General features: G+C 50.8%; 48 protein-coding genes and 1 pseudogene (2 of these 49 cut by a window edge). 39 read left to right on the forward strand and 10 right to left on the reverse strand.

Going from position 1 to position 57,671, the window contains the following annotated elements; translation table 11 throughout:
• From GON22_RS08775 to GON22_RS08835, 13 genes are all read left to right on the forward strand, one after another.
• Nucleotides 1-1,305, forward strand: partial view of a DEAD/DEAH box helicase gene (locus GON22_RS08775; protein WP_160395736.1) — the 3' portion only. It extends 981 nt beyond the left edge of the window; 1,305 of the gene's 2,286 nt are visible here — the last part of the coding sequence; its start codon lies off the left edge, out of view; its stop codon occupies nucleotides 1,303-1,305.
• The gene (locus GON22_RS08780; RefSeq protein ID WP_160395737.1) at nucleotides 1,302-2,690 is read left to right on the forward strand and encodes a ribonuclease H-like domain-containing protein; all 1,389 of its coding nucleotides are present in this window, start codon (nucleotides 1,302-1,304) and stop codon (nucleotides 2,688-2,690) included. Before GON22_RS08775 ends, GON22_RS08780 begins: the two co-directional genes overlap by 4 nt.
• Before the next feature lie 159 nt (nucleotides 2,691-2,849).
• The gene (locus tag GON22_RS08785; protein WP_160395738.1) at nucleotides 2,850-3,944 is read left to right on the forward strand and encodes a Gfo/Idh/MocA family protein; all 1,095 of its coding nucleotides are present in this window, start codon (nucleotides 2,850-2,852) and stop codon (nucleotides 3,942-3,944) included.
• Nucleotides 3,941-4,750, forward strand: coding sequence for an HAD-IIA family hydrolase (locus tag GON22_RS08790; RefSeq protein ID WP_160395739.1), 810 nt, complete (start codon nucleotides 3,941-3,943; stop codon nucleotides 4,748-4,750). The genes GON22_RS08785 and GON22_RS08790 overlap by 4 nt, the downstream gene beginning before the upstream one ends.
• A gap of 36 nt (nucleotides 4,751-4,786) precedes the next feature.
• Nucleotides 4,787-5,602: an Fpg/Nei family DNA glycosylase gene (locus GON22_RS08795; protein WP_160395740.1), complete on the forward strand. Its 816-nt coding sequence runs from the start codon at nucleotides 4,787-4,789 to the stop codon at nucleotides 5,600-5,602.
• A gap of 4 nt (nucleotides 5,603-5,606) precedes the next feature.
• Nucleotides 5,607-6,443, forward strand: a complete 837-nt coding sequence (locus tag GON22_RS08800) for a deoxyribonuclease IV (protein WP_160395741.1) — start codon at nucleotides 5,607-5,609, stop codon at nucleotides 6,441-6,443.
• Nucleotides 6,440-6,784 carry a cyclic-phosphate processing receiver domain-containing protein gene (locus GON22_RS08805; RefSeq protein WP_160395742.1) on the forward strand — a complete coding sequence of 115 codons (345 nt, stop codon included), beginning with the start codon at nucleotides 6,440-6,442 and terminating at the stop codon, nucleotides 6,782-6,784. Before GON22_RS08800 ends, GON22_RS08805 begins: the two co-directional genes overlap by 4 nt.
• A gap of 56 nt (nucleotides 6,785-6,840) precedes the next feature.
• Complete coding sequence (locus tag GON22_RS08810) at nucleotides 6,841-7,629, forward strand: ABC transporter ATP-binding protein (protein ID WP_160395743.1); 789 nt, start codon at nucleotides 6,841-6,843, stop codon at nucleotides 7,627-7,629.
• On the forward strand, nucleotides 7,626-8,675 hold the full coding sequence (locus GON22_RS08815) for an SAM-dependent methyltransferase (RefSeq protein WP_160395744.1): 1,050 nt from the start codon (nucleotides 7,626-7,628) through the stop codon (nucleotides 8,673-8,675). The genes GON22_RS08810 and GON22_RS08815 overlap by 4 nt, the downstream gene beginning before the upstream one ends.
• A gap of 145 nt (nucleotides 8,676-8,820) precedes the next feature.
• Nucleotides 8,821-10,353 carry a serine/threonine protein kinase gene (locus GON22_RS08820; protein ID WP_160395745.1) on the forward strand — a complete coding sequence of 511 codons (1,533 nt, stop codon included), beginning with the start codon at nucleotides 8,821-8,823 and terminating at the stop codon, nucleotides 10,351-10,353.
• 128 nt (nucleotides 10,354-10,481) lie between these two features.
• The gene (locus GON22_RS08825; protein ID WP_160395746.1) at nucleotides 10,482-12,035 is read left to right on the forward strand and encodes an ABC-F family ATP-binding cassette domain-containing protein; all 1,554 of its coding nucleotides are present in this window, start codon (nucleotides 10,482-10,484) and stop codon (nucleotides 12,033-12,035) included.
• Between the two features lie 137 nt (nucleotides 12,036-12,172).
• Nucleotides 12,173-12,871 (forward strand): response regulator transcription factor, encoded by a 699-nt coding sequence (locus tag GON22_RS08830; RefSeq protein WP_006036793.1) that lies wholly within the window; start codon nucleotides 12,173-12,175, stop codon nucleotides 12,869-12,871.
• Complete coding sequence (locus GON22_RS08835) at nucleotides 12,868-14,226, forward strand: HAMP domain-containing sensor histidine kinase (protein WP_160395747.1); 1,359 nt, start codon at nucleotides 12,868-12,870, stop codon at nucleotides 14,224-14,226. Before GON22_RS08830 ends, GON22_RS08835 begins: the two co-directional genes overlap by 4 nt.
• A 129-nt stretch (nucleotides 14,227-14,355) precedes the next feature.
• Here the strand turns inward: GON22_RS08835 and GON22_RS08840 are convergent, their stop codons facing one another.
• Nucleotides 14,356-14,847, reverse strand: coding sequence for a C40 family peptidase (locus GON22_RS08840; protein ID WP_160395748.1), 492 nt, complete (start codon nucleotides 14,845-14,847; stop codon nucleotides 14,356-14,358).
• 186 nt (nucleotides 14,848-15,033) lie between these two features.
• Here GON22_RS08840 and GON22_RS08845 point away from each other — a divergent pair, with 186 nt between their 5' ends.
• Nucleotides 15,034-15,810: an MBL fold metallo-hydrolase gene (locus tag GON22_RS08845; protein ID WP_160395749.1), complete on the forward strand. Its 777-nt coding sequence runs from the start codon at nucleotides 15,034-15,036 to the stop codon at nucleotides 15,808-15,810.
• Between the two features lie 87 nt (nucleotides 15,811-15,897).
• Here the strand turns inward: GON22_RS08845 and GON22_RS08850 are convergent, their stop codons facing one another.
• Entirely contained in the window at nucleotides 15,898-16,545 is a 648-nt protein-coding gene (locus GON22_RS08850; RefSeq protein ID WP_160395750.1) for a thiamine diphosphokinase, read from the reverse strand.
• A gap of 191 nt (nucleotides 16,546-16,736) precedes the next feature.
• Between GON22_RS08850 and GON22_RS08855 the strand changes: the two are divergent.
• Together GON22_RS08855 and GON22_RS08860 are read left to right on the forward strand one after the other, a co-directional pair.
• Nucleotides 16,737-17,348 (forward strand): annotated as a pseudogene (locus GON22_RS08855) (trimeric intracellular cation channel family protein); the annotation flags it as partial.
• Between the two features lie 209 nt (nucleotides 17,349-17,557).
• On the forward strand, nucleotides 17,558-18,034 hold the full coding sequence (locus GON22_RS08860) for a low molecular weight protein-tyrosine-phosphatase (RefSeq protein WP_160395751.1): 477 nt from the start codon (nucleotides 17,558-17,560) through the stop codon (nucleotides 18,032-18,034).
• Between the two features lie 79 nt (nucleotides 18,035-18,113).
• Here GON22_RS08860 and GON22_RS08865 read toward each other — a convergent pair whose 3' ends face one another.
• A complete protein-coding gene (locus GON22_RS08865; protein WP_160395752.1) occupies nucleotides 18,114-18,848 on the reverse strand; it encodes an alpha/beta hydrolase in 735 nt (244 codons plus the stop codon).
• Nucleotides 18,849-19,139: 291 nt separating this feature from the next.
• On the opposite strand from GON22_RS08865, the gene pdhA reads away from it, so the two are divergent.
• The 11 genes from pdhA (at nucleotide 19,140) to GON22_RS08920 (ending at nucleotide 32,145) form a co-directional block, all read left to right on the forward strand.
• Complete coding sequence (gene pdhA, locus GON22_RS08870) at nucleotides 19,140-20,210, forward strand: pyruvate dehydrogenase (acetyl-transferring) E1 component subunit alpha (RefSeq protein WP_442954367.1); 1,071 nt, start codon at nucleotides 19,140-19,142, stop codon at nucleotides 20,208-20,210.
• Between the two features lie 34 nt (nucleotides 20,211-20,244).
• Nucleotides 20,245-21,222: an alpha-ketoacid dehydrogenase subunit beta gene (locus GON22_RS08875; RefSeq protein ID WP_160395754.1), complete on the forward strand. Its 978-nt coding sequence runs from the start codon at nucleotides 20,245-20,247 to the stop codon at nucleotides 21,220-21,222.
• A 77-nt stretch (nucleotides 21,223-21,299) separates the two neighbouring features.
• Complete coding sequence (locus GON22_RS08880) at nucleotides 21,300-22,604, forward strand: 2-oxo acid dehydrogenase subunit E2 (RefSeq protein ID WP_160395755.1); 1,305 nt, start codon at nucleotides 21,300-21,302, stop codon at nucleotides 22,602-22,604.
• A gap of 5 nt (nucleotides 22,605-22,609) precedes the next feature.
• On the forward strand, nucleotides 22,610-24,025 hold the full coding sequence (gene lpdA / locus GON22_RS08885; protein ID WP_160395756.1) for a dihydrolipoyl dehydrogenase: 1,416 nt from the start codon (nucleotides 22,610-22,612) through the stop codon (nucleotides 24,023-24,025).
• A gap of 127 nt (nucleotides 24,026-24,152) precedes the next feature.
• Complete coding sequence (locus GON22_RS08890) at nucleotides 24,153-24,683, forward strand: acyl-CoA thioesterase (RefSeq protein ID WP_237179081.1); 531 nt, start codon at nucleotides 24,153-24,155, stop codon at nucleotides 24,681-24,683.
• A 105-nt stretch (nucleotides 24,684-24,788) separates the two neighbouring features.
• Nucleotides 24,789-25,745 (forward strand): thymidylate synthase, encoded by a 957-nt coding sequence (locus tag GON22_RS08895; RefSeq protein WP_160395757.1) that lies wholly within the window; start codon nucleotides 24,789-24,791, stop codon nucleotides 25,743-25,745.
• 42 nt (nucleotides 25,746-25,787) lie between these two features.
• Nucleotides 25,788-26,273, forward strand: a complete 486-nt coding sequence (locus GON22_RS08900; RefSeq protein WP_160395758.1) for a dihydrofolate reductase — start codon at nucleotides 25,788-25,790, stop codon at nucleotides 26,271-26,273.
• A gap of 237 nt (nucleotides 26,274-26,510) precedes the next feature.
• Complete coding sequence (locus GON22_RS08905; RefSeq protein ID WP_160395759.1) at nucleotides 26,511-27,998, forward strand: glutamate synthase subunit beta; 1,488 nt, start codon at nucleotides 26,511-26,513, stop codon at nucleotides 27,996-27,998.
• Nucleotides 27,999-28,101: 103 nt separating this feature from the next.
• Entirely contained in the window at nucleotides 28,102-28,422 is a 321-nt protein-coding gene (locus GON22_RS08910; protein WP_160395760.1) for a hypothetical protein, read from the forward strand.
• A 77-nt stretch (nucleotides 28,423-28,499) separates the two neighbouring features.
• Nucleotides 28,500-29,678 carry a glucosaminidase domain-containing protein gene (locus GON22_RS08915; protein WP_160395761.1) on the forward strand — a complete coding sequence of 393 codons (1,179 nt, stop codon included), beginning with the start codon at nucleotides 28,500-28,502 and terminating at the stop codon, nucleotides 29,676-29,678.
• A 127-nt stretch (nucleotides 29,679-29,805) separates the two neighbouring features.
• The gene (locus tag GON22_RS08920; RefSeq protein ID WP_160395762.1) at nucleotides 29,806-32,145 is read left to right on the forward strand and encodes a type IA DNA topoisomerase; all 2,340 of its coding nucleotides are present in this window, start codon (nucleotides 29,806-29,808) and stop codon (nucleotides 32,143-32,145) included.
• A gap of 111 nt (nucleotides 32,146-32,256) precedes the next feature.
• Here GON22_RS08920 and GON22_RS08925 read toward each other — a convergent pair whose 3' ends face one another.
• On the reverse strand, nucleotides 32,257-32,997 hold the full coding sequence (locus GON22_RS08925) for an HAD family hydrolase (protein WP_160395763.1): 741 nt from the start codon (nucleotides 32,995-32,997) through the stop codon (nucleotides 32,257-32,259).
• Nucleotides 32,998-33,202: 205 nt separating this feature from the next.
• Between GON22_RS08925 and GON22_RS26425 the strand changes: the two genes are divergently transcribed.
• Nucleotides 33,203-33,334 (forward strand): hypothetical protein, encoded by a 132-nt coding sequence (locus tag GON22_RS26425; protein ID WP_272898778.1) that lies wholly within the window; start codon nucleotides 33,203-33,205, stop codon nucleotides 33,332-33,334.
• 65 nt (nucleotides 33,335-33,399) lie between these two features.
• Here GON22_RS26425 and GON22_RS08930 read toward each other — a convergent pair whose 3' ends face one another.
• The gene (locus GON22_RS08930) at nucleotides 33,400-33,621 is read right to left on the reverse strand and encodes a hypothetical protein (protein WP_160395764.1); all 222 of its coding nucleotides are present in this window, start codon (nucleotides 33,619-33,621) and stop codon (nucleotides 33,400-33,402) included.
• Nucleotides 33,622-33,803: 182 nt separating this feature from the next.
• On the opposite strand from GON22_RS08930, the gene GON22_RS08935 reads away from it, so the two are divergent.
• The 7 genes from GON22_RS08935 to GON22_RS08965 all read left to right on the forward strand — a co-directional run bounded on the left by GON22_RS08935 (nucleotide 33,804) and on the right by GON22_RS08965 (nucleotide 40,130).
• The gene (locus GON22_RS08935; protein WP_160395765.1) at nucleotides 33,804-34,529 is read left to right on the forward strand and encodes a phosphonate ABC transporter ATP-binding protein; all 726 of its coding nucleotides are present in this window, start codon (nucleotides 33,804-33,806) and stop codon (nucleotides 34,527-34,529) included.
• Nucleotides 34,530-34,622: 93 nt separating this feature from the next.
• A complete protein-coding gene (locus tag GON22_RS08940) occupies nucleotides 34,623-35,240 on the forward strand; it encodes a DUF3298 and DUF4163 domain-containing protein (protein WP_160395766.1) in 618 nt (205 codons plus the stop codon).
• A 53-nt stretch (nucleotides 35,241-35,293) separates the two neighbouring features.
• Nucleotides 35,294-35,893 (forward strand): response regulator, encoded by a 600-nt coding sequence (locus GON22_RS08945; RefSeq protein ID WP_160395767.1) that lies wholly within the window; start codon nucleotides 35,294-35,296, stop codon nucleotides 35,891-35,893.
• A gap of 133 nt (nucleotides 35,894-36,026) precedes the next feature.
• On the forward strand, nucleotides 36,027-37,679 hold the full coding sequence (locus GON22_RS08950) for an amino acid permease (protein ID WP_160395768.1): 1,653 nt from the start codon (nucleotides 36,027-36,029) through the stop codon (nucleotides 37,677-37,679).
• Nucleotides 37,680-37,871: 192 nt separating this feature from the next.
• Nucleotides 37,872-38,537, forward strand: coding sequence for an MOSC domain-containing protein (locus GON22_RS08955; protein ID WP_160395769.1), 666 nt, complete (start codon nucleotides 37,872-37,874; stop codon nucleotides 38,535-38,537).
• 430 nt (nucleotides 38,538-38,967) lie between these two features.
• The gene (locus GON22_RS25995; protein ID WP_237179082.1) at nucleotides 38,968-39,153 is read left to right on the forward strand and encodes a hypothetical protein; all 186 of its coding nucleotides are present in this window, start codon (nucleotides 38,968-38,970) and stop codon (nucleotides 39,151-39,153) included.
• Nucleotides 39,154-39,221: 68 nt separating this feature from the next.
• Entirely contained in the window at nucleotides 39,222-40,130 is a 909-nt protein-coding gene (locus GON22_RS08965) for a polysaccharide deacetylase family protein (RefSeq protein WP_160395771.1), read from the forward strand.
• 83 nt (nucleotides 40,131-40,213) lie between these two features.
• Here the strand turns inward: GON22_RS08965 and GON22_RS08970 are convergent, their stop codons facing one another.
• Nucleotides 40,214-41,209, reverse strand: coding sequence for a YpdA family putative bacillithiol disulfide reductase (locus GON22_RS08970; RefSeq protein WP_160395772.1), 996 nt, complete (start codon nucleotides 41,207-41,209; stop codon nucleotides 40,214-40,216).
• Between the two features lie 172 nt (nucleotides 41,210-41,381).
• Here GON22_RS08970 and GON22_RS08975 point away from each other — a divergent pair, with 172 nt between their 5' ends.
• The 4 genes from GON22_RS08975 to GON22_RS08990 all read left to right on the forward strand — a co-directional run bounded on the left by GON22_RS08975 (nucleotide 41,382) and on the right by GON22_RS08990 (nucleotide 47,264).
• Nucleotides 41,382-41,915, forward strand: coding sequence for an ADP-heptose synthase (locus tag GON22_RS08975; protein WP_160395773.1), 534 nt, complete (start codon nucleotides 41,382-41,384; stop codon nucleotides 41,913-41,915).
• Nucleotides 41,916-42,014: 99 nt separating this feature from the next.
• Nucleotides 42,015-43,775 (forward strand): ABC transporter ATP-binding protein, encoded by a 1,761-nt coding sequence (locus GON22_RS08980; RefSeq protein ID WP_160395774.1) that lies wholly within the window; start codon nucleotides 42,015-42,017, stop codon nucleotides 43,773-43,775.
• 48 nt (nucleotides 43,776-43,823) lie between these two features.
• Nucleotides 43,824-45,641, forward strand: a complete 1,818-nt coding sequence (locus tag GON22_RS08985) for an ABC transporter transmembrane domain-containing protein (protein WP_160395775.1) — start codon at nucleotides 43,824-43,826, stop codon at nucleotides 45,639-45,641.
• Between the two features lie 204 nt (nucleotides 45,642-45,845).
• Entirely contained in the window at nucleotides 45,846-47,264 is a 1,419-nt protein-coding gene (locus GON22_RS08990) for an outer membrane protein assembly factor BamB family protein (protein WP_160395776.1), read from the forward strand.
• 83 nt (nucleotides 47,265-47,347) lie between these two features.
• Here the strand turns inward: GON22_RS08990 and GON22_RS08995 are convergent, their stop codons facing one another.
• The 4 genes from GON22_RS08995 to GON22_RS09010 form a co-directional block, all read right to left on the reverse strand.
• Nucleotides 47,348-48,352 (reverse strand): LLM class flavin-dependent oxidoreductase, encoded by a 1,005-nt coding sequence (locus GON22_RS08995; RefSeq protein ID WP_160395777.1) that lies wholly within the window; start codon nucleotides 48,350-48,352, stop codon nucleotides 47,348-47,350.
• 161 nt (nucleotides 48,353-48,513) lie between these two features.
• Nucleotides 48,514-49,593 (reverse strand): tyrosine recombinase XerS, encoded by a 1,080-nt coding sequence (gene xerS, locus GON22_RS09000; RefSeq protein ID WP_160395778.1) that lies wholly within the window; start codon nucleotides 49,591-49,593, stop codon nucleotides 48,514-48,516.
• 220 nt (nucleotides 49,594-49,813) lie between these two features.
• The gene (locus tag GON22_RS09005) at nucleotides 49,814-51,499 is read right to left on the reverse strand and encodes a DUF11 domain-containing protein (RefSeq protein ID WP_160395779.1); all 1,686 of its coding nucleotides are present in this window, start codon (nucleotides 51,497-51,499) and stop codon (nucleotides 49,814-49,816) included.
• Nucleotides 51,496-57,671 carry the 3' portion of a DUF7507 domain-containing protein gene (locus tag GON22_RS09010; protein ID WP_160395780.1) on the reverse strand. The gene runs 538 nt beyond the window's last position, so the window shows 6,176 of its 6,714 coding nt (coding positions 539-6,714); the start codon falls outside the window, past its right edge; the stop codon is at nucleotides 51,496-51,498. Before GON22_RS09010 ends, GON22_RS09005 begins: the two co-directional genes overlap by 4 nt.

The raw sequence follows: 57,671 nt of genomic DNA on the forward strand, positions 1-57,671 counted from the left end.
CGAACGATTCGCGGCTATCGCGGCGGATATTTGCCTAAGCTTCGGCGTGAGATCGAGAAGGGGCTCCGTAATGGGGAAATTCGCGGCGTTGTCAGCACGAATGCGCTGGAGCTCGGCATTGACATTGGGCAATTGCAGGCATGCGTGCTTAACGGCTACCCCGGAACGGTCGCAAGCACATGGCAGCAGTCGGGCCGTGCAGGCAGGCGGCAGACTAGCTCAGTGACATTTATGGTTGCTAGCAGCAATCCGTTAGACCAATATATTATTCAAAATCCAAGCTTCTTCTTCAACCGTCCGCCAGAACGGGCACTTATTCATCCTGATAACCTGTTAATTCTGATCGACCATGTCAAATGTGCGGCGTACGAGCTTCCTTTCCAAACAGGCGAGCAATTTGGTTCGGAAACGCTAGAAGATATGCTGGAGTTTCTGGTGGAAGAGAAGGTGCTGCATCGCTCGGGGAGCCGATGGTATTGGATGGAGCAGTCATTCCCGGCCCATGGGATTTCGCTCCGGTCTGCTGCGCAAGAAAACTTCATTATTATCGACCTGTCCGAAGGCAGCCGTGTATTAGGTGAGGTTGACCGCTTCAGCGCGCCTACGCTTATACATGAGGAAGCGATCTATATTCACGAAGGCGTGCAGTATCAAGTAGAGAAGCTGGATTATGCGGAGAAGAAGGCATATGTGCGGGAAGTGGACGTTGATTATTACACCGATGCCAATCTAGCGGTCGAGCTTAAGGTGCTTCATGCTGATAAGGAACGTGTGAGCGGAGATATCGTTCGGACGTATGGGGAAGTCACGGTTAATGCGAAGGCGACGATTTTCAAAAAAATTCGGTTGCGTACACACGAAAACATAGGCTCAGGGCCTATCCATTTGCCAGAGGAAGAGCTTCACACTAGCGGCTATTGGTTCGCTTTCAGCGAGGAAGCGGCAGCGGGCAAAGGGACAAATGAGATGCAATGTGCGCTGCTGGGCATCGCCAATGTGCTCGTGCATATTGCGCCAATCTATCTCATGTGCGACCCGCTTGACATTCGTGTCGTGCCGCAGGTGAAGGCGGTGCATACGCAGCGCCCGACCATTTATTTTTATGACCGGTATCCGGGCGGCATTGGCTTAAGTGAACGGTTGTATGAGGTGCATGACGAATTGCTGGCAAAGGCGAAGCGGCTCATCCAGCAGTGTACATGCTTAAGTGGGTGCCCGGCATGCGTAGGGCCAATCGAGGAAGTAGGGCTGCTTGGCAAAACGCAGGCGCTAAAGCTGCTGGAAGAAGCGGGGGCGAATCAATGAGTGCGTTTCGCGATCGCTTTAATCGGCTACGGGGCAATACAGAGGCGGAGGCGGGAGCGGGAGCTGCCGAGGCGGTAACGGCTCCGTCTCAGCCAGAACAAACGAACACGTTGGCGGAAGCTTATGAGGAAGCAACGTCAATGTTAGAAGAAGCCCATTCTACGGCAGATGTTTTGGAGCTTCCAGAATGGGCGCCTTACGGCGTGCGGCTCGTTCGCCATGAGGCTGGCGAGTTTCTGCTGAAGGAAACGCGATTTCCGATGGCGTATCAGCACGGGATTCATGCATTTGCGGAATGGCCGGCTGCTGCACCGTCTTTAGCTGCATTTCATGGGGATGAGCTTGTCATTGGGCCAGACCCGAGGAGCGGAAACGAGATGCAGGATCATCCGCCTGTGCCGCAAGACGTGCTGTTTCTCGATTTGGAGACGACAGGCCTTGGTGTTGGTGCGGGCAATGTCCCGTTTATGTTAGGCATTGCCTACTACGAGGGGAATGAATATGTCGTTCGCCAATCGCTTATTCGGCATCCGGCGGAGGAGCGGGCGATGCTGGCGGATTTGAAAGACCGTTTGGCGCAATTTCGTTATTTAGTAACCTATAACGGGCGTACCTTCGACTGGCCGCTCGTGCAAAGCCGCTTCATCATGAACGGGTTCGGCAGCCGGGTATGGGAGCCGCTGCATTTGGATTTTCTTCATCCATCACGGACGATCTGGCGAAATACATTAACGTCCTGCAAACTTAGCCGCGTTGAAGAGGAGCGGCTCGGGGTTTTTCGGCAGGATGATCTTCCGGGCTCGGAGGCGCCTGGCCGGTATTTTGCTTATTTGGCAGATGGGAATCCTGCACCGTTAGAGGACGTATTTCGCCATAATGAGATTGATATGTTATCCCTCGCTGCGCTTGCGATCCGATTCGGGCACTTGCTGGCGGGGCGCATCGGGCAAGAGGTTCCAGTTCCAACTGAGCCGGAAGAGTTGGTTCGAACAGGCTTATGGCTAGAGCGAATGGGATGCTCGGATTCGGCTGCGCCACTGCTGGCCGCTGTCCGGCGGCTCGAACACGCATCGCCTTCTGTATGGAATCGGTTAGCCGAGCGGGATAAACGGCAGGGCAACTGGGATGAAGCAATTGAGCTATGGCGAAAATCGGCCGCGGCGGCAGAGCAATCGGGTTTGCCGAACTGGGAAGCGCATATCGAGCTTTCGATGTATTATGAGCATCGTGCAAAAGATACGGATGCTGCATTACAATTCGCGCAGGCAGCATTAGCGCTTGCCCTGGAGCATCCATTGTCTGGCCGTGCGAATAGCAAGCGCCGTAAAGAGATTGATGCCTTGCGGCACCGGCTAGGCAGGCTCGTTCGCAAGACATCGCAATAGCCGGTTTTCTTTGTCGAACGATGGACAATCAGGGTGGTAACTTGGTTAAACCTGTGGTATTGTGGCAGAAGGCTTAGCTGATCGGCAATAGCAGTGAACGCCTGCTCCAGCTTGCGTTTGAAGCTTGAAGCAGGCTGTTATAGTGGAGGGGTATATCGAATGAAAACGATCCGATTTGCTTTTAGCGGCTTCGGAAATATAGCAAAAACACATATGACCGCCTTACGGGCGCTCCCAATCGTAAAGCGGGTTCCCGTGTTGCCAGTGCTGGACACGCTCATCACGCGTGATCCAGAACGTAAACGGGCGCAAGCAGAGGCAATTGGCTTCCGCAATGTTGTGTCGACCGTAGCGGAAGCTGCGTCCGATACACAGGTGGATGTCATTGATATTTGTACGCCGAACCATCTGCATGATAGCGATGTACGAGCGGCTATCGCGGGCGGCAAAGCAGTCTATTGCGAGAAACCGGTCACAGACCGTTATGAAGCTTCGGAGCAGCTTCAGCAGGCGGTGCAAGCTTCGGGATTGCCTGAGCAGCTCGCTTTCACGTTCCGTTACCATCCGGCAGCAATGCGCATCCGTGAGCTGGTGCGCCAAGAGGTGATCGGCGAAATTTTGCAATGCAAGATTTCATACCGCCGCTCCGGTTACTTAAATGCGGAACGCCCGATTAGCTGGAGGCTGTCAGGCAGCATGTCCGGAGGCGGAGCGATTAGCGACTTAGGCGTGCATGCGCTTGATCTATTCCGCTATTGGTTTGGAGAGATTGAAGAAGCTAATGGCCGCGTACATACGCATGTGAAACGACGTCCAGCATCTGCGGGGAGTACAGAGCTTGCAGATGTTGACGTCGATGACTGGGCGATGATCCAGCTGTCTACTGTTTCGGGCATTAACGGCGTAGCCGAAGTATCTAGAGTTGCGCTCGGGGCGGAAGCGTTCGATATCCAGATCGTGGGCGCTCGCGGAGCGATCACATGCGACTTGGAACGGGATGCGTTCCCAGCCGTACATTTTGTCCAAGGCCGTGCAGGATCACTGCCGGAGCCTTCATCACTCGCATTAATACCGGACGAGAAGACGACGATGGGATTTGCGGTTGATAACCATTTTGGCGCGCTGCATCATTTCCTCCTGCGGCTAGCAGGAGAAGACCGTTGGCCGGATATCGTCCCAACGCTGCGCGATGGCGTCATTGTGGAGCAATGGATTGAACGCGTCATTGCCCAATCGCGTGAGGAACGGGCATGACGTACACGGGGCCGATTAAAGGGTTATTGTTAGATTTAGACGGGACGCTCTACCACGGCACACGGATGATTCCGGGTGCTGATCGGTTGATTGGGCAGCTCATTGAGCAGAACATTCCATTCCGTTATGTGACGAATAATTCGTCCTTAACGCCAGGCGCATTCGCTGATCGATTACAAGGTATGGGCATACCAGCAACAGCGAAGGAAGTATGCACATCTGCAGAAGCTGCCGCCGCGTATATTGCAAAGGTTAAGCCGCGTGCGAACGTATTCGTCATTGGCGAGAGCGGGCTGCGGCAAGCGGCAGAAGAAGCGGGCTTAACGATCGTTGAAGAGGGTGCAGACTTCGTCGTACAAGGGATTGATCGTGAGCTTTCTTATGATAAAATCGCAAAAGCAGTGGAACAATTGCTCGGTGGAGCGGAATCGATTTTGACCAATCCGGATTTGTTGCTGCCGTCTGAACACGGGCTTCGGCCCGGTGCAGGATCGATTGGCGCGATGATACAGGCGGCTAGCGGGAAGGTGCCTACCGTTATTGGCAAGCCTTCTACTATTCTTATGAATTTTGCTTTAAACAGTTTAGGTGTCAGCGCATCCCAGTCGTGGGTGGTCGGCGATAATCTAGCTACGGATATTGCAGCGGGCAAGGCGGCTGGCTGCGGCACTGTGCTTGTATTAACGGGGCTAACAACAGCAGATAACCTCGAGTCATATGCGGCAAAAGCAGGCTGCAGGCCTGATGTCATCTGCGCGGATTTGGAAGCATTGAGCTCGTATATAACCGAGCGAAACGGGCAATAAGAGAAGGAAACGTATGGACAGGAAGGAAGAGGACGGATGCCGGAATTGCCGGAAATGGAAACCTATCGTAATATGCTGTCGGAACGAATTGCCGGTAGAACGATTACCGGAGCTTCCGTAACACGCGAGAAAACGGTCAATTTAGAACCCGATGCTTTTGTACAAGCATTAGTGGGCCGTGTTGTCTGGTTCGTTGAACGCCGAGGCAAACATTTGCTGCTGCACTTAGATGATGGCCGTCGGCTTATTATCCATCTTATGCTTGGCGGTTCTCTCTATTATGGGGATGATGCGGATCGGCCGGATCGAACGGTGCAAGTGGAGCTATCATTTGGAACGCATAAGCTGTTCGGCATCGGGCTGAGGCTTGGATATGTGCATCTGCTGACGGCGAAGGAAGCGATCGAGCGGTTCGAAGAACTGGGTCCTGAGCCGCTAGACCCTCGGCTAACTGTTGAGAAGTTTAAGCAGCTGTTCAAAGGAAAACGCGGTGCGCTGAAATCATCGCTGGTTGACCAACATACCATTGCAGGGATCGGGAACTGCTATGCGGATGAGATCTGTTTCGTTGCTTCGGTACGTCCGGGCATTAAGATTCCTGCGCTTAAAGACGAAGATTGGGAACGGCTGTATCGCGCCATGCAATCGGTGCTTCGCGAAGCGACTGCAAGTGGCGGTTACATGGAAGGCCCCTTTTACCAAGGCGATACATTAACGGGCGGTTTTAATGCACTGTGCCGTGTTTATGACCGTGGCGGCGAGCCATGCACGCAATGCGGGACTGCCATCATACAAGCCGAAGTATCTTCGAAAAAAGTGTTCTATTGCCCGGCTTGCCAACCGGAGGCGTAACGCGATGCGCCAAGGCTGTCATGTAAGTACGAGGGGCGGGTATCGGGCTGCGGCTGTAAAGGCGCAAGCGGTCGGGGCAAGGTCTTATCAATATTTTCCGAAAAATCCCCGGTCATTATCAGTTAAACCGTTCGATCGTGCAGATGCAGAGCGATGTTCCGCGTATTGCGCGCAGCATGATCTGTTATCCATCGCCCATACGCCGTACCCTACGAACTTAGCAACGGCAGATTTGGCGCAGCGCAGCCGTACGGTTGATTCGTTATTAAATGATCTTGAGATCGCGGAGACATGCGGGTCGCTTGGCGTCGTCGTTCATTTTGGCATTTACAAAGGGCCTGACCCGCTCGTCGGTTACCGTAACATCATTGCATGCTTGGATGAAGTGACAGCGCGCTGGAGCGGGAAAGCCAAGCTGCTAATTGAAAATCAAGCTGGCGACCATGCGCCGATGGGGACGACGTTTGAGGAGCTAGCAACGATACGCTCCCTATGCCAAAAGCCCGAAAGTATTGCTTATTGCCTTGATTCCTGCCACTTGTTCGCAAGCGGGGTTTGGAATGGCGACGCTGGCGCGCAATGGTTAGAGACAGCAAGAAGCACGGGTGTGCTCGACCATATTGCAGCCGTTCATTTTAATGATTGCATGTATCCTTCTGGCTCGCGCAAAGACCGCCATGCCGCAATTGGCCAAGGGGAAATCAGTTCAGAAGGATTGCAATGGCTGCTTCGTGTGCCTGAATTAAACGGCATCCCTTTCGTGTTAGAGACGCCTACGAACGGCGTGGGTACACATCAACTGCAGTTACAGCTCATGTTGGAGTGGGGGGCGCTAAATTGAGGCATATTTATGTTGACGATTATCGCGCATGCCCGGCAGGCTTTCTGCTTGCGCGTAATGCGGAAGAAGCGATCTTGCTAATTGCCAATATGGAAGTTGATATCCTGTCCCTGGATTTTGATTTGGGTTATGATCAGCCAACCGGATTGGCGATCGTTCACTTCATGACAGAGCACAGCGTTTATCCGCAAGAGGTATATTTGCACACGTCCAGCGAAGCGGGTCGTATGCAAATGTATCGCTTGCTGTCTCAGCATGCGCCGTCTCACGTAGAGCTGCATTATGGGCCGATGCCAGATGAAGTGCGTGAGCGGGTAGCTAGACAAGCCTCGGGCAGTTAGGCTAATAGAATTTCGAGCAGCCCAAATCGCCTATGGCAAGGGAAGGAGGAGAACGATTGATCCATTTGCGCGACGTAACGTTTAAGCGCGATGAGCGCATCATTCTTAACGGCGTTAATTTTGATGTGAACAAAGGCGAGCAATGGGTCGTGCTGGGTCGCAATGGCTCAGGCAAGACGACGCTGTTAGAATTTATTACGGCCTATCAATTTCCAACTTCAGGCACTGTAGATGTTCTGGGAAATCGATATGGTACGGTTGATGTCCGCGAAGTGCGGAAGCAAATCGGGTATATTTCGCAATCGCTCATTGAGAAATTGACGCTGCGTGATCCGGTCTGGGAGGTTGTTGCTACGGGGGAGTATGCGTTCCTTCGTTTCTACCAGGACATTCCGGATGAGGTGAAGACGAAAGCGAGGGCTTTGCTAGACGAAGTAGGCCTGCTCCATACGGCGGACCAAGCGCTCTCAACACTTTCGCAAGGGGAACGCAAAAAAGTGATGCTTGCAAGAGCATTAATGCAAGATCCGAAGCTATTAATTATGGACGAGCCGTGCGCTGGACTTGACCTCTATGAGCGGGAAAAACTGCTCGTTGATCTAGACCAGTTGCGCAAACGCGATATTACAGTCATTTATGTTACGCATCATATTGAAGAGATTGTTCCTCTGTTTACGCATGTAGCACTCGTTCATAATGGATCCATTATTGCAGCGGGAACAAAAGAAGAGGTGTTGAAGCCCGAGGTGTTGAGTGCTGCTTATCATTTGCCAATCGAGGTCGACTGGCATCACGGCAGGCCTTGGATTCGGGTTCAACCAGTAGAGAAGGGAGCATCCGAGTGAGCGCAGAAGCACAAGGCGCTGCGTTTACGCAGTGGATCGGAACATCAAATCAAGGGTACGCCCCGTTGGCGATGGAGGAAGTTCGCCGAACGGTCGAAGGGGCGGCCGTAAGGGTGCTTGCGCCGGGCGAAACATTTCTTATTGAAAGCCCGCTCGATCGAGAAGAGACGCTGCAGCAAATCCAAACGAATCCGCCTATTTTTTTGAGGCATATTCAGGCTGTTGATGGGTTGTTGGAGCTAACAGAGGATGGACCTATCGATGCGCTGGCCTGGCTTTCCGAACAGGTAAGGCTAGCTGAGCCACAGCTACGCGAACAACGAATTGCCGTGCATGTTCGCCGAACGGATGGATGTGTGTTTGCTTCTTCGATTAGTGAGGTGAAGCATGCTATAGATGCAGCGTTGCGGGATGTTGGCGCAATGCCGGAACAGCAGGAGCCGCAACGTATCGTGTCGGTCTATGCAGTGAAAGACCGCCTTTACATAGGAATGGGTACGCCTGATGAGCTTATGTCCGATTGGCCAGGCGGAGCCATCCGTTTTCATCGGGAAGATGGGCAGATTTCGCGCGCGAAGTTCAAATTAGTTGAAGCGGAACGCGCTTTTGGTTTGGATTATACGCAGTACCGCGAGGCTTTGGACATTGGGGCTGCGCCCGGCGGATGGACGTCGTTGCTGCTTGAACGTGGCGTGTCAGTAACCGCAATTGATCCAGCAGCGTTACATCCCTCCATCGTGCGCCACCCGAAGCTCACTTATTTGAAGCGCAACGCTTCTGAAGTGAAATTCAAGCCGAATTCGTTTGACCTGCTCGTCTGCGACATGAGCTGGAGCCCGATGCAGATGGTGAAGCTTGTGATGGAATTAACGGATGCGTTAACCCATGGCGCAACGGGAATCGTAACGATCAAGCTAATGCATAAGAAGCCATTGCAGACGATTCGCGATGTTATCGCTAAATTAGAATCAGACTTTATCGTACACCGGGCAAAACAGCTTTTTCATAACCGAGAAGAAATTACGCTGTTCATGACCAAACGATAAGTATCTTTTCAATTATGAATTTAACAGATATAATAGCAAGTAACGAATAATCACTGACAGGGAAAGCATCCCGGTTGGAGGCGCGAATGTGCCTTCGGCCGGGATTTTTTATTTTCATGCAAAGGGGATGAACGAGGTGGATTCGATGTTATCGACAGGTCAGCTCATTGGAGGGCGTTACCGGATTGCTGGCGAGATTGGGAAAGGCGGCATGGGAACGGTATATGCGGCAGAGGACTTGCGGCTGCAAGGAAAGCTGCGTGCTGTGAAAGCAGCAAGCAGGCATAATGAGGACTACGAACAATGTGCGGAGGAAGCCCGGTTGCTTATGCGGCTTAACCATCCGAATTTGCCGCAAATCGTTGATTATTTTCCGCCGGATAGCAATGGCGTAGAAATACTAGTGATGGATTATGTACATGGCATTACGGCAGCCGAAAGAATGAAGCGGATCGGCGGGCGTTTGCCATTTGGCCAAGCCGTTTCGATCGGTCTCCAGCTTTGCGATGCGCTAAGCTACCTTCATGAACAATCGCCTCAGATCATACATCGGGATTTAAAGCCGTCCAATGTTATGATCGATGAGAACGGGCATGTTCGCCTGATTGATTTTGGCATTGCTAGGCTGTATAAGGCAGGGCGCCAGCGGGATACGCTGCAATTAGGCACGCCTGGATTTGCTGCACCGGAGCAGGAAGGCGGGATGCAAAGCGATGAGCGGACGGATATTTATGGGCTTGGAGCGCTTATGTTCTTCCTGATTAGCGGAGGAAGGCCATATGTTTCGTCAGACCCGCATGCATTGGATTCGACCCGGCTGAACATCGATGTGCCATTATCATTTTTGGGCATTATCGGGCGGATGCTGCAGGAGAATCCTTCCCTCCGTTATGCAAACATGCGCCAAGTGGAAGAAGCAATTTCCGGTATTGTGCCAGCGGGCCGTTCGTTCAGTCGAATGCTTGGCGATTCGATGGCTAATGGCCGCATAACCGGGCTTTCTGTAGTATTGTCGGTTGCTCCTGGCGCAGGATCTACGTTTATTACGATGACATTAGCAAGATTGCTCGGGCATGCCGGAGCTGCCGTATCCGCTATTGAACATGCTGGACAAGCGCCTGAATGGCATGCATGGCTGCAAGGGAGAGCGGCAAGTGGGGCTCGTGTGAGCGAAACGGTGGATGGGCGATATTTTCGGTTGGAACAGCAGTACATCGATTGGTATAGCCTGAATGCTGAACAATCGCCGTCAAGAGCGGATGGAGATGAAGGGTTCCGGCTGCTCGTTGAACAAGCGGCGGGACGGACCGTGCTATTAGATTTATCATGCGGATGGATGGAACAGCATGGCTGCACTTGGGTGGCAAGAGCTTCTGCCATTATTGTTGTGGCGGATCCGATTCCGGCCAAATGGTCGGCTATTCGCTTACGCAAGCTATACAAATCATTGAATGAAGCAAAAGCGGATGGAGCAAGCGTGCTCTGGATTGCGAATAAAGATGCTGCTTTCGCTCAACGCAACGAGTGGCTTTCCCTTTTTCCAGAGCCGCCTGCATCATGCCTGTTATTGGCCAATGCGAATGGCTGCAAATGTTATGGGATGGGCGATGGCCGACCGACGTTCCTGCGTACGCTAGAGGGCTCGAAAAAGCGCTCCGTCCGGTCCTTTCTGTCGTAAAACAGCGGTAAATGTCGGGCGCCACGGCATTTGGTTATCCACAACGTTGTTCCGATATGGTACAATAATTCCGGCGCGAACATCGGATTCGACGCCTTACACTTAAATAGCAGAACGGAGTATTTTTCATGAGTTTATTGACTGTTGAAGAGTTATCGCATACATTTGGTGATCGCACGCTGTTCAAAAACGTATCGTTCCGCCTGTTGGCGGGTGAGCATGTTGGCCTTGTTGGCGCGAACGGCACGGGCAAATCGACATTAATGAATATTTTGACTGGCTCGCTTCTCAAAGACAGCGGCCGGGTAGAGTGGACGCCGCGCGTTCGTTATGGCTATTTGGACCAGCATACCAAGCTGACGCCTGGCAAAACGATTCGCGACGTGCTCAAGGATGCCTACCTGCCTTTGCTGGAAGCAGAGAAAGAGCTTAACGATATTGCTAACCAGATGGCTGATGCTGATCCCGACACGCTCGAGAAACTGCTTGAGCGTATGGGCGAGATTCAAGAAGAGCTGGAAATCGGCGATTTCTACATGCTTGACGTGAAAGTCGAAGAGATGGCGAACGGCCTTGGCTTAAACGCTATCGGCTTGGAACGTGACGTTGCAGCACTTAGTGGCGGACAACGTACGAAAGTATTGCTTGCTAAGCTGCTTCTTGAGAAGCCGACGGTATTGCTCCTTGATGAGCCTACCAACTACTTGGATGAAGAGCATATTACGTGGTTGACGGAATATTTGAAATCTTACCCGTACGCTTTCATCTTGATTTCCCATGAAACTAGCTTCATGAATCAGGTCGTAGATGTTGTTTACCATCTGGAATTTGCACGTATGACGCGCTATACAGGCAACTACGAGAAGTTCATGCAGATGGCTGACATTAATAAAAATCAGCATATTGATGCGTACGAAAAGCAGCAAGAGTTTATAAAGAAACAAGAGGACTTTATTCAGCGCAATAAAGCGCGTTATTCGACGTCAGGCCGTGCGAAGAGCCGTGAGAAGCAGCTTGACCGCATCGAAAGAATTGATCGCCCTGAAGAAGCGCAGAAACCTACGTTCCAATTCAAAGAAGCACGCACGAGCGGCAAGACGGTATTCGAGGCAAAAGGCCTCAGCATCGGCTATGACCGTCCGCTTCTTCCGAAGATGGACGTGCTCATCGAACGTGGTGATAAAGTTGCAATTGTTGGCTGCAACGGCGTCGGCAAGTCGACGCTGCTGAAGACGATTCTCGGTGTAATCGAGCCGCTGGACGGCAAGACGTATCGTGGAGATTTCCTTCACCCAGCGTATTTTGCCCAAGAGATGAAAGCTCCTACGATGACACCGCTGGATGATGTTTGGAACGAGTTCTCTAGCCTCAATCAGCATGAGGTTCGCGCGGCGCTTGCCCGCTGCGGGTTGAAAAACGAACATATTACACGTGCGTTGAACCAGCTTAGCGGTGGTGAGCAGGCTAAAGTTCGCTTATGCAAACTTATGATGCGCGAGAGCAACTGGATTCTGTTCGACGAACCGACGAACCACTTGGACGTTGTGGCGAAGGCAGAATTGAAGCGGGCGCTTAAGGAATTCAAAGGAACCGTTATTCTCGTATCCCATGAACCTGATTTCTATGAGGATTGGGTAACGAAAACGTGGGATGTTGAGTCCTGGTCCATGCAGATGAACTAATAAGTGCAATAAAAACCCATACTAATTGGACAGTGCCCAGCTGCACGCGAATTGATTGGTACAAAAGCAATGTTATCCGGTGAACGCAGCGGCCGCAGGTTGCTGCGTTCTTCTAGCAGAAAGCAGGTGAAACTTCATTGAACGAACGAATTCTAGTCATCGAAGACGAAGAAGGAATCTCTCGCGTATTGCAGCTTGAACTGGAGCACGAAAGCTACACAGTGGGCGTGGCTGAGGACGGTCGAAAAGGGCTAGAAATGGCTCAATCGGGTGAATGGGATTTGGTGTTGCTCGATGTAATGCTCCCGGGCTTGAACGGCATTGAGGTGCTAAGGCGATTGCGGCAAGGAGGCAATACCGTTCCCGTTATTTTATTGACAGCGCGTGATACAGTTCCAGATAAAGTGAGCGGCTTCGAGCATGGAGCAAGCGATTACGTGACCAAGCCCTTTGCGATGGAAGAGCTGCTGGCCCGCGTACGGAACATCTTGCGTATTTTTGCGCAGCATACGAAGGAAGTTGAGGGTGCTGACCTAATCAAGGTCGGCGATCTAACCGTTGAGCTGCGCACGCGCAAAGTATTCCGTAAAGAGCTGGCAGTTGATTTGACGCCGCGCGAGTTTGAGCTGCTTGTTTATTTGGCTGAGCATAAAAACGAAGAGAAATCGCGTGAAGATATATTGTCGGAAGTATGGGGATACGATTTTATTGGCGAAACGAATTTGGTTGACGTGTATATCCGGTATTTGCGCCAAAAGCTCGATAAAGGGTTCCGCTATAAGCTGATTCATACCGTTCGGGGCGTGGGCTATATGTTGAAGGAGCCTAACGGATGACGCTTCGCAAGCGGTATACGCTATTTACGATTTTTTGGATTATTTTCATCTTGTTGTTGTTTAATATTTTCGTTTACCTATTCGTGATTAACATTACGACGCGCAGCGAGGAGCAGTCGCTCACCGATAAAGTGAAGCTGCTGCTTGAGAATACCCATCCACAGAAGGTTGAGTCGTATGATAACCCGAGCTTGTTGGATGACTTTTATAATGTGAATGAGCTTATCCGCATCGTTGCGCCTTCAGGCGCTATTCTGAATGAGGAAGGCTCGGACCAAGAATTGAAAGCCCAGCAGCCTATGTTCTATCGCACGCATGATTCGGGACTAATGACAATCGCCGGCAAACGCGTATTATATATGCGAGTTCCGTTATACGATGGCCATGACCTGGTCGGAAGCCTTGAAATTATGCGAAGGCTTAATTCGCTTGATACGTACCTGCAAATACTCGTCGTCGCACTTGCGGTTACGAGTGCTGGCGCGATTTTGTTCGCGATATTCGGCACCTATTGGTTTACCTCAAGGCTTACCTCTCCGATTCAGCAGATGGTTTCGACGATGCGGGAGATTGACCGCAGCGGCAAGCTGCGAAAGATTGAATCCAAACCGGAGGACGATTCGGCAGAAATGCAGCAGCTTGTGCGTGCGTTCAACCAGATGATTGAGCGCCTGGATCGCACATTTGCCCGCCAAAAGCAGTTCGTAGCGGATGCTTCCCATGAATTGAAGACGCCTTTAACTGTCATAGGAAGCTATGCAGGCATGCTGAAGCGCTGGGGGCGTGACGACGCAGCAGTACGAGACGAAGCGATTGAATCGATTGCCCGAGAAGTAGAGCGGCTGCAAAACTTGACCAAATCGATGCTGACGCTTGCGGATGCGGAGCAAGAGGATTGGCTGAATGTCGAGTCATTTGACCTTGTTCCAATCGTAGACGAGCTAGCGGAAATGATGCATGTGACGTTCGGCCGGACGATTCGTGTGAATGCCGTTACCGGAAGCGTGAGAATGAATGGTGACCGGGACAAAATCCGCCAGTTGCTCGTCATACTTATTGATAATGCAATTAAGTACAGTAAAGAATCAATCGACGTTACGGTTAGTTCCGTTAAGCAAACCGTACGGCTGTACGTGACGGATAAAGGGATAGGTATCCCGGAAAATGAAATTCCATATCTGTTTGAACGGTTCTATCGGGTAGATGGCGCTAGAAGCCGTTCAACTGGCGGTGTCGGCCTTGGATTGTCAATTGCGAAGCGAATTGTTGATCTTCATGATGGCCAGATTGAAGTAATTAGCAAGCCAGAACGCGGTACGACCATTATGCTGCAGTTTCCTTTCCGGCGTTTATAGGCTAAGGCTCATTTTGCTAACTCGGATCCAATTGCGGTCTTCGGTAGCAGGATGGGCTTTTTTTGGCGCAAAAAAAAGAACACCTAGCATGAGGTGATCCCTTAATGTGAATATGCATTTCCGATCGGATTACTTAATGACACGGCGTGCAGTAATGTAGCTTTTTTTCCAATAGGTGGAGTCAATGTTCGATAGCGTGACGCCTGCACTGCTGGATGCGTGCAAGATTTTACGGTCCCCTGCATAGATCGCGACATGCGAGATTTTCGAGCCGCCAGATGTAGCAAAGAAGATGAGATCGCCTTTGCTCAAATAAGCTTTACCGACCTTTGTTCCTTCTTCAGCTTGTTCTGTCGTTGTACGTGGGATGGAAATGCCATTTTCCTTGAATATGTACTGCGTAAAAGAAGAGCAATCGAAAGCGTAAGTGACGCCGCTTGGAGCTCCGAATCGATAAGGAACGCCTAGGTATGTTTGGCCAGTGGACAAAACCTCTTCTGCTTCTGGTGTTGCTGCTGATGCTTGCCCGGTAGATCCGAAGGTAAGCGCCGAAAGGCTGATCACTGCGCACAGCGTCGTGCCGACTATTTTTTTCATCCATCGTTTCGTCTGTATGTTCATGATGTCCCTCCAATGTTATCTTCAGCATCTGATGGGATAACTATAACACAGCAATAATTGCATAAAGATTCCCACGGAAAGCGTAACCTTCGGCGGTGTAACGGATTAAGCGCCTTTATTAGAGTTGCGTGAGAAAATTCTCATGGTAACATGACAATAATGAGAGCAGCGAGAGGGGAATCCTAGATGACTTTATTAACGTTTGCTGGAACAGGAGATTCTATGGGGGTTCCGCGCGTTTATTGTGATTGTGAAGTGTGCCAGGAAGCACGGGAAAGCGGTGAAAATCGGCGTTATCGTTCTTCCCTTCGAATAGAGGATAAGGCGTTTGGCCATACATGGATTGACTGCGGCCCCGATTGGGGCAAACAAGTGGAAGCAGCGGGACAGCGCTTCCCTGATCGCATTCTGATCACGCATGCCCACTTCGATCATATCGGTGGGCTTGTGGAGTGGGCGGATGCTTGCCGCTGGCTTGGGCGAAAAGGAGAGGCGCATGCGCCAAGCGAGGTGATCGAGGAGATTTTGAACCGATTCCCTTGGCTCGGGGGGCAGATCACATTCCATCCATTAGATGAGGGCCTAACCATTGGCGATTGGACCGTTCACGCTTGGAAAGTATGCCATGGCAAAAACGGCTACTCCTACGCGTTTCGATTCGACCATCGTGTAACGGGGAAAGCCTGGGCCTATTGTTCCGACGCTATCGCATTGACCGAAGAACAACTCAAGCCGCTTTACGGGCTGGATTTGCTCATTCTAGGCACGAGCTTTTATGAAGAGCCCTACGAGTTCTCAACACGTTCGCTGTATGATGTGAAGGAAGCGTTGGAGCTTATAAAAGATTTACGGCCGATTAGGACCTGTTTTACCCATATGTCGCATGATATTGACCTTCGGCGCAACTATGGGCTGCCAGAACAAGTGTGGTTTGCTAGGACAGGCATGCAGATCGAGGTGTGAGCCAAAAAGCGCCAATCGGAAATGAGCTACATGCTCAAACCTGATTGGCGCTTTTGTATGCTGCAATAATTGCTACATCTTGATCCGCTAGTCGTGGCTTTCAATGACAAGGAGTAACCCATGCGTAATTTGAATGGTTCCTTCGCTTGCCTCAAGCACGTTGCTAATGCCAAGCGACTGGCCGATTGTAAGCGTGGCGTTCGTTAATGGATATTGGAAGCCCAGCAACGTAATTCCTTGCACCTCTTGCGATAACGGCAGAAGAGACACTTGGTTATGCCTGCCTCTGTTGACTGTCATTGACACGCCGGGCTGAAGCAATCGAATCGTATTGTAGCGGTCTTCTATTATGGCTTCGACGCCCGCATCCGTCATGAGCTTCAGCAGATGGACATTGGCAAGCATATGGTCAAATCGTGTGCCAAGTGCACCAACTAGAACGATTCGGTTGGGGTGGCGCTGGAGAGCGTGCCTCACCGCCAATTCCGTATCCGTATAATCCTTATCAATGGCATCGAACTGTTGAACCAATGCACCGCTCGCTAGAATGCTATTCATTGCTTCTGGATTGATGGAGTCAAAATCGCCAAGCGCCTGATCCAGCTTATAGCCATGCTCGACAATGTACTGTGCTCCGCGGTCTGCTCCAATGCGGTAGTCTGCTTCCGCTAGAAAAGGGTGCGCCCAATCGCCGATCGAACCGCCAGTTACGATAGTAATATAAGATGCTGCCATATCGATGATCCTCCGATTTAACCGTTTACATGTAATAGCCTTTCGACAGTATACCCTGAGCCATTTTAAATCTCCATACTTGTCCAGTTATTTTGCGATAAATTGTCGTCTTGCGCTTATGCGTTGCCGGGATTACAATGAATTTTGGACGACACCGGTCAGGTGGAACCGGTCGAACAGAATCGGAGGCAATGAATAGGCGAGTGGACATTTTTGGCGTGTTCAGCATTATCGGAACGATTGCATTCGCAGTCAGCGGCGCGATTGTAGCGATGGAAGAGGAATATGATATTTTAGGCGTGTTCGTTCTCGGGCTCGTAACGGCATTCGGGGGAGGCGTCATTCGTAACTTGTTGATCGGCATGCCGGTTACATCGTTATGGAATCAGGGCACCTTGCTCAAAATCGCACTTATAGCGATGACGGTCGCATTCCTTTTACCTGTTTCCTGGCTGCAAAGATGGCGGAGGAGCGAAGCGTTTTTTGATGCGATTGGATTATCCGCATTCGCCATCCAAGGCGCGCTGTACGCGACACATATGGGACACCCGCTTAGTGCAGTATTAGTTGCAGCTATGCTGACTGGCATTGGCGGGGGCATTATTCGTGATGTATTAGCTGGCCGGAAGCCGCTTGTCTTGCAGGATGAGATCTATGCAGTATGGGCAATGGCTGCGGGGCTATGCATCGCATGGAAATGGTCGGAGTCGACGTTCGAACTGCTGTTGCTCTTCGTCATTATCATTGTGCTGCGCATGCTATCGGTCCATTACCGATGGCGGTTGCCGCGCCGATCTTTAAAACATGCATTCTCGCAGTCTGTGTATGAGCTGCCGGAAGCGCATGCGATGGCACAAGCACAACAGCATGCCCAAGCAGAATCAGGGACAACTGATTCACTGCCAGAACAACCATCAACGAGAACCCGTACATCGGAAGCACGGGTATCGGCAGTGGTAGCTGCAGCGGGTGAGCCAGGCGGCGGTTCAAGAAAGAGAGGTTGGTGGAATCGATGAAACGCGTATTATTCGTTTGTTTGGGAAACATTTGCCGTTCCCCAATGGCAGAAGCTGTTTTTCGGCGCAAAGTTGAAGAAGCAGGGCTTGCGGCTAGCATCATAATCGATTCGGCTGGAACAGGTGACTGGCATATCGGCAAGCCTCCGCATGAGGGAACGAGAAATCTGCTAACCGAGCGTGGCATCTCATTCGAAGGAATGCGGGCCCGGCAAGTGCGCAACGATGATTTCTCGGAGTTTGATTACATCGTATGCATGGATTCCAGCAATGAGCGCAATATGGACGAGATTCGCCGGGCAGTGGGCGATTCGGCTGGAGAAGCGAAGATGTTTAAGCTGCTTGATTTGGTGCCTGAGGCTGGACTGTCTGATGTGCCGGATCCGTATTACACCGGAAATTTCGAAGAGGTGTACGAGCTTGTATCAACGGGTTGCGATAGGCTGCTAGAGCAGATTCGCCAAGCGTTGTAGGCATAAGTAAGCAAATATTAAAAGAAGAGCCTGCTTAAGACGAATGTCTCAAGCGGGCTCTTTTTTGCTGTTACAGGTTTTATCGATCTAGGAAATAGGCGAGAGAAGCCGGCAAATCCTTTTGCCAGAAGCCCCATGTATGTTTGCCGTCACGTTCATGATAAACGACCTTAGCCCCGCGTTCTTCGAACAGCTTGCGGGCGTTGCGGTTAAGTGCAACGAAATCATAGATGCCACGGTCGGTCTCGAATGCATTTTCCTGCAACCCAATCGTCATATACAGGTCAAGCCAGGATAAATCAGCTTGCGATGCAATAATGTTGCGGGAAGCGGGATAGAACGCACCGGATAACGACAATACACGATTGAACAGTTGGGGATAGGTTAATGCAATATGGACAGAAACAGTTCCCCCAAGGGAATCGCCTGCTAATAAACGGTCGTCTGGATTGCGGCGAACGGGATATTTGGACTCCACGAATGGAATAAGCTCTTCGGCAAAAAAACGCACGTAATTGGCATGCAGCTCGCCATCGGGTGAATATTCTGCAGATCGAACGGTTTTGTCAACATCGACGCCAACGACGATAAAGGGCTCGATGCCCTCATCGATCATTAATTGATTGGAAATCGTAGCGACGCGGCCAAAATTGAAAAAGTCTTCGCCATCCTGGCAATAAACGACGGGGTAGCTCAGCACTTCATTGTAACCAGGCGGCAAAAATACGCGAAGCTTGCGTTCCCCCTCGGGCAAATACTGGCTTGAAACCACTTCTTTATTAATTGTACGTTTTAAATATTGGTTATCCATCATTTCTTTCTCCTTTCGGATTGCATGAGAACCTTTGAACGTGGGAAAACAATAGGGAGGAAGAACAGGCTGTGTATGCCTAAATACGGAATGTTGTACTATTCTGTATCACTAGGTTTAATGACCTGTTACATATACAATATCTTTAAAAATTCGCCCAAAACATGAAAAAACCGCGGGTTTTATGTTTTTTGCTTTGACCATTTTCTTTAAACAGGTTTATAATAATTCTATAACAGAGGCAAACGATATTCAAATATTATTACGAGGTGAGCGTTCACGATGAGCAAAGTGGTGACTAAACAACCGTCTTATGAAGTTCAGTCCGAACCTGTTCAACCGTTGGCCATTTTGTCGCCGGAAGGCGAGATCGTCAACCCGGAGCTGGTGCCAAACCTGTCCGATGACCAATTGAAAGAGATCATGTATCGCATGGTATTTACCCGTACGTGGGATGAGCGTGCTGTTAACCTCGGTCGCCAAGGCCGCCTGGGCTTCTATGCACCGGTATCCGGCCAAGAAGCATCGATGGTATGCAGCGAATATGCGCTGAATAAAGAAGATTTCATCTGCCCTGGCTACCGCGACATGCCGCAGCTCGTATGGCACGGCCTTCCGCTGTACCAAGCGTTCCTGTACTCCCGCGGCCATCAGCATGGCGGACAAATTCCACAGGACGTTAACGTTCTGATGCCACAAATCATCATCGGCGCACAAGTGCTTCATGCAATGGGCGTCGCAATGGCGTTCAAGAAGAAAGGCCAGAAGAACGTTGCAATCACTTATACAGGTGACGGCGGTTCCTCCGAGGGCGATTTCTACGAAGCGCTTAACTTTGCTGGTGCATTCAAGCTGCCAGCGATCTTCGTCGTTCAAAATAACGGTTATGCAATCACGACGCCTTACGCGAAACAAACGGCTGCATTGTCAGTTGCCCACAAGGCAGTCGCTGCAGGCATCAAAGGCGTTCAAGTTGATGGCATGGATCCACTTGCCGTTTACAAAGCAGTGTCTGAAGCAGCTGAACGCGGCCGCAATGGTGAAGGCGCAACGTTGATCGAACTGATCACTTACCGCTACCGTCCGCACTCGTTGGCTGATGACACGACGAAATACCGTACAAAGGACGAAGAGAACGATTGGGCGCCACGCGATCCGCTCGTACGCTTCGGCAAATACTTGGAAGCGAAAGGCCTCTGGACGGAAGAAGACACGAATCGTGTCAAAGAAGAGGCTAAAGCAACGGTAAACGAGCATATCAAAAAAGCAGAACAAACCGAAAAAATGACCGTTCCTGGTCTGATCGATACGATGTTCGAGAAAACACCACAGCATCTGGAAGAACAGAAGGCTGATTTTCAATAATTTCAAATTGCGCTGAAGGAGGATCCCAACGATCATGGCTCAAATGAATATGTTAGAGGCGCTCCGCGATGCGATGCGCGTGGAATTGAAACAAGACTCGAACGTTCTTATTTTTGGTGAGGACGTCGGTAAGGTCGGCGGTGTATTTCGTGTAACAGAAGGATTGCAAGAGGAATTCGGCGAGGAGCGCGTATTCGATACGCCGCTCGCTGAATCCGCAATCGCTGGCATGGCAGTTGGCATGGGTACGCAAGGTTTCCGTCCAATTGCTGAAATCCAATTCGTTGGCTTCATCTACGAAGCACTCGACCAAATGTTTGTACAAGCTGCCCGCATGCGTTACCGCTCCGGCGGCCGTTACAACTCGCCAATCGTATTCCGTACGCCTTTCGGCGGCGGCGTTAAAGCGGCTGAGCTGCACACGGACTCGCTCGAAGGCTTGGCTATCCAAACGCCAGGCATTAAAGTTATCGTGCCTTCGAATCCATACGATGCAAAAGGCCTGATGATCTCCGCGATTCGTGACAATGACCCTGTCTTCTTCATGGAGCACTTGAACCTGTACCGTGCATTCCGTGACGAAGTGCCAGAAGGCGATTATACGATTGAAATCGGCAAAGCTAACGTCGTTCGTGAAGGCAAAGACGTTACGATCATCGCTTATGGCATGATGGTGCACACGGCGAAGAAAGCAGCTGATGAGCTGGCTAAAGAAGGCATCGAAGCAGAAGTAATCGACCTTCGTACGCTGCTTCCGCTCGACATTGACACACTCGTGAAGTCGATCCAAAAAACGAACCGTGCAATCGTCGTTCAAGAAGCACAAAAAACTTCGGGCGTTGCCGCTGAAGTTATTGCGCAAATTAACGAAAAAGCGATTTTGCATCTCGAAGCTCCTGTGCTTCGTGTAGCGGGTCCGGATACCGTATACCCATTCGCGCAAATCGAAGATGCTTGGTTGCCGTCGCCTGAGCGCGTCGTCAAAGCAGCAAAACAAGTACTGAACTTTTAATATTCTATCGATCTAATAGACGCTGCTGCGATGAACGATCGGGACGCATAGAGAGAACAGAGGGAGGATGCATTCGGGTGGCTAAATTCGAATATCGGTTCCCGGAGCTAGGCGAAGGTCTGCATGAGGGCGAAATTGTCAAAATGCACATTAAGCCAGGCGACGCGGTAAATGACGAGAGCATCATTATGGAAGTGCAAAATGACAAGGCGATTGTTGAAGTGCCTTGTCCAGTAGAAGGCAAAGTGTTGGAAGTGCTCGTGAAAGACGGCCAAGTTTGCCACATTGGCGAAGTTGTGGCAGTTATTGACGTAGAGGGCGAGCTTCCAGAAGGCGCAACTGTAGCAGAAGAGAGTGCACCAGCTCCTGCAGCTGCAGCGCCTGTAGCAGCACCAGCTGCAGCACCGGCGTCTGCGCCAGCTCCGCAAGCAAGCGCAGCACTCGTGTTGGCAACGCCAAGCGTTCGCAAGTATGCCCGTGAGAAAGGAATCGACATTACAACGGTTGCTGGCTCCGGCAAGAACGGCAAAGTAACGCGTGAAGACATCGATGCATTTGCTTCAGGCGGCGCTGCTCCAGCGGCAGCTGTTGTTGCAACTGAAGCGCCTGCACAAGATGCGTCGGCTCCTGCAGCATCGCAAGACAAGCCAGCTGCTCCAGTGGCAGCAGGTTCCGCACATCGTCCGGAAGAGCGCCTTCCATTCAAAGGCATCCGCAAAGCGATTGCGAACGCTATGTCCAAGTCGATGTACACAGCTCCTCACGTAACGCTTATGGATGAAGTAGACGTAACGGAGCTCGTAGCGCTTCGTGCTAAATACAAGCCATTCGCAGAGAAAAAAGGCGTTAAGCTCACTTACTTGCCTTTCATCGTGAAAGCATTGGTAGCGGCATGCCGTGAGTTCCCGATTATGAACGCAACACTCGACGAGGCATCGCAAGAAATCGTGCTTCGCAAATACTACAACATCGGTATCGCAACGGATACGGAGAACGGCCTTATCGTTCCAGTTATCGAGGATGCAGACCGTAAAAATATCTACAAGGTTGCAAGCAGCATTAGCGATCTCGCTGTACGCGGACGCGATGGCAAGCTAGCACCAAACGAAATGCGTGGCAGCACGATCACGATTACGAACATCGGATCGGCAGGCGGCATGTTCTTCACGCCGGTTATCAACTTCCCAGAAGTTGCAATTCTCGGCACGGGACGCATTTCGGAGAAAGCTGTCGTGAAAAACGGCGAAATCGTAGCGGCACCTGTTATGGCATTGTCGCTCAGCTTCGACCACCGTCTCATCGATGGCGCAACGGCGCAAAACTTCTTGAACTACATTAAACAGTTGTTGGCACAGCCTGAACTGTTCATCATGGAGGTGTAACGGATATGGTAGTAGGAGACGCTTCACTCGATATCGATACATTAGTCATTGGCGCAGGACCTGGCGGTTACGTAGCAGCTATTCGTGCAGCGCAACTCGGTCAATCCGTTCTGTGTGTAGAGAAAGCTACAGTCGGCGGCGTTTGCTTGAATGTTGGCTGTATTCCTTCCAAAGCACTCATCTCTGCTGCTCATCAATACGAAGCTGCTTCGCACGGCGAATCGTTCGGCATCACGGTTGGCGACGTGAAAGTTGACTGGAGCAAAGTACAAGAGTTCAAAAACGGAGTTACCAAAAAGCTGACGAGCGGCGTTGCATCGCTGCTTAAAGCAAATAAAGTTGAATACTTCAACGGCGAAGTCATGTTCATCAACACGAACGAAGCTCGTGTATTCAACGACCAAGAAGCGCCTCGTTACCGCTTCAAAAACTGCATCATCGCGACGGGCTCCCGCCCGATCGAGCTGAAAGCATTCCCTTATGGCGGACGCATCGTGTCTTCGACTGAAGCACTGTCGCTGCCAGAAATTCCGAAAAGCCTCGTCGTTATCGGCGGCGGCTACATCGGCATCGAGCTTGGCCAAATGTACAGCAAATTCGGCACGAAGGTTACAATCATTGAAGGCGCGGACGCAATCATGCCGGGCTTTGACAAAGATATGTCGAACATCGTAGCGAAGAAGCTGAAAGCAAAAGATGTAAACATCGTTACTGGTGCACAAGCGAAATCGGCTGAGCAATCGGCTGACAGCGTAACGGTTACGTATACGGTAGGCGACAAAGAGGAATCCGTTGTTGCTGATTACTTGCTCGTAACGGTTGGCCGCCGCCCGAACACGGATGGCGAGCTTGGGTTGGACTTGATCGGTGTTGAACTGACAGACCGCGGTCTCGTAAAAGTCGACAACCAAGGACGTACGAACATTCCACACATCTATGCAATCGGAGATATCGTACCAGGCGCAGCGCTCGCTCACAAAGCGATGTACGAAGGACGCGTAGCAGCAGAGTCGATTTCCGGCTTGCCTAGCGTAGTTGATTATAAATGTATCCCAGCAGTTGCTTTCTCCGATCCAGAATGCGCAAGCGTTGGCTACTCGGAAAAAGAAGCGAAAGAAAAAGGCCACAACGTTAAAGCGGGCAAATTCCCGTTCGCAGCAAATGGCCGTGCCCTGTCGCTTAACGGTGCAGAAGGCTTCGTGAAGATCGTATCGGATAAAGATAATGGTCTCGTGCTTGGTGCCCAAATCGTTGGTATTGAAGCATCAAACATGATCGCTGAGATCGCTCTGGCAATCGAGATGGGCGCTACACTTGAAGATATCGCCCTGACGATCCATGCACATCCAACGCTTGGCGAGATCGTATTGGATGCTGCTGAGGTTGCACTCGGCCATCCGATCCACACGTTCGTTAAGTAATCGGACGCTTCGTTCACGCCGAAGAGGCCAACGGTATTTATGCCGTTGGCCTCTTTTTGTCGCATTTTGGCATATACTAATGGCGACACGTCAATATTTCCTTAAGTGGTTGAAGGAGTGCAGGTTAATGGCTGACATTACACGTGATTCTGACTCAATTTTTGATGATATGCCTCCCGCGATGAAACGCATAAGCGAATCCCGTGCCATCATTACCGATATCGTATTCCCTTCTGACACGAATCATCTTGGAACGATGTTTGGCGGCAAAGTGATGGAGTATATGGATAAAGTGGCGGCAATATCGGCAATGAGGCATTCGAGATGCCCAGTTGTCACTGCTTCGACAGATCATATTGATTTCGTAGAGCCGATTCGACTAGGCGAGGTCATCACAGTAGAGTCCTTTGTTACATGGACGCACCGCAGCTCCATGGAGGTATATGTTAGCGCACAGTCGGAAAACCTGCGAACTGGGCATAAGGTTACGTCCGCAACCGCATTCTTTATTTTTGTTGCTTTGAATGATGAAGGGCGTCCAACACGGGTGCCTGGTGTTATTCCAGAGTCGACAGAAGAGCTTCAATTGCATCACGCGGCTGCAGACCGTTATGCCCAGAGAAGCAAGCGTATGGAAGAACGAAAACGAAGCATATAATGTGCATAATATGTCGTCATTTTTGCTTTTTATGATACAATAGTATCGTTCGAATTAGAGTCCAAACGACGTAACAGATCGCTTAGACAAACGGGGTATGATGAATTGAGCCAAAATGAAAATGAATACTTAAATTTGCTTCAGCATGTACTGGACAAAGGTACGCGTAAAGATGACCGAACGGGCACCGGGACAATTTCCACATTCGGTTATCAGATGCGTTTTGATTTGAATGAAGGGTTTCCGCTGCTGACGACGAAGCGCATTCCTTTTCGGCTGATCGTTAGCGAGCTGCTTTGGTTTATGAAGGGTGACACGAACATCCGTTACTTGCTCCAGCATAACAATAACATTTGGAACGAGTGGGCGTTTAAGCGCTGGGTGGAAAGCTCTGCTTATGAAGGCCCTGATATGACGGATTTCGGCTTGCGTTCCCAGAAGGACGAAGATTTTGCAATAAGCTATAATGAACAAATGGATCGGTTTAAGGCGCTAGTGCTAAGCGACGACGCGTTCGCGGCACGATTTGGCGAATTGGGCGACGTATACGGCAAACAGTGGCGTGCTTGGCAGACAACCAAAGGCGACACGCTGGATCAATTAAAAGATGTGATTGAAATGATCAAGCGCAACCCGGATTCCCGAAGGCTTATCGTCTCTGCTTGGAATCCAGAGGATATTCCGCTCATGGCGCTGCCGCCTTGCCATACGCTGTTCCAGTTTTATGTAGCGGACGGCAAGCTGTCATGCCAGCTTTATCAGCGAAGTGCGGATATTTTCCTAGGCATACCGTTTAATATTGCGAGCTATGCTTTATTAACGCATTTAATTGCGCGAGAATGTGGACTTGCGGTAGGGGAGTTCGTTCATACGCTTGGCGATGCCCACATTTACACGAATCATCTAGACCAAATTCAAGAGCAGTTGGCTCGCACAGCTAAGGAACTGCCTAAATTGGTCATTTCAGGTGATTGGATGTCCGTGTTTGAAGCGGAAGTTAACGATATCGCAGTCGAAGGCTATGATCCTCACCCAACAATAAAGGCACCGGTTGCGGTTTAATTTTGAGGAAGCAGGCCGCAACGAGGGGAGGCATAAGCAAACATGATATCGATGATTTGGGCTATGGACCGCAATCGTGCAATTGGCATTGAGAATCGAATACCATGGCGGCTGCCAGCAGATATGGCGTTTTTTAAAGCCTATACAACAGGCAAAACGGTCGTTATGGGCCGCAAGACATTCGAATCGTTTCCGAAGGCATTGCCGAATCGGCGAAACGTCGTCTTGACTCGCACTGCTGGCTTGCAGTTGAATGGGGCTGAGACGTTTTCTTCCATTGAAGAAGTGCTGGAGCAGTTGCAGCACGAAGAAGAAATAGTTATTATTGGCGGATCAGAAATATATAGCCAATTTATCCCTTATGCAGATAAGTTGCTTGTTACGGAAATCGATGCATCATTTGTTGGTACGGATGCCTTTTTCCCAGACATAGAATGGAACAATTGGAGCCTTGTCGAGTCACGCGAAGGCGTTCGAGATGAGAAAAACACGTACGATTATAGGTTCCTAACCTATAAAAGGGTGTAAATGACGAACATTGTTGTGGACAAGCAATGAAGGTGTTTATGTAGAATAGTGCAAATCATTATACGGATAATCCATTTGTATAGAGCGGTAAATGATGCTAATAGGGTCCGAAATAATGAGCGATATAAGCATTCTTATGCAAAGATTTATATTGAATAATTGTTCGATTCCCGATATAGTTTAAATATAACTGTTTATTTGTTGTACCGGGAGTAAAGAAACGAGGGAGTTGCGATCATGTCTACACCAACGGGATTTATGGAGTACAAACGCGAACTGCCGGCAGATCGCGATCCGATCGAGCGGATTAAAGATTGGGAAGAGTTCCATCTTCATCTGAATGACGATCAATTGCGCACGCAAGGTGCTCGCTGCATGGACTGCGGTACGCCTTATTGCCATACAGGTATGGAATTGGCTGGTAGCGTATCGGGTTGTCCAGTTAACAACCTAATTCCAGAATGGAATAACTTGATTTATCGTGGTCTATGGCGCGAAGCGCTGGACCGTCTGCATAAGACGAATAACTTCCCTGAGTTCACTGGACGCGTTTGTCCAGCGCCATGCGAAGGTTCCTGTACAGTTGGTCTTATTGGACAACCTGTTACAATTAAGACGATCGAGCAAGAGATCATCGACCGCGGGTTTGATGAAGGCTGGGTCGTGCCACAACCGCCTAAGGAGCGTACAGGCAAACGTGTAGCTGTCGTCGGTTCCGGTCCTGCAGGCTTGGCAGCAGCAGCCCAATTGAACAAAGCGGGCCACTTGGTAACGGTATACGAGCGTGCTGATCGCGTAGGCGGCTTGCTGACTTACGGCATTCCAACGATGAAATTGGACAAAGGCGTTGTGCAACGCCGCGTCGACCTGCTTGAAGCAGAAGGCATCACGTTCGTTACGAACACTGAGATTGGCAAGGACATTTCGGCACAACAACTCGTTGACGATTTCGACGCTGTTGTATTGTGTGGTGGCGCAACGAAAGCCCGCGATGTAGAGATGGAAGGCCGCGAGCTGAAAGGCGTTTACCAAGCGATGGATTATCTCAATGGCACAATTAAGAGCTACCTGGATTCCAATCTGGAAGACGGTAATTACATTTCGGGCAAGGACAAGGACGTTATCGTAATTGGTGGCGGCGATACTGGTACAGACTGCGTAGCTACTGCGTTGCGCCATGGCTGCCGTTCGGTAACGCAATTCGGTACACATGCTAAAGCTCCGCTTGAGCGTGATGCGATCAACAATCCTTGGCCTGAATTCCCGAATGTGTATACGCTTGATTATGCACATGAAGAAGCCAAAGCTTTGTATGGTCAAGACCCTCGTGCATTCTCCGTGTTGACGAAGAAATTCGTTGGTGACGAGAATGGCCAATTGAAAGAGCTTCACACGGTTCAAATCGAACGTACAGTTGATGAAACAGGACGCAAAGTCTATAACGAAATTCCGGGTACGGAAAAAGTTTGGAAAGCGGATCTTGTACTGATCGCAGTAGGTTTCGAAGGCCCTGAGAACACGATCATTAACCAGCTCAACCTTGAGCAAGATCGCCGTTCGAATGTGAAAGCACAATACGGCAAATACACGACCAGCGTGGACAAAGTATTCGCTGCAGGCGACATGCGCCGTGGCCAAAGCTTGGTTGTATGGGCAATTAATGAAGGCCGCGAAGCGGCACGTGAAGTAGATAAATATTTGATGGGTTCGTCGATGCTTCCATAAAGCATCTGCGCCGATCAATTCGCTTGAAGCACAAGCGCCCTTCTGGGCGCTTGTGTTGTTTTGCCTCAAGCAATAGTTTATACATTCGATAGGAGGAACAAGCATGATTCAATATGGCTCAGATGCTGTAACGGAGTTAAAGTTTGTTTCGTTCGAGCCTACGATAGAGCGTAGAGACCAGCAATGGGTAGATATCGAACTCCGCCCGGTACTATGGCCGTCTACACCTGTTCCACCAGACATCAGCGATTTTACGATTTATGTCATATGCACGTCTGGGGGCCAGATCGCTCAAATGGTACCCTATGACGAAGGCTGCGATTGTGAATTCCAGTTTACGATTACGGAGAAAGAGCAGATTGAAGCGTATATTTTGTCGGAAGAAATCCAGGTGCGTATCCATAATCTGACCTCCCCAGAATGAGGAAAGTTGTGGTAAAATCGGATAAATAGGCATTGAAGCGATGATGCTATATTTCGATTTTAGCGGAGGTAGGGACGATGCCCACCGACAACGCAACGATAATTTCGCCGACTGATGTACGGAATATAAGACGGTATGTGCAGCGCAAGTTTGCTGATTTGCCGCAGGACAAGCATGCTGATATCGTAGCGGATGCTGTGCGGCGCATCATCTATAAGCGGTTGCCTGAGTTTTCCGATGATGTTCGCGGGCAATTAACGACTCGGCTCATTCGTTCGGCTGTAATGGAGCGCTCAGGGCCGGTAGGTGCGGACGAGATTGCGGAAGCTTGTTTGCGCTGCGAGATGGACGATCCTGCCATATTCGAGCCGTTTCATGCTTGGGTAGAGCAGCAGTTGAGCCTTGTCATTATGCCGGAACGGCTGAGAGAGGCAATAAGCAGAGCAACTGAGACGAATGCAGGAGCGGACGCAGCTGCCAATCTTAACATGTGGCAAACTATTTCCCAGTTCGTTGCGCGGGATGCGGAGCCGTTTGTGCCGATGCAGGAGGGACAAGCAGTCGTGCTTCCTTTTCAAAATCCTGCTCTGCTCGGGGTTCATAGTGAAGCGTCCGAGCTCGATTCATCGCAAGGGGTCGTTCTGCCATGGTTTAACCGCATTGGCCGACGGGGGCTGTATGCGGCAATTAGTGGGCTTCTCGTAGTTGTGACGCTATGTTATGGCTGGTCGTTATCTCGTCCGTCTGTGAGCGAGATGATACCGCCAGTGGGCAAGCCTGTGCCGATCGCAGCCAAAGCGAGTGTAAATGAACTCCCGGATTCCCTCCAATACCGAGAAGTGGATCGGGAGAAGCTCGTTCGTTTCTTGAATGGCAAAGGCTCGCTCCTTGCTAAAGAAAAGTATATGAATGCGATCATTAATGCTGCTAAGCAATTTGATATTGACCCTTTGTTTTTGTTCGCGATAACGGGGCAAGAGCAGGGGTTCGTCCCTCTTATCCATGAAAGAGCGGACGAGATTGTTAACAATCCGTTTAATGTGTTTCATAGCTGGAAGGAATACAACACGACAATCGATCAATCAGCGACGATTGCTGCTCGAACGATTACGCGACTAAGCAAGGATCGGCCTTCCAATGTGGATGCTTTCGCATGGATTAACCGAGAGTATGCGGAAGACCCGAATTGGTCTGATGGCGTCAGGTCGATCTGGAAAGCAATGGACCGCCAGGTTGGCACCAAGCTAACTAAGTAGCCGTATTTACAGCACTATTTTAGAATGTTAAAATTAACGGCACTAACTGATGATGATTTACTCGAAGCGCGGCTGCCTGTTGCAGCCTCTTTTTGCATGAACAAAATGCCAAGGGAGCGATAATCTTTTGAAGACACTCATTATTGCGGAAAAACCCGACATGGGGAGAAATATCGCAGCCGCAATAGATCCAAAAGCAAAAAATTACCGTTCCTACTTAGAAGGCGAGCAGTACATTATTACGTGGGCGATCGGGCATTTGATTGGGCTTGCAGAACCCGAGGCTTATGATGAGAAATATAAAAAATGGAATATAAACGATTTGCCGATCATTCCGGAGATGTTCAAACTCGTGCCTAACCGGAAAACGATGGATCAGCTAAAAACGATAGCAGAGCTGGCCAAACGAAGCGATATGCTCATCAACTCTTGCGATGCCGGGCGGGAAGGGCAGCACATTTTTTCGCTTATTCAACGGCACTTGAAGCTTAAGCATCCGGTGAAACGCCTCTGGATTTCGGATTTGACCCCGGAAACGATTCGTAAAGGGTTCGCGGAGCTAAAGGAAGGATCGGAGTACGAGAATCTTACGAAAGCGGCAAGAGCGCGCAGTGAAGCGGATTGGCTCATCGGGATGAATGGCTCGCGTGCTTTTACGACCAAACATAATGTGTTGTTATCAGTTGGTCGCGTGCAAACGCCTGTATTGGCCATCATTTACGATCGGCAGAAGCAGATTGAGGCGTTCTCATCTTTGAAGTTTTTTGAACTGGAAGGCCACTTTGCACAGGGTGAGCTTAGCTACAAGGGAATGTGGCAGGGCGATCGGATGACCGATCAGGGCAAGGCGGATGCACTGGCGGCAAAAGTAAAGGGGAAGCCTGCGCGCATTGCTTCATACGAGGTCAAGGATACGAAGGAATACCCGAATAAGCTGTACGATCTTACGCTGCTTCAGCGGGAGGCCAACGGCAAGTACGGTTTTTCAGCGAAGAAGACATTGGACACCGCACAAGCGCTTTATGAGAAGCATAAAGTCATTTCATATCCAAGAACGAACTCGAACTATGTGACGGAGCAAAATATTCCGGAGATGCACAAGTCGCTCTCTGCGCTTCAGGGCACCGAGTACGATGAGCTGGTGCGCGGGGCGAACCGGAATTTGGTGCATAAAGGCAATAAGTTTATTTGTAACCCAGCCAAGGTTGAGGATCACCATGCGATCTTGCCGACGCATCGCAAAGCATCGGGGCTCCAGCCGGACGAGAAAAAGCTGTACGACCTGATCGTACGACGCTTTCTCTCCCAGTTCTACCCTCCCGCAGAATATAAGGTGCATACAGTGCTGACGGAGGTTGAAGGAGAGACGTTCAAGACGACCGTCAAGCAGCTGCTGAGCATCGGCTGGAAAGTGATCTATGCGGACCAGAAGAAAGAAAAACCGCGTTCTACCAAAGGCAAAGACGACGAAGAAGAGGACGAAGTCGAGGTGAATGAGCCTTTCTCAATTGACGGTAACGCGCCTGTGCAATGTACGGACGCTATTGTCAAAGAGAAGGACACGCAGCCGCCGAAGCATTATACCGAGGGCACTTTGCTGAAGGCGATGGAAAGTGCCGGACGGCAAATTGAAGATGAAGAGCTGCGCGACGCGATGAAAGAGTCGGGGCTAGGCACGCCAGCAACGCGGGCAGCGACGATTGAACGGCTTAAAAATGTCGGTTACGTCGACATGCAGGGCAAGAAAATCATGATAACACAAAAAGGCCGAACGGCGATTGAACTCATACGTGGCGCTGGCATTGAGCTGCTTACTTCACCAGAAATGACGGGCCAATGGGAACGCCGGTTAAACGAGATTTCGCGAGGTACCGCATCGGACGAGCAGTTTATGGCCAATGTAAAACGGTTCGCTTCCAAAATCGTCGATAAGGTTCGCGTCCAGTCTAGAGCTGCTAAGACGTCTTTCGAAAGCGAAGGGGACCACGCGGGAGGAGCTGCCAAAGGGAAGGGCCGGAAGAAGGCAGGGGATGCTGCCTCGTCGAGAGAGGGTAAAGTAGATTCAGGCTCGTCCAGGGGCGGTAAAGCAGCACGCGATAACAGCAAGACTGGAGCAGGCGCTACAGCTGCCCGAAGCCGGAGCAGCAAGCCCAACCAGTCGGCTGGCTCCAATGAGCCGTCGGCTGCGGGTCCAGCTATAATTGCTGTATGTCCAAGCCCTGGATGCGGCGGCAGCATTTTTATGGGGCGTAAAGGGTACGGCTGCTCCCATTTCAGAGAGGGCTGTAAGTTTGTTATCTGGAAAGAAAGTTTTGGCCGTTCACTTACGGATCTTCAAGTCAAGGCGCTCGTTGAGAAGGGAAAGACGAGCAAGCTAAAGCTTACTTTGGCAGACGGAACAGTTGTAGATGGGCGAATTGTGCTTCGTAATCCAGCGAATGGGGAAATTGCTGTTGAGTCGTTGTGAGGCTAATCGGCAATAAGCCAAAAACCAAAAATGGCGGTGCAGGGATAAGCTCCCCGTACCGCCATTTTTTAATTTGCACCGATAGTTAATCATACGAAGCGAATGGTCCCATTAAGGCCGAGCATTCACATAGGAGTGGATCGCTGGAGGAACATCCGGCAAGCTCTGCAGCGTCATAAAGGCGCCGCGTGGTTGCACCTCGATCGCGATATTGTTATAAGCCCATTCGCTGTCGATCTTCATATGAATGGCGTGTATGCCAGCTTTCAGGGCAGGCACCACATCGGTACGGATTGAATTGCCGATCATCCAAGTCTCGTCCCGATTAAATGCCCCTTCGTGAAGGATCGATTCCAGCGCTTCGTTATTCTTATGCCGGCGAATATAGATCCGGGAACCGAAATATCGCTCGAGTTGCAGCTGTTCGATTTTCCTGCGCTGGATGAGCAATTCACCGCCCGTGTAGAGATGGAGCTCATGGCCTTGGCTTGCCAGATGGTTAAGCGTCTCCTCCATGAACGGATAAGGTTCAACGGCATGTTCATATACACTGCGCCCGAGCTTCCATAAGAAGTTCTCCTCGGCATCAGAGCGGGCGCGGCCCGTCAAATCAGAGAAATATCGATACGTATCAACGAATGACTCTGGAAAATGGTCACTCTTGAAACCGACGATATGAACGCCAGCTATGTCAATCTCGGTCTGCTTGTCTTTAATGGCTTGCGGCGTAATGCCTTCATAGCCTTGGAACCAAGTAGCCATGGCATCAGTGAATTGTTCGATGACGAGGTAGAAATACTTGTTGCAATAAACGAGCGTGTCGTCGAGGTCAAAAAATAGATTTTGTTTCATAATTGGCATGGCTCCTTTGTCAGAAAAGATAACCGCCGGGCGATGCCCGATCGTTCATCTATGCACTCTAGACTTTCGCATCATAACAGCAGTCTTGGCGGTGCTTCCCTCCTGAAACCAATCTACCGTACCCGGAGACATTAAGTCAAACAGAACAGAATAATGAAACAGTATGGAGCGAATGATAAACTCGGAGGTGAGCCTAGTGCCTTATAATAAAAGCGAAAAAACTAAAAACCAGCATAACGAAGCAAGCATAAAGGAAGAGGAACAGACAGCGAAGGCAAGTAAACAAGCCGAACGGCCAGCAAGTCTTAATGGCATTAATAAAAGCTAAAAAAGAAGAAGACCAGGACGGATCCGGCAAGCTCGGATTGTCTTGGTCTTGCTTGTGTAATGGGGTTAAGCATATTTCAGCCGCTTGGCAGCCAAATCATTCTTAATGAATTCGATACGCCGTTTGACGTAAAAATCGAAACTGTCGCCACGCAATTCCTTCGGCGCGATCGAAGTGCCAGCGTCGTTGTCTAAGATGGTCAGCTTGCCGTCGCTATAAAATTTAAACGTAAGGTCACGATAAGGACTTCTCTTCTCTACATAACGATAATTCTCGCAGCGCTTCATGGTGATCGGCCTCCTTTAATTGGGTGGAATGGAACGTTTGTTCTTATTTTTAGTATACCAAACATTTGTTCGGATGGAAACTGTTTTTTGTTTACCGTAAACTAGAATAATAGAGACACGAATATCCGTAAGATGAACCATACAGATCGCATACTTCATTGTCTTAAAGGAGAGCACGCGTCATGATTCGAGTATCGCACTTAACGAAACAAATTCCGGGTGGGCCTAAAGTATTGGACGACCTTAGCTTCGAGATTGAACAAGGGGAGTTCATTGCGCTTAAAGGAGCAAGCGGCAGCGGCAAATCAATGCTTCTTCGTTGCCTAGCGCTCCGGGAAAAATGGTCAAAGGGCGTTTATGTTTTTGGCCAGGTTAATATTCAAGAACAATATTTGAAGGGCAGGAGCAAGGTACGGCGTGAAGTCGCGTATCTCGAAGAATCTCCAACGCTCTATCAGGATAAAACGGCACTGCGTAACGTCCAGATTGGTTCCGTTAACCAGACGCCATTCTGGCGGCGTTGGACCGGCATGGTCCGCAGTGATGACTATATGGGTGCAATGGATACAATCGAGAAGCTAGGGCTGCTCGACAAGGCCCATCTTAAAGCAAGCAAGCTAAGTGGCGGCGAACGCCAACGAATCGCAATTGCCCGGGCACTCGTCCACGGTGCGAAGGTGATTTTGGCCGATGAACCGGTGACGGGCCTTGATCCTCATTCAGCTGACCAAGTATTGGGGGATCTGAAGCGCCTTTGCAAGGAGCAGGGGCTAATCGTAATTGCCTCGCTGCATCAGGGCGATTATGCTGAGCGGTTTGCGGACCGGACGTTCGGGCTTAGCGGCGGCAAGCTTGTGCTTGATGTTAAAGGCAGGCGGCTAACGGAATACGAGCGTCGCCAGCTTTAAGCCAAGTGGCGGTTTCGCCCGATATTCTAACATGATGGACGACTGGCTGTGCATACAATGGACCATCTGAGCGATTAGGAAGGTGGCTCCAACATGGCATTCCAATTCCAACAGCCTCTTGTTATTCAAACGTATCGAGCGACACGGCCGAAGACTACATTATACATACCGGTCGTCTCCGGTGCAGCGAATCCGGCAACTGAGCGTACGATCAATACCGAAATACGCCGCGTTGTCCAACAGCTTGCCTCGGAACAGGGTTCGCTTGAGCATCCCAGCTCTGAGATGGATGGTTTTTTTGAAGTAAAGACGAATGAGAAGGGCGTGCTCAGCCTGTCGATTTTCAATTATGCGTATACGGGCGGGGCGCATGGAATGACACTCCAAAGCTCATTGACTTTCAACACGGATACAGGCAAGTCTTATAAGTTGTCTGAGCTATTTAAGCCAGGGTCAGATTATGTGAAGCGCATCTCCAGCCTCGTTGCGGCGCAGATCACAAGCCGAGGCATCGAGACGTTTGAGCCATTCAAATCGATTCGTCCAGACCAAGATTTTTATATTGCGGACCGTGCACTTGTCATTTATTTTCAATTGTATGAACTCGCCGCATATGTATATGGTTTTTTGTATTTTCCGATATCGGTCTTTGACCTGCAAGATATAATTAATGAGGACGGTCCGCTCGGTCCGATGGCAGTGAATAATTAGCTTCCACCGTCAACATGCGAAAAACAATAATGAATGCCCCGGAGGGAGCAGAAATGCAAGCGTTAATAGGCAGTGTCATTGTGATTACAGTAGTTGTGATCCTGATCATCATGAGAGGGCTCCGGAATCGGGGCCTGCAACAGAAGGACAAGCCTTCCTTAGAACGGAAAGCAAAGGCTGTCGAGCAATCGAAACCACAGGCTGAGAGAGAGAGCCACGCTTTTTCGCAAATAGAAGAGGACAAGCGTTTGATTCGTACAGTAGCGGACAAGCCTACATTATTGATCGTAGATGATCAAATTATGATCCGCTTGCTCATTCGTGAGGTGTTCGAATCCGAAGGCGTTCGGGTGCTTGATGCAGGCAATGGCCGGGACGCTTGGGAGCTTTTCAGGCGGCATGAAGTGCACTTTATATTGCTCGATATGAACATGCCAGGCATGGATGGCGTAGAGGTGCTGCGCGGCATTCGCCGCATTGACCCGCAAGTGAAAAGCGCCTTCATCTCCGCATATGGAGATCCAGAACGGCTGGAGGTAGGGGAGCAACTGGGGGCGTTACGTTTTTTTGCGAAGCCATTTGATATTCATGCGGTGAAAAGCTTTGTAATGAGCGAGCTGAAATCGCATGAGCGGTTGCGGGCAGAAAACTAATTAAAGGTGAAGAAGGGCGAACGGTTTGCTGGATTTCAGCAGCTGGTTCGCCCTTCTTTCGTTAAGTGCTGTTCGGACGGGATCCCACATACAATGAAACCATTGAGATTGAACGGTGGAGGGGGATTCTATTATGGCAGGGTTTATGTCGCTGTCGCTGTTCGCTATCGTCTGTTTAGCTGCGTTCATATGCGCGATTGTGGCAAGCAAAAGCATTCGCCGGTCGCATCATCAGTCTTATGGCGTATCGGCTTATATCCAATTCGTGCATGACAAAGATGATTTGAACCGGTTCGGGTATCCGCAGCTTCTCCTTCGCAGATTTGGGAATGCAGCTTCATTCGGGCTTTCCTTCCACCAATTAAGCTTGGTTGGAGGCACGGTCGCCTTATTCGGATGGGCAATTAGCGAAGGAGGATTGGCGGCCATCGGTTGGGGCTGGCCGATCATAGGGCTGTTCGGTATCGCCGCTGGGGCCGCGATGGCTGAATTATGTTCTGCTTTTCCGACTGCAGGAGGTCCTTATCATTGGGCATTAGCGCTCGGGGGCGCCAAATGGAGCTGGCTGGCAGGCTGGCTGCATGTAACGGGGAACGCAGCACTTCTTGCTTTCACGAACTATTCAGCAGCTCGAGTGCTATCGGAGTACGCTGCGAATCAGTTTGGATATGTGAATCAAGGATGGATGGCGATCATCGCTATGCTCGGATTGTACGCGATCCAGTGGAGGCTAAACAGGATGCGCCATCGAACATTTAGCGCTATACAGGCGTTAGGTGTGGGGCTAGTCATAGCAAGTGCTGTAGGTGTGATTATAGGCCTTCTTTGGTTAACTTGGCCGGGAGTATGGCCTGCCCAATCATTGTTTGGATTCGGAAATCAAGCTGTAGATGCAGCTGCGATTCAAGCCAATCCGGCACCAACGCCATTGGGTTGGCTGGCAGGCGTTTTGCTGTTGCAACGGATGTTTATCGGGGGTGAAGGGGCAGCATCTGGAGCGGAGGAGACGATGGACCCGCGTGTACGCAGCGCTTGGTCGGTTTATTTGGCACCCGTCTATGTGTATGTCATTGGCTTCGTTCTGCTCTCTATAGCTGCTTTGAATCTCCCGCTAGACCCGGGAAATGCAGGGGTGCTCGGCATTTGGTTGACGACGGTTGTGCAAATATGGACGGCAGGAGAACCAATTATCATCGGGATTGCTGTAGTCGTGATTGGAATATCTGGCGTACAGGGAATGAATGCGCTATCACGCACATTGTTTGCGATGTCGAGAGATGGTGCACTTCTAGACCATACGAAATGGAGCCGAGTTTCTGCCCGCACAGGAAAGCCAAATGCTGCAATTACGGCTGCTGCGCTACTCTCTGCTGTAATCGGAGTTGTTTATGTGGCATGGAACGGTTCACAAACAATTGGCATACCGCTTATTAGCTTCGCTGCTGCAGCGAGCCAGCTAGGCTGTGCTATCCCCATCGGGTTGCGTGTGCTGGGAAATAAGCAACGAAAGCAACTGCAAGAGGCCCCTTGGTCGTTAGGGAAGTCGGGGGCGGTGATTCGATGGATCGCGTGGATCGGCATGCTTGGCATGGCGGTTGGGGCAATGGCATTACTGAGTTTCGCTGCTGGAGCCGCTGTTCTTGGCGTGGGCATAGCTGCATGGGCAGCTGCCGCCTGGAGGGGTACAAAGTTTGAGAAACAATTACGGAAATCATTCAAACGAACAAGAGTGGAGCTTCAGCGAATTGAGAGAAAATTCGGACCTCTCTTTCTGGATGGGAAATGATCAGAAAATTTATTTCCCGGGGAAACGCATGAAGTTACACAAAAGATAACTTTTCGACAGCGTTTACATTCCGATTTGCGACATTAAGTGTCGAAATTGAGGTGACAGTACGGCGCATTTGCCAAGGATTGGCGGTTCTCGGTATAATTAGCGAATATAAAGTGCATGCATGGCGTAAGGAGGAGACGGGAAATGATCGCGTTAAAATCAACGATTGCATCGGTGAATGTTGGAATGCCTGCAGAGCTCGCACATGGGGGCAAATTCGTACAATCCGGAATCGTGAAGCGTCCGGTGGCAGGCGCTATCCACGTTAGCGAGCAAGGCTTGCCGGGAGATGGCCAAGCGGATTTAGTGAACCATGGCGGACCTGACAAGGCGGTATGTGTATATGGAACGGACCATTACCCGTATTGGGAAGAGCGGCTGGGCCGTTCGCTTTCATTTGGCGCATTCGGGGAAAATATTTCCCTAGCGAGCTGGACTGAGCCGGATTGGTGCATCGGCGACAAGGTGCGAATCGGCAATGCGCTTTTGCAGGTAAGCCAGCCAAGGCAGCCTTGCTTTAAGCTAGCAGCCTTATACGGTGCGCCAGATCTTGCGGATTGGGTATCCAAAACGGGATTTACAGGTTTTTACCTTCGTGTCCTCGAACCGGGAACCTTCAGCTCGGGGGATGAAGCGATTGTCGTGGAACGCCATCCCGCAGCGATTACGATTGCAGAAGCAAATCGTGTGATGCATATCGATAAATCGGATGTTGCCGGCATGAACAGGCTGCTCGCTGTCGCGGAGCTGTCAGCAAGCTGGCAGGAGACGATAACCAAACGCATATCCAAACTCAATGCTGGCCAATAGGCGGATGTGCAGCATGATCGACAGGATGGAATGAAAGGACGAACAGACGAAATAAAAGCAGGCCGAACAAAAGCATCGAGAAACGATTCCGCACTTCATTGCATGTGCAGAGGAACGGTTTGCACTTCGCATTAATAATAATCATCAAAACGCGGGCATTGTAAAGCTGGAGCATCAGGTGCTCCAGTTTTTGCTGCGCTCACGGTTTTCGTTGAAGGTGCCTGAGCCAACGACCTCGAACAAGTGGAATCACTTGGCCAAGCAGCAGGATTGCTTAGTGAAGCGTTGGCTGGCATGCACGTTAATGAGCAATCGTTAGAGCTTGAATGCCGGCAATGGCCGTTCGGAGGCGCAGCGCACGGAGAGGATTGCGCGGTTATCACGTGGCTTTGGGCGAAAGCGCAAACTTTCAAAGGAAGAGGCGCCAGCATTGCCAGACTTAATGATACTGCGAATGTTGGATGTGTTTTTGCATTTTGCCGTACGATTGTCAGAAGGGCTTGATGCTCCACAGGTGTGGATGAAGCAAGCGAAGCATGCAGATGCCGTTGTGCAATGGGTAGAGCTGCATCGTGATCAGCTGCGCAGCATGTTCCAAGAGACGTTAAGCGAATGAAAGAGCCATCAGGCGCCATATAATAGAGCGAATCGAACGAATCGGCATGCCGATGAGGAGGTATCGCGATGAGTACGGCTCGTGCTCTTGGGTATGGGGAAGCAGATCGGCTTCTGATTATTAATGCGGATGATTTCGGGCTGTGCCATTCGTCTAATGAAACGATTAGCAGCTTGCTGGTAGGCGGTTACGTGTCATCTGCGACACTCATGCTTCCCTGTAGCTGGGCAAGGGAGGCGGCATTATGGGGTGCGCGGCATCCTGATCTTGATATCGGCGTCCATTGGACAATGACAAGCGAATGGGATTTGTACAAGTGGGGGCCAGTTTGCCGGACATCCCCTACAAGCTCGCTGGTCACTTCAGAAGGTTATTTTCCGAAGGACGTGAAGGCGTTCGAGAGGCAAGCGGAACAAGCCGAGGTCAAGGCGGAGCTGATCGCCCAGCTTGAAATGGCGTTAAAGCTTGGCATTCGCCCAACACATGCGGATAGCCATATGGGGAGCCTTTATGGGCTAGCTACTGGCCGCGACTTCCTAACCGTCGTGTTCGAGGTGTGTGCGGCTTATGGGCTGCCGTTCCGTCTCCCCCGCAACTTACTGACCGAAACAGGCCAAGTTGCTCCTCCTGAGCTTGCAGAGGTAGCATTAAAACGAGCCGAGGAGGCAGAAGCCTATGGCATTGTTGTATTGGATTATTTGCTAGGGCTTCCTTTCAGTGAAGAGCCTGGCGAAACATATGAAGCCTATCGCGAGCAATTCATCCAATTGCTTGTTTCGCTAAAGCCGGGCGTTTCCGAAATAATTGTACATCCGGCAGCGGCGACAGATGAGCTGCAAGCCTTTCATGGGCAGGCCGCCAAACGCGATTGGGAACGTAGGCTGCTGCAAGATGATGCCGTACTCCGAACAATAGAAGAGCAGCAGTTGATCCGTATTGGCTGGCGGGAGCTTCAGCGGCTTCAGCTTGCCCTCTAACCACACGAAATCGTCATGTCGCGTCACGAACAACAACCTCTAATCGCGATTGCCGTTCTTTCGCGCGATTTAGAGGTTGTTGTTTATCTGAAAAGGGTTGAGGAGAGGTGTTCGGCGATCAAGCGGCCGTGATGGCGGCCCGTCTCGATAAACACTTCATTCGCTTGGAGGCGTGATGCTACTACCCCTGCAAGGTATACGCCAGGAATGTTCGTTTCCATCGTATTATCATTGAAATGGGGACTGCCGTCTGGCTCAATCCGAACGCCGATCTTTGCTAGAAATTCCCGGTCGGGATGGAAGCCAGTCAGTGCCAGAACAAAATCGTTCGGAATGGTTTCTGCTTCCTCAGGGCCTTCCACAAGAATGGATGCGGGATCGATCCGAACAACTCGTGAGCAGAATCGCATGTTGATTTTGCCCTTGTTGACCAATCCTTCGAATAACGGCAGCACCCAAGGCTTGATGCCCTTGTGGTAAGCTTCCCCGCGGTAGATGACGGTAACTTCAGCGCCTACGCGCTCCAGCTCTAGCGCAGCGTCAATGGCAGAGTTGCTGCCTCCGATGATGGCAACTTTCGTACGGGTATAGGGATGGGATTCGCGGAAGAAGTGGCTCACTTTGCCAGTTTCTTCACCTGGGATGCCAAGCGAATTCGGATGGTCAAAATAGCCCGAAGCGATGACGACAGTATCGCAAGCATATTGTTTGGCCTCTCCGAACCTCGTGACAGAGGTGACGCGAAAACGTGACCCTTCTGGCTGTATGTCCGTTACGGTTTCGAAGGCGTTGACGCGAATGTCATGGCGCAGCGTAACGGTACGATAATAAGCGAGCGCTTCCTGCCTTGTTGGCTTATCGTTAGCTGTGGTAAAGGGGATGCCGCCAATTTCCAGCAGCTCAGGTGTGCTGAAAAAACGCATATAGGTCGGGTATTGGGATATGGAATGGACGATATTGCGGCTTTCGATGATAAGCGGCGAGAGGCCTAGCTGCTGCAGCTCAAGAGCGGCGGCAAGCCCGCAAGGCCCAGCCCCTATAATAATCGCTTTTTCGTTAATGGGATTAATGGTTTCCATAGGGAAATATCAGCCTCCTGCCAATAAGGATCGTAACAATCATTGTACTGCTCACTAGTGAATGATGGCAAATCAGGGACGTTAGACGGCCAATAAATCAACGTTTAACACTGGGTACGAGCTTTCGAATCATGTATAATAGGAATCAATTGTACAACTGGGAGGTTGCTAGATGCGGCGGCGATTTGTTATAGAGGCAGTCATGGTGGCAACATATGGGCATCTGTTGGTGCCAAGCCGTCCGGTGGATTATGTCGTTCCATACTCGACGATTGCTGAATTATACGATATGAAGGATGGAGCGGACCCCGTGATGGAAGATCCATCCGATGATAAGCATGTGAAGGAGAAGATTGGCGAGCTAATTTCTTTCTTCGAGGACCCGCTTAACCGGAAAAAAATAGAGCGCGCTTTGCAGGTGCCATGGCGTGAAAGCTCACCTCTATTGCTGAATGATAAAATTCAATTCACAATCGTGCATGCGCTCGATAATGCGCAATACGGGGAGTTGTTTGATCCGATCGAAACAGAAGTGCTGCTCGCTGGCATGAAGCTGGATACACCTATTTTGTCAGACCAGATTGAGTTTCAGGAACGTCTCATAGAGGCGGAGATTCCCGTGCTCATTTATGATATTGACGACTTTGAATTTGCAGTAGAAGAGGGTATCGAGCCGGACGAATTTCAGGAACATCGAGACCTGTAATTCGAGGTGTACGAGAAGGCCTGAGCCTATCGGCGTTGGGTCTTCTTTTTTATGGACAATTGGCAGCTTGTAGCAAGGAAAGGGGAGAGAGAATCAAAGATGGCAACATTGTTTCGCATCCTTAAATATGTAAAGCCGAGTGCAAAATGGGCATTCGCAGCACTAGGGCTCATGATTGTTGCTACGGTCATTGATCTCATAGCACCTTGGGTGCTTCGCAAAATTTTCGATGATGGCATCGCGCAAAAAGACATGGGCATGGTGTTATTGCTGACGTTATCCTTGCTAGTAATGCAGGGCTTGAAAAGCTTAGGCTCCTTTGCACAAGGATATACGCAGGAGATGGTCGGGCAAAACGTCGTATTCACGCTTCGCAAAGAGATGTATGCGCACCTGCAGCGGTTATCTTTTAAGTATTACGATAAAGCGCAAACGGGGCAATTGATGTCAAGAATGACGGGCGATATTGAAGCGGTCAAAAATTTTGTTGGATTCGGGGCAATGATGCTGATCACCGGCATAGCGACATTTGTCGGCACATTAATTTTTATGCTTTCGATGCAAGCAGAGCTTACGCTGCTCAGCTTAAGCACAATTCCACCGCTCCTGCTCGTTATGTGGCTGTTCAACCGGAAGGTTGGTCCGGCATGGGGCAATATTCGGGAACAGATGGGACGATTGACGGCGACGCTCCAAGAAAACATTTCGGGCATACGCGTCGTGAAAGCGTTTGCTAGAGAAACCAAAGAACAGGGCAAGTTCGCAGACCGCAATGAACAAAATTTCGGAACGAATATGTACAGGGCCAAGCTCGAAGCTACTGCTTTTCCGCTTATGGGTTTTTTCGGGGGATTAACGTTCTTAATTATGATCTGGCTGGGCGCTGTGTACGTAGCGAGGGAGCAGATGTCACTCGGGACGTTTATGGCTTTTCAATGGTACACCTGGGGACTGATCTGGCCGCTGAATATGCTCGGCTGGCAAATTAATATTTTCCAACAAGCATTAAAGGCAGCGCCTCGGGTATTCGAAGTGTTAGATACGAAAGTTGACATCGAGTCGCCTGCTGGCGGGGGTGTGGAAGCGGGACGAATTCGTGGGGCGATCACGTTCGATAACGTATCGTTTGCGTTCGATAATGCTGCTGCTGCTGCTGAAGAGCCAACTCATGTGCTCCATAACATCCAGCTTCAAGTCAAACAAGGGCAAGTAATTGCTGTCCTCGGGGCGACTGGCTCGGGCAAAAGCAGCCTGATAGCGTTGCTATCCCGCTATTATGATACAAGTGCTGGCACAGTGTTGATCGATGGGGTGGATGTGAAAGATTACAATCTCGAAGGGCTTCGCCAAAGCATCGGGATCGTGCCGCAGGAGACGTTTCTATTCTCAGCCACAATTCGGGAAAACGTAGCTTTTGGAAATCCAAATGCGACGCAAGAAATGGTGGAGGCTGCTGCAAGGAAAGCGCAAATCCACGATTTTATTGTCCAAATGCCATATGGCTATGAAACATTAATTGGTGAACGGGGTGTCGGCTTGTCCGGCGGGCAACGGCAGCGTGTAGCGCTTGCCCGTGCAATACTGATGGATCCGCCCATTCTCGTATTGGATGAAGCAACGGCAAGCGTGGATACCGCAACGGAGTCTGCGATCCATGAAGCGCTGCTGGAAGTGATGAAGGGCAGAACGACGTTCATTATCGCACAGCGTTTGTCTACGGTCCGCCGAGCGGACAGGATCATCGTGCTAGACAACGGGCGGATTGTGCAAGCCGGGACGCAGCGTGAGCTGCTGGAGCAGGACGGGTTTTTCAGGCGGCTGCTGGAACAGCAAGAAACAGCTGCGGCATCGAACTTATGAACGTTCAAGTGTGAATTTGTTAAGAGCATAAAATAAAGGAGGATATGCGTGAGCCAAGTCGAATGGGATTCCGTCGATGAGCTGGAAGAAAAGCCGTTTCAGCTCGACTATATGCGAAGGCTAATGCGGTATGTGCTGCCGTATCGCAGGACGTTAAGCTTTGTCGTTGCCATTGTACTACTGAATATGTTGCTAAGCCTCGCAGAGCCTTTATTGCTTGGTTACATTATTGATGAGGGCATTCTAAAGCATAATTATACGTTTATTCATTGGGCTGGAGCTGCCTTGCTTGGGTTCCGGTTGTTAGGCTGGCTGTTCGGGTGGATGCATACGAGGCTCATTAATTTTACGGGACAACGTGTGTTATTCGATCTGAGGCAGCAGCTGTTTAACCATCTGCAGACGTTATCCTTCCGATTTTTCGACGGGCGTCCTGCCGGCAAAATCATGTCGCGGATCACGAACGATACGAATGCGATCGGCGAGCTGATTAACGGTGGTTTGATTACGACCGTCATGGAAGTGACGCACTTGGCCGGAATCGTCGTCATCTTGTTCTGGATGGATTGGCAGCTGGCGCTCCTATCGTTCGCTACGATGCCGCTTCTGTACTTGATCGTAACGACGCTGCGTACCCGAATTGAAGGCGCTTGGTCCCGCTCGAGGCGGACGATGTCTGCGATTAATGGCAACGTGAATGAGACGATCCAAGGCATTCGCGTCGTGCAAGCCTTTTCCCGGCAATCGGCGAACAATGCGAAATTTAACGATATTAATCTGAACAATAAACGGGCGTTCATGCGCGCGATTCGAATGGAATCGACGGTGTGGCCACTCGTGGAGATGGTCGGCATGCTCGGCACATGCATCGTCATCTGGTTCGGGGCGAGGCAAGTAATGAACGACACACTGACAATTGGCTTCGTGATGGCGTTTATTAATTACTTATGGCGGTTCTGGGGACCGCTCAGCGCATTGTCTAAAGTCTATAGCCAGCTATTGTCGGCCATGGCTTCGGCAGAGCGGCTGTTCGAAATTTTGGATACGGAGCCAGAGGTGAAGAGTGCTTCCCATGCTAAGGAGCTGCCGCAGATCCGTGGCGAGGTTGTATTAAAGGATGTATCTTTCCGGTATGGACCGGATAAACCAGAAGTGCTTCATGGCATTAATGTTACGGTAAAGCCAGGGCAGCGAGTCGCCATCGTCGGACCGACTGGGGCAGGAAAGAGCACAATCGTGAACCTGCTCATGCGTTTCTATGATACGACAGGCGGCCAAGTTTGCATTGACGGCCATGACGTGAAGGATGTGACGTTGGAGTCATTACGCGGCCAGATGGGGATCGTGCTGCAGGATTCCTTTATTTTCTCGGGTACGATTGAAGAGAATTTGCGTTACGGCAATGAAGATGCGACGGATGAGGCGCTGCGCGAGGCGGCTCGGAGCGTACGTATCGATAAGTTTGTTGCAAACTTCCCGGATGGCTATGATACGCAGGTGGAGGAGCGCGGAAGCAAACTGTCAGTTGGTCAGCGGCAGCTGCTGGCGTTTGGCCGTGTGCTGTTAAGCGACCCGCGAATTTTGATTCTGGATGAAGCAACGTCCAGCGTCGATACGGAGACGGAGCAGCATATTCAAGCTGCGCTTGCCCGTGTGTTGGAGGGCAGGACAGCGTTCATTATCGCGCATCGCCTGTCAACGATTCGTGACGCGGACCTGATTCTCGTCGTGCGCGATGGGACGATTGCGGAGAGCGGTACGCATGAGGAACTGATGCAGACGAGCGGATTATACGCGAATCTCGTTCATTCGCAGCTGCTCATGCAGCAGTCGTTCCAGGAGGATTCGAAACCGCAGGCGGGATAATGGGAATGAAGATTTACGTGTGGAATTAATTATAGAAAGAGTCGAAAGGTTCAGCATGCCTGGACATATTCGGCTCTTTTTTATTGTGTAATTTTTTTGTGTATCTTGCAACCTTCACTCTGGCAGTTTCGTCTATTTGGTGGTATGTGGAAAATAATACAGCATTATCGTATAAGATAAGACGAACTGATGGAGGTTACAACAGTGAAATTACAAGCATCAAAATCAACCGTTAATGGACAAGCCTCGAATAGAAAGCCTAATGTGATCGGCAAAAAAATAGCGCTTGGCGTCGGGGCACTCCTCGTCACATTGACAAGTGGAGCAGCATGGGCGCCGCATGTCGTGAAGGCGGAATCAGCGGTTGTTTCTGTTAGTAGTTTTACCAATGAACTGACAGCACCATTCGTGAAGCCCAAGTGGACTTTAGCGGTAGATAACTGGGATGCCCAGAGTAATGTCGTTAGAAAAACGGATGTTCTGGCAGAGGAAGGGCGAGTTTATGCGATCGTTTCGGGTGGGCAGCTCACCGCAGTCGATGCGGCAACTGGCAAGAAGGCGTGGAAAGCGGACTCTTCGCTCCAGCATCAACTGGCCTATGTGCCTGGTGTCATTTACAGCGTGGTATCTGACGGAAGATTAATCGCGTTTAATAGCGCTAACGGGAAAACGAAATGGGCTTCTAAGGCGAAAACAGACGGTGCGTTGAAGATCGTGCCGATTGGAGATGCCGTGTATGTGATGAACAACTTGCAATTCTATGCTTTTGACGCCCAAACTGGCGCTTTGCGTTGGAAGGTCGAGGAGAAAGATGCTACCTACTCTTCGGGGGACAATGAGCTGCAGCTAGTAGATGGCGTACTCATTCGCGGATACCTTGTACAAGGTGCGCTAACATCTAGCCAGATCAATGCATACGATGCAAAGAGCGGAAAATTATTGTGGTCTAAATTCCGGCAAAATCTACCTATCGCTGCGAAAGGCGGATTAATTTATTCAGCACCTGCCGTTTATGAAATGGGACCAGTTGATGGCATTCTGCAGGAATTTAGCCTCGATGCCATAAGTGCCAGTACCGGTGAATTGAAAGGTACGCGTGTTTATAAATGGGATACGCCTGTTGATCCTAATGCTCCTATTAAAGGCGGCTTATACGGACAGCCAATGCTAGTGGGCAATGATTTGTACCTTTATGAAGGGGACAAGCTGGCAAAGTATGATTTTAACGCCTATGTTCCCAATGGCGGCAAGCCGCTTCATACATGGTCGATACCGGTTAATAACGCTGGCAGTTTGACAGGATTGAATCTTATCCACCGTGGCCGATTCTTATTCCATGACTACTCTAACAATGCAATCGTCGCGATGAAAGAAGCAAACGGCCAACAAGTTGGCTGGCAAGTGGATAACCCGGCATTACAGACGGATGTTTATGGGAATGGATTATTTATTGGCCAGACTGATGGCGTATGGCATGCCTATAACTTCGATTCGACGAAGGCGATGTTCTCTGTCAAAAGTGAGTCGCGCTATTTTGGCCCGACATTAAAGTCGAAGGACATGGTCATTATTCAGAATAAAGGGTTTTTACAAGCGGTCAAATTGCCTCAGTCTTTACTGTAAAATAAAAACGGCTTGCGTCGCAAAGCGGGTGATCGTCCTCTTGCGGCGTAAGCCGTTTTGCTTTAAACCGTTAGAAATCCCGCTTAGCTTTGCAGTTGAAACGCCTCAGCAACAAGCCGGTACGAATGTAGCCTTGCTTCAAAATTATGCGTGTTCGTGACGATCATCAGCTCGTCTGCATCGTATCGTTCCGCGAGCGCGAGCAGCTTTGTTCGTACCGTCTCTGGCGTACCGACGATAATTTGGCTGCGCCGCTGATTTATCAGCTCGATATCGATCTCGTCATAAGGGTACGCTTCAGTTGTCTCAATCGAAGGAAAGAAGCGCAAATTGCCGCCACGGTGCAGCATAAGGAAAAACAAGGATGTGCTCGATGCGAGACGTTCTGCTTCTTCCTCAGTATCTGCGCATACGACATAGACTGCCGCCATTGCGTGAGCCTTCTCGTTCAACGCAGAAGGGCGGAATTGTGCTTTGTAGCTGCGAATGGCATCTTCGCCGCCAGGCACGCCGAAAAACTGGGCATAAGCATAGGCTAAGCCTAGTTGTGCGGACAAGCGGGCGCTCTCGCCGCTGGAACCGAGCAGCCATAGTTCTGGCGCAGTGTCGATAACAGGGGACGCGAACAGTCCCGGGTACGCATGTGTTGGGCCTGCTTGATCGTATAGATACGTAATTAAGTCGGCTACCTGCTGCGGGTAACGGTCGACCGACGTATATTTGCCTTCTTGGAGTGCGCGTGTCGACAAAGGCATGCCGCCCGGCGCCCGGCCAAGGCCAATGTCGATACGGCCAGGGTGCAACGCTTCGAGCAGGCGGAAATTTTCTGCAACTTTGTAGGCGCTGTAATGAGGCATCATGACACCGCCGGAGCCTAGCCGGATACGGTTCGTATGGGCGGCCAAGTGAGCGATGAGCACTTCAGGGCTGGAGTGAGCGAGCGCACCGGATGCATGATGCTCCGATACCCAATAACGGTCATAACCAAGGCGATCGGCCTCTTGTGCAAGGCGCGTAGTTTCGGCTAAGGCGTCTTTTGCTGTCCGTCCTTCCGCAATTTGTGACTGGTCTAATATGCTGAGCTTCATGTATGGACTCACCTCGTTAAATGAAATGATACTGTTACCGTAAGTGTAACAGATTAATGCTGACGGGTCAAAAGGCGAGCGGGAGCAAGGTATTCCAATAAAAAAGCCGGCTTTCGCCGGCATTTGCAATATTGATTTTTGCAATATTGATTGATATGGGGTTAATCATTCGTATGGTCAATTGCTTCAGCCATCGTTCGGTCTGTAAGATGGGCGTAGATTTGCGTTGTCTCAGGAGAAGCGTGTCCGAGCTGTTCTTGCGTTTTGTAAATATCGTTACGAAGATAATAATCGGTTGCGAACGAGTGTCGAAGCTTATGGACGGACAAGTAAGGCTTGCCGAATCGTTTGGCGTATTTGACGACCATCTCTTGAATGGCCCGCTTCGTCATGCGGGAACCTTCTTTTTTTCCGTTAGCAATGGCTAGGAACAATGCTTTCTCCCTTTTGGGCGCATGATAGGACATGTCGCGAAGCTGCATATATTGGCTCAGGTTATTGACGGCTTCTTGGCGGAAGTAGACAGGCGTTTTGAACGTGTCGTCATTCTTGCCTTTGCGGAACACGTAGGATAGCTTTTTCTTCAGGTCGATATCATCCACATTCAAATTCACGACCTCGGATACCCGCAATCCGGAATGCAGGATGAGGCTGATGATGCAAGCATCACGAATCTTGTTCAGCTGATAGCTGTACAAGGCTTGTTTATTTTTGGCGACATCTTGCTCGTAGTCCCGCTCCACGTAGCTGAGAAACGCCGCAATTTCTTCTTCCTGCAGCAATTTTCCTTCGAGCTTGGCAGCAGTATCTTTAGGTTTGGACGTGCGTTTGATCGATACTTTGGCCATGACATTACGTTTAAGCAGCGGGTAAAATTGTTCATCCTCCGCAATCTGGCTCAAATAATGAAACAAAGAGCGAAGCGAGGATAACTTCCGCGTGACAGAAACGCGCAAATTCGTATGCTCGGTCCGTGTCATGAGAAACATGCGAAACGAATCAATGCTATCCATGTGCAGCTTCTCGAGCTCTTCGAGCTTCACATCTTTGATTGCTGGGCCTGCTGCTAGCCCTTCGGCAAGCAAGTAGGAGAAGAACGTATCATAATCACGCACATACTCCAGCAGCGAGGATGGCGAAAGGTCCGGCAGCTTGAAATTAATGAATTTCTCGACATACCATGGCATGAGCGGCACTTTTTTGTCCAATTCCTGCCGGTCCTTGATCTTAATGACGTTCATGTCAGTGGTTCAGCTCCTTTTCATTCCATTACTTTCTATTATAAAATGGCTGGTAGAGGAGAACAAGCATTCGATTGCGAAGATCTGGCTGGGCGAAGCTAGCTGCCATTCGCTGGTGAATGGCCGGATGAAGGCATAGAAACCTGCCCTATCCGCACATGCGCCCACGCGCAATATAAAAACGGTGAAGGGAGATGCCCCATCACCGTCTTAGCCTGCGTTATTCATCATAATCATCAACGGACAACAGGAGTTCATTCGAAGCGCACTCCCCTGTGTAGCTGTCGCCCTCATACGTAAAAGAGTAGCGTGCAATGCAGCGTGTGGCGACCTCATTTTGCTCGCCATCTTCCAGTTCTGCAACGAATACGAAATATCTTGCCCGCACGCTCGATCCCGGGGATATAACGCCCAGCGGCAACCCTTGATTGACTGGAAAACCGGATCGGGTTTTGCCATTTACACGTGTGTCCTGCAGTTGGAAGCCTGGGGGATAAGGGGATCGGAATAAAGCAGTATCCGCGTCCCAATTGCCTTCATTCGTTATAGTAAATGTAAATGAGACCGATTCACCCATAACAAACTCTGCCGGATGCGCAGCCGCCACAACCGAAAGGATTGGTGAGGCCAATTGAGTGACAACCGCATTCGATAACGTGTATTGTTCCACAATTCTGCCGTCTGGCAAGCGAAACGTGTAGGTAATCCGTGCGTGATTCGCAAGCGGAGGCAAACCAACTCGAGCTGCCGACTGCTGGATGAGAACCTGATAAGCAATTGTCGTATGGGCTCCCGCACGCAATGTGCCTAGCGATATTCCGTTCGTGAGGGAGGCGCCTTTTCGCGGCACTCCATCAATGATTACACTGTCTGGCACGAGCACGGTTCCGGGAGGGAGCAAATCGGTGAGGACAGCATCCACAGCAAAGCTGCTGCCATTAACGACCACTGCATCGTAGGCTATTATTGAACCAACTGGTGCAATTGCACGATTGGCAGAGAGGGTGACGGACACAACGGGAGCAATGACCGCCACTTCGCTCGTATTCGTGCGCATGCGCTGCTCCTGGCCATTCACCGTGTAATCGACAACGGATTGGATCGTGACCTTGGAAGCAGCTGCCGTGCCATTTAGGCGCAAGCTGACTCGAATAGTTACTGTGGAACCTGAAGCAATAGTGCCGATAGGAATGCCGGCGTCCGGGTCGATCCAAGCTGTATGCACATCGTTAATGATGACGCTGCCGGGAACGAACGTGAAGCCGGGAGGGAGCGGAATGTGAACAGTGACTTGGCCGATAGGCTCGACCCCTTCATTTTTCAATACAATATCATAATTCAGCACATCTCCAGCATACGTAACAGGCGAGCTCAATTGCCCATATGCATGCAGTTGAAAAGGCACGATAGCCGTTGTCACTTGGTTCGACTGCACAGCCTCGGCCACGGCTCTGCCTTCTTGTGTTGTGAACCGATAAGCAATATGGGCTTGATTGGCGAAAGAGAGGGACTCCGGGATGGCAATCATGATGGCTTGAAAAACGAGCTGTACGGCAGTGCCAACCGCAATCGTCCCAAGTGCGATGCCTGTTGCCGGCTTGCTGCCGGGAATAGGGGAACCGTCGCGCAGCACGCTGTTGGGGATGAAGGATAAGCCAGCAGGCAAGGTATCATAAACGATAACTTCCGCATCGCAATTGCCGGCGTTTCCGATCGTCAGCGTGTACGTCACCGTCTGCTCTAGGGCAAGTTGGCTTGGTGCCGCTTTTTTAATTGCTGTAATTAAAGGGCCGACTAACGGCGTTTGAACCGTATTGGAGTAGGACACCTTCTCAAGCGAGCCGCTGCTGAACCGGACAAGCGTCTGATTCAGCAGCATCATGTCATGCGCGCTTCCTTGCGTCATAATGTAACCACAAGCACTTGGAAGGTTACAGTTGAAGATGCGCTAGCGGCAATGGAACCGATCGCAATGCCGGTATTAGGATTGCCTGCTGGCCTTGAAACATTATCTACGGTGACACTTCCTGTAACGAAGGCGGTTCCCGCCGGGACAGGATCCACAAGCACGACGTTGTTAACCGTGCTAATGCCTCGATTAGTGACTAGAATTGAATACATGATCGTGTCTCCTACGACGGCGTCGATTGCTGTCGTGCTTTTGACAACGGAAACATCAGGCGAAGAGACAGGGATGGATAGCGTGTTGGAATTGACGGTTCCCGTCAAGACCCGGCTGTCTGGCGCAGTATACTTATAGATGCCCGTTGCCATATTTACGAGCTGCTGGGAAGGGGGCAGCGTCTGGATAATGACCTCATACGACACCGAAACGACAACTAGAGCTCCTGGGTTAACCGTGCCGATGGAGAATCCGGCTGCTGGATTAGCGCCAGGCTGAGGAACACCGTTTACTTGCACGCTGTTTGGAATAAATGAACCGCCGGATGGGATAGGATCGTTCAACGTGACTTCAGCTGGCAGATTCCCTGTGTTTGTAATATGCAGCTCGTAGGTCACGGTGTCGCCGACGGTTGCGTTCGTCGTGCTGCCTGTTTTTAGAATCGCAATGATAGGCAAATAGACAGGCACGATGACGGTATTCGAAAAAGCGGTGCCTGAGAAAGAACCTGAAGTAAAGGTCGCGCTTGCTTGGTTGCTCAGTTGCGCGGGAGATGGCAGGCTCGTTATGCTCACATCGAAGGTGACCGTCGCCGTTGCTCCTGGTGCAATCGTCCCGATTGAAATCCCGGCAGATGGCGATGCCGCTGGACGGGACAGTGTATCAACAGTAACGCTTCCTGCAACGAATGATGTGCCATTTGGAATGGAATCCACGACAATGACATTGTTGATTGGCGCAATTCCGCTATTCGTGACAGCAATCGAGTACGTGACCGTATCACCGACAATTGCAGTCGGGACGTTCGAGGTTTTGGCGACGGCCACGTTCGGAGCAGACACCTGAATCGACAGCGTATTGGATGAGAGCGAACCGTCTAGCGTCCGGCTATCCGGGAGTGTATACGTGTATGTCGCTGATGCTTGGTTAATTAATTGCTGGCCAACAGGCAAGGATTGAATGACGACAGAGAAGGCAACCGTCGTCGTGCCAGTCACATTGCCGAGCAATATTCCGGTAGAAGGGTCTGCGCCTGGCACCGGTTGATTTTGGACGATAACGCTGTTAGGCACGAATACAGTCCCCGCAGGGATCGTATCGGTTAATGTGACATCAGCGCCGTAGTTTCCTGTGTTCGTAATCACTACCGAATAGGTGATCGTATCGCCAACGGTTGCATTCGCGGTGCTGCCAGTTTTAACCGCACTTAGAATTGGCTGATACACTGGCGTACTGACTGTATTGGAAAACGTAACGCCGGAGAAAGCGCCTGATGTGAACGTTAACGATGACTGGTTATCTAGCTGTGCGGGGTTAGGCAAGGAAACTACCGTGACTTGGAAGGCAATCGTAGCTGTTATGCCGGGCGCGATCGCATCGATTGCGACACCTGTGGCCGGATTCGCGGCAGGCCGTAACAATCCATCAACAGATAGAGAGCCCGAAACGAATGCCGAGCCAGCCGGGATCGGGTCGGTAAATAAGACGTTCGTTATTGAGGCAATTCCGCTGTTCGTAACCGTTGTGGTATAGGTGAACGTATCGCCGATTGACAGCGCTGTGGCAGGCGTGCTTTTGACGACAACGGCATTGGGCGCTGATACAGGGAAGGTTACGGTGTTGGACACGGCAGTTTGATTGAAGGTCCGGCTATCTGGCAGCGTGTATGAAATGGCGGCTGTGCCTTGATTTGCTAACTGCTGCGGCGTTGGCAAAGAATTGATAACGACGGAGAACATGACAGTTGCCGTCGCACCGCCCGCTACTGCGCCGACTGGGATGCCAGTAACAGGGTCTGCGCCGGGAAGGGGCGAGCCGTTGAGCAGCACACTGTTCGGTTCAAAGGCAGTGCCCGTCGGAATGTTGTCCGTTACGGTAACGGTAGCGGGGTAGTTGCCGCTGTTCGTGATCGCGAGCGTGTAAGTGACCGTTTGCCCGACCGACGCATTAGAAGTGCTGGCGCTCTTCGCTACGGCGATAACCGGCTGATAAACAGGCGTGGATACCGTATTCGAGTACGTCAATCCCGAGAACGCGCCTGAGGTAAAGGTGGCAGTGCCAATATTGGCCAGCACGGCTGGATCAGGTACGGCGTTCACGGCATTGTTGAACGTAACCGTTACGCTGCTGCCTGGGGCCAGCGACCCTAGCGGGATGCCGCCTCCTGGGTTAGCGCCAGGTACAGGCACGCTGTTGACGATGACGGTTCCGGGAATGAACGATGAGCCAGCCGGAGCGGGAGCCGCATATTGCAAATTGTTGATCGTTTCAATCCCATTGTTCGTGATGACCGTTGTATATATGATTGTGTCGCCGATTGTAGCTGCTGTCGTAGGCGTACTCAGCACAACGGATACATTCGGCGCTGATACTGGGAAGCTGACCGTATTGGAATTCACGGAGCCAGTTAACGTACGGCCATCTGGCGGCGTATACGAGTAGGCTGCTGTACCTGTGTTAGTGAGTACTTGCGGTGAAGGAAGGGAGGTGACCACGACGCTGAATGTGACGGTGGACGTGCTGCCAGGCGCAATACTGCCAAGGTCGATTCCAGTCGCTGGCGATATTCCCGGGAATGGAAAGCCATTAACGATTACGCTGTTATCTGTAAACGTGGTGCCGGCTGGAATCGTATCGGTTAACGTTGCCTGAGCAGCCAAATTGCCTGTATTCGCCACAGCAAGCGTGTAGACGATTGTATCGCCTAAGGTCGCATTGCTTGAGCTAGCGCTCTTGGTTACGGAGATCTGCGGCTGCGTGACTGGCGTGACCGTCGTATTCGAAGCTGTCGTCGCAGAGAAACTCCCTGAAGTAAAGCTGGCGGTCGATTGGTTCGTGATCTCTGATGGTATCGCCATCGTTATCATCACCTCGAAGGTTACGGTAACCGAAGCCCCTGGTGCTAAGGTTCCGATAGATATGCCGGTCTCGGGGGAAGCATCCGGCCGGGTAACGCTTTGAACCTGCACACTGCCTGGCATGAAGCTGGTGTTAGCCTGGAGCTGGTCGCGCAAAATGATGTTATTCACGTTGGCAATTCCGTTATTAGTGAGTACAGACGTGTAAACCATCGTGTCTCCAACAACGGCCGACGATCGGCTTGCACTTTTCGTTAACGATACATTCAGCAGGGCGACAAGAACGGTAACGGCATTGGAGGCGGCAGAGCGTGTCACCGTCCGACCATTGGCCAAGGCGAATTCATATGCTGCCGAAGCTTGGTTGACGAGCTGCCTGCTTGCCGGATAATTGTCCACATTCACGACATAACTGACGATGGAGGTGGCTCCTGCCGGAATAACGCCGACAGGTATGCCCGTGACCGGGCTAACGCCAGGCGTTGGAGCCCCGTTGACCAACACGCTATTTTCTACAAATGAACTGCCGGCAGGAACAACATCCGTTAAGGTTACCGTCGCCGAGGCATTGCCGGTGTTCGTTAACGAGAACCAATAAGAGAACGTATCCCCAACTGTTACATTCGCAACGCTTGAGGATTTTGCTATCGTAATAAGCGCTTCGCTGACCGGCGTCGTTACGGTGTTTGAAATGGATGTGCCCGTAAATGCGCCCGAAGTAAAACCGACACTTGCCACATTGCTCAGCGTTCCGGTGGATGGCAAAACGTTCACGCGAATTTTAAAGGTGACGGCTACTGTGGCGGACGGGCTTATTGAGCCAAGCGAAATGCCTGCATTCGGATTAGCCAGAGGGGCAGCTACGGCGTTAATCGTCACGCTGCCCGCAACAAATGATGCGATAGCTGGAACAGGATCGGATATGACAGCATTGTTGACTGGTGCAATCCCGTTATTGGTTACTAGTAGCGTATAAGTGAGCACTTCCTGAACGGCAACAGCTGTATCGCTTGCGCTCTTCACAATGCTAACGTTCGGAGCGGAAGCGGGAATGGTTACGGTGTTCGAGATGCTGCTTCCGGCAAGGTTTCTGCCGCTAGGCAACGTGTACGTATAGCTCGATGCGGCTTGGTCCACGAGTACAGCAGGCGATGGCAGCGTATTGAGCAGCGTTTGGAACGTAACGATGACAAGTGCATTATGCGCCAGGCTTCCAATGGGGATGCCCGTCAGCGGTGAAGAGGAGGGGCTCGCAACGCCATTAATCGTGACAGAGCCCGCGATGAAGCTTGAGCCATTGGGAATGTTGTCCGTAAGGGTCACGTTAGCTGCGCGATTGCCTGTGTTGCGAGCGGTTATCGTATACGTAAGTGTATCGCCGACGGTCGCGGCTGTTGCATTAGCCGACTTGCTTAGCGTAATGACAGGCTGATAGACCGGTGTCGTGACGCTGTTGGACGCGGTTGTTCCCGTAAATGTGCCAATGGAGTAAGATACATTCGACTGGTTAACGAGCTGCGAGCTGGCCGGCATGGAGCTGACGGTTGCTTGTATGGTAACGGTGATAGAGCTTCCGGCAGCGATGGTTCCGACAGTGATGCCGGTGCCAGGGTTCGCAGTAGCGTTCGGCGTTCCGCCGACGATGGCACTGCCAGCTACAAAAACTGTCCCAGGGGGCAAAATATCTGTCAACGTAACTTTCGTTACGGGCTCCGTGCCATTATTCGTAATGATGGACGTGTAAGTGATCGGTTCGCCGACCGCGACATCTGTTACGTTCGCTGATTTCGCCACTGTAACGTTAGGCAACGAAACGGGAAGCGTAAGCGTGTTGGATGAGGCAGATCCCGAGACCGTACGTCCATCAGGCGGTGTATAGGTGTAGGTGGAGGTTGCCTGATTGACGAATTGCGGAGGGGTCGGCAGCGAGTTGACCTGTACATCAAACGTTACGGTAGACGTTGCGCCCGCTGCGACGGTGCCGATGGCTACGCCTGTAACTGGATTAGCGCCTGCATTGACATTGCCGTTGACGCGAAATGATCCGGTGATGAACGAGCTGCCCGTTGGAATATTGTCGGCTAGCGTAACTGCAGCGCCAATATTGCCCGTATTGGATACGAGGAGCGTATAAGTGACGGTACTGCCAACGGTTGCCGTTGTTCGGTTAGCGCTCTTGGCTATCCCAATAATTGGCGTATAGACGGGCGTACTGACCGTATTCGATGGGATAACGCCCGTAATCGTTGGCCCGCCCGCAACGCTCTGAAAGGTAAAAGCAGCGTTCGCACTATTAGGCAAAACGAAGCCGCTTGGCGTTGCCGTAACTTTGGCTTGGTACGTGATGACGACAGAGCTGTTTAAATTTAATGCGCCTAAAGGAACGCCGGCGATGATGTCATACGTTGGCTTCGTAACGCCTGCTACAGTGACACTCCCGCTGACGAATGTTAACCCTGCAGGCAGTGCATCGGTTAACACGACGCTCGCTGCATTCGCTGTGCCAGTATTGCTTACAGTAACCGTGTATCTAATCGTATCGCCGACGACGGAGCCTGTAACATTAGCGCTCTTGGTGAGGGCGATCGATGGCGAGTTAATATTGATCTGAATCGCATTCGCATTGACGACGTACGCATCGCCGGAAGTCGTTAGAATAAGCACGGCGGAGGACTGGTTGTTCACGAGCCGGGCTGAAATATCGACATTCGTAATATCCCAGCCTTGCCTTCCGCCTATGATGTTCGAGCCAGGCGTACCGTTCGTTTGGTTGCGGCTGCCGAACGTTCCAGTCGTATTCAGCGCACCTGCGTCATTATTAATTTGGGAAGCAAAAAAATTGTTGGCAAAATTGTTCGGTCCAGACAAGGCCACGGCAGTTCCTGAGGTTGGCCCAAATAACGCTTGATCGCCTGTACGGTTGGCATCGCCTTCCTGGGCGCTGAATAACGCTCTGCCGCCAAGCGCGCCAGAGATCGGCGTGGCAAAGCCAGTTAACGTTGTCGATACTGAACCTGATGTGGCTTGCACTAACACGGCGCCAGCCCGAAGCGACATATTGCGAAACGGAAGTGTAGGATTCTGGTAAATGACGCCGA

Source organism: Paenibacillus sp. MMS18-CY102 (assembly GCF_009789195.1).
Classification (GTDB): Bacteria; Bacillota; Bacilli; order Paenibacillales; family Paenibacillaceae; genus Paenibacillus_T.

What these genes read in the sequence shown, in the direction of transcription:
- GON22_RS08780 (WP_160395737.1), top strand. Translation starts at nt 1,302, where the DNA reads ATGAGTGCGTTTCGCGATCGCTTTAATCGGCTACGGGGCAATACAGAG.
- GON22_RS08785 (WP_160395738.1), top strand. Translation starts at nt 2,850, where the DNA reads ATGAAAACGATCCGATTTGCTTTTAGCGGCTTCGGAAATATAGCAAAA.
- GON22_RS08790 (WP_160395739.1), top strand. Translation starts at nt 3,941, where the DNA reads ATGACGTACACGGGGCCGATTAAAGGGTTATTGTTAGATTTAGACGGG.
- GON22_RS08795 (WP_160395740.1), top strand. Translation starts at nt 4,787, where the DNA reads ATGCCGGAATTGCCGGAAATGGAAACCTATCGTAATATGCTGTCGGAA.
- GON22_RS08800 (WP_160395741.1), top strand. Translation starts at nt 5,607, where the DNA reads ATGCGCCAAGGCTGTCATGTAAGTACGAGGGGCGGGTATCGGGCTGCG.
- GON22_RS08820 (WP_160395745.1), top strand. Translation starts at nt 8,821, where the DNA reads ATGTTATCGACAGGTCAGCTCATTGGAGGGCGTTACCGGATTGCTGGC.
- GON22_RS08825 (WP_160395746.1), top strand. Translation starts at nt 10,482, where the DNA reads ATGAGTTTATTGACTGTTGAAGAGTTATCGCATACATTTGGTGATCGC.
- GON22_RS08835 (WP_160395747.1), top strand. Translation starts at nt 12,868, where the DNA reads ATGACGCTTCGCAAGCGGTATACGCTATTTACGATTTTTTGGATTATT.
- GON22_RS08840 (WP_160395748.1), bottom strand. Translation starts at nt 14,847, where the DNA reads ATGAACATACAGACGAAACGATGGATGAAAAAAATAGTCGGCACGACG.
- GON22_RS08845 (WP_160395749.1), top strand. Translation starts at nt 15,034, where the DNA reads ATGACTTTATTAACGTTTGCTGGAACAGGAGATTCTATGGGGGTTCCG.
- GON22_RS08850 (WP_160395750.1), bottom strand. Translation starts at nt 16,545, where the DNA reads ATGGCAGCATCTTATATTACTATCGTAACTGGCGGTTCGATCGGCGAT.
- GON22_RS08860 (WP_160395751.1), top strand. Translation starts at nt 17,558, where the DNA reads ATGAAACGCGTATTATTCGTTTGTTTGGGAAACATTTGCCGTTCCCCA.
- GON22_RS08865 (WP_160395752.1), bottom strand. Translation starts at nt 18,848, where the DNA reads ATGATGGATAACCAATATTTAAAACGTACAATTAATAAAGAAGTGGTT.
- GON22_RS08875 (WP_160395754.1), top strand. Translation starts at nt 20,245, where the DNA reads ATGGCTCAAATGAATATGTTAGAGGCGCTCCGCGATGCGATGCGCGTG.
- lpdA (WP_160395756.1), top strand. Translation starts at nt 22,610, where the DNA reads ATGGTAGTAGGAGACGCTTCACTCGATATCGATACATTAGTCATTGGC.
- GON22_RS08890 (WP_237179081.1), top strand. Translation starts at nt 24,153, where the DNA reads ATGGCTGACATTACACGTGATTCTGACTCAATTTTTGATGATATGCCT.
- GON22_RS08900 (WP_160395758.1), top strand. Translation starts at nt 25,788, where the DNA reads ATGATATCGATGATTTGGGCTATGGACCGCAATCGTGCAATTGGCATT.
- GON22_RS08905 (WP_160395759.1), top strand. Translation starts at nt 26,511, where the DNA reads ATGTCTACACCAACGGGATTTATGGAGTACAAACGCGAACTGCCGGCA.
- GON22_RS08910 (WP_160395760.1), top strand. Translation starts at nt 28,102, where the DNA reads ATGATTCAATATGGCTCAGATGCTGTAACGGAGTTAAAGTTTGTTTCG.
- GON22_RS08915 (WP_160395761.1), top strand. Translation starts at nt 28,500, where the DNA reads ATGCCCACCGACAACGCAACGATAATTTCGCCGACTGATGTACGGAAT.
- GON22_RS08925 (WP_160395763.1), bottom strand. Translation starts at nt 32,997, where the DNA reads ATGAAACAAAATCTATTTTTTGACCTCGACGACACGCTCGTTTATTGC.
- GON22_RS08930 (WP_160395764.1), bottom strand. Translation starts at nt 33,621, where the DNA reads ATGAAGCGCTGCGAGAATTATCGTTATGTAGAGAAGAGAAGTCCTTAT.
- GON22_RS08935 (WP_160395765.1), top strand. Translation starts at nt 33,804, where the DNA reads ATGATTCGAGTATCGCACTTAACGAAACAAATTCCGGGTGGGCCTAAA.
- GON22_RS08940 (WP_160395766.1), top strand. Translation starts at nt 34,623, where the DNA reads ATGGCATTCCAATTCCAACAGCCTCTTGTTATTCAAACGTATCGAGCG.
- GON22_RS08945 (WP_160395767.1), top strand. Translation starts at nt 35,294, where the DNA reads ATGCAAGCGTTAATAGGCAGTGTCATTGTGATTACAGTAGTTGTGATC.
- GON22_RS08950 (WP_160395768.1), top strand. Translation starts at nt 36,027, where the DNA reads ATGGCAGGGTTTATGTCGCTGTCGCTGTTCGCTATCGTCTGTTTAGCT.
- GON22_RS08955 (WP_160395769.1), top strand. Translation starts at nt 37,872, where the DNA reads ATGATCGCGTTAAAATCAACGATTGCATCGGTGAATGTTGGAATGCCT.
- GON22_RS08965 (WP_160395771.1), top strand. Translation starts at nt 39,222, where the DNA reads ATGAGTACGGCTCGTGCTCTTGGGTATGGGGAAGCAGATCGGCTTCTG.
- GON22_RS08970 (WP_160395772.1), bottom strand. Translation starts at nt 41,209, where the DNA reads ATGGAAACCATTAATCCCATTAACGAAAAAGCGATTATTATAGGGGCT.
- GON22_RS08975 (WP_160395773.1), top strand. Translation starts at nt 41,382, where the DNA reads ATGCGGCGGCGATTTGTTATAGAGGCAGTCATGGTGGCAACATATGGG.
- GON22_RS08980 (WP_160395774.1), top strand. Translation starts at nt 42,015, where the DNA reads ATGGCAACATTGTTTCGCATCCTTAAATATGTAAAGCCGAGTGCAAAA.
- GON22_RS08995 (WP_160395777.1), bottom strand. Translation starts at nt 48,352, where the DNA reads ATGAAGCTCAGCATATTAGACCAGTCACAAATTGCGGAAGGACGGACA.
- xerS (WP_160395778.1), bottom strand. Translation starts at nt 49,593, where the DNA reads ATGAACGTCATTAAGATCAAGGACCGGCAGGAATTGGACAAAAAAGTG.
- GON22_RS09005 (WP_160395779.1), bottom strand. Translation starts at nt 51,499, where the DNA reads ATGACGCAAGGAAGCGCGCATGACATGATGCTGCTGAATCAGACGCTT.